Here is a 55,081-nt window from a genome sequence, read left to right on the forward strand (position 1 = left end):
TTCCGGCAGCGGCGGGGGCAGCGGGCGGGTGATCATGGGCCTGGGTTCGACCCGCACGAACGGCGGCGTGACCACCTCTTTCACCTCCACCGTCTTCTCGATGGGGCGGTTGTTGAGCAGGTGCCAGCCATAGTTGGCGCCGGCCCCCATCAGCAGGGCAAGCGGGGCCAGCAGCCACCAGATCCAGCGCCGGTTCTGCTCCTCTTCCTGGGTGACGGGCAGCCCCATCGCCGGAATATGCGGGGTGAACTGGGGCTGTTCGGCCCGGCGCAGCGCTTTGAGCAGGGTAGACATCAGGAAGCCTCCTCGGACAATGTGGCCATGGGCTCATCGTTCATGGTATCCGGCGTGGCCGGTGTGCTGGCGCGCTGGGACTCATCTTCCAGCTTCGGCATGGGTTCACCGGCCATCACGTTGAGGCGCAGCAGGGTATTGCTGCCGGCGATGCCGTCCGGGTTGAGCCCTTGCTCGCGCTGGAACTGCTGCAACTTGCTCTTCAGCTCGGCGTCGAAGCGACGCACCTTGCGATCCGGCTGTTGCAGGGCACGGCTGAGGGCGTTGTCCAGCCACTGCACCTGGGTCGCCCCGGCATTGTTGCCGATCAGGGCGACGCCGCCCTTGGGCATGCGCCACAGCAGGGTGTAGCTGCCGCCCCAGAAGTCGGACAGCCACTGCCTGTCCACTTGCCAGCTCTGGTTGCCGATGAGCAGGTTGGCCTTGTCCGGCCCCAGACTGACCAGGGTTGCGTAATAGATGCCGCCCGTCTCGTCGGTCAGGCTGATGAGGGCCGGGTGCTGCAGGGCCTGCAGCTCCGCCAGCGAGGCGTCGCCCTCCTGGCAGCGCAAGCCGGCGCGCGGTGCGTTGTCACAGGTCGCCTCCTCCAGCTCGGTCTGGTAGCCCCACACCTTGTAGAGATTCTGCATGGCGCTATCCGGCTCCAGCGCCTGATTGATGGCGCGGGTCAGCTGCTCCTGCTGCTCCGGGGTGTCGTCCACCTTGACCGGCACCTCTACCTTGATCACGGGTCGCTCGGGGAAGAAGCCGAAGAACTGCCAGCCCCACCAGCCGGTGGCGACCAGCAAGGCCCCTGCCAGGGCGACCATGAGGCCGGACTGCCAGGTGCCTTCGTCGCGAATGCCGCTCACCTCATATGCCGCCAGGCTGATGTCGCCGTGGACTATCTTGTGGCTGCCACGGGCGAAGGCGGCGATCAGGGCGCGATCGCAGATGAGGTTGATGAGGCGGGGAATGCCGCCGGAGAGGCGGTGCAGGGTCTGGAGCGCCTTGGGGGTAAAAATGGGCTGGACGCAGCCTGCGACCTGCAGCCGGAAGCGCACATAGGCATCCACGTCCTGATGCGAAAGCGGCAGCAGGTGATAACGGGCAGTGATGCGCTGGGCCAGCTGGCGCAGCAGGGGCTGGCGCAGCATCTGTTGCAGCTCGGGCTGACCGATGAGCACCACTTGCAGCAGTTTCTTCTCGTCGGTTTCCAGGTTGGTGAGCAGGCGCAGTTGTTCCAGCACACCGGGCAGCAGATGCTGGGCTTCATCCACCAGCACCACGCTGCGCTTGCCTGCCGCCAGGTTGGCCAGCAGGTGGTCGCGAATGAGATCGAACAGCAGCTTGAGACCGGCATCCTTGTCGTACGGCAGCTGGAACTCGTCGCAGATGGCCGCCAGCAGGTCACGCTCGGTCAGGGATGGATTGAGGATGTAGGCGATCTTGGTCTCGGCCGGCAACTGCTGCAACAGGCAGCGGGAGACGGTGGTTTTACCGGTTCCCACTTCCCCGGTCAGCAATACGAAGCCTCCCCCATCCTGCAACCCGTAGTTGAGGTGGGCGAGGGCCTCCCCGTGACGTTCACTCATATAGAGGTATTTGGGGTTGGGCGAGATGGAGAACGGGGGCTCCGACAGACCGAAGAACTGTGTGTACATAAGGATCCATTCCATTGTTATGGGCGGCAGGTTAAAGCCTCCCCACCGGGATGTCAAAGACCCGGATGCCATAAGGGGGGCTGGCGCGTCTGGCGGCCAAAACCGCTGTTTTTATCGAATGTGGCCTGGTTGTGGTGGGGATAAGTCAGAGTGGCTGTCGGGCCAAACCGGCCGGGTGATCACGGCGGCCTGATTGCGAGGGAGTGGCGGGCCATCGTGCCCGCCAGGCAAAACCGGTATAATCGAGGCAGGTTTATCAAGGGAGACGTAGATTGCAGACTTATCTGGTTGGGGGCGCGGTGCGGGATCGCCTGCTGGGATTGCCGCAAGGGGATCGGGATCACCTGGTGGTGGGGGCGACCGTGGAGCAGATGCTGGCGTTGGGGTTCAGCCAGGTGGGCCGCGACTTTCCCGTGTTTCTCCATCCCAAGACCCAGCAGGAGTACGCACTGGCCCGCACCGAACGCAAGCAGGGCCGTGGTTACACCGGGTTTGTCTGCCATGCATCCCCCGAGGTGACGCTGGAGCAGGATCTGCTGCGCCGGGATCTCACCGTCAATGCCATCGCCGAGGATGAAGAGGGTCGGCTGCACGATCCCTACGGCGGCATTCAGGATCTGGAACGACGGGTGCTGCGCCATGTCTCCCCGGCCTTTGCCGAGGATCCGCTGCGCATTCTGCGGGTTGCCCGCTTCGCCGCCCGTTTCCACGCCCAGGGCTTCGTGGTGGCCCCCGAGACGCTGGCGCTGATGCGCGAGATGACCGACGCCGGCGAGCTGGCCCACCTGACCCCGGAGCGGGTCTGGAAGGAGCTGGAGAAGGTGCTGTTGGGACAGACACCCCAGATCTTCTTCGAGGTGCTGCGTGAATGTGGCGCCCTCAAGGCGCTGTTCCCGGAGCTGGACGCCCTGTTCGGTGTGCCGGCGCCCGCCAAGTGGCACCCGGAGATCGACACCGGCATCCACACTCTCATGGTGCTGGGGCAGGCGTGTCGCCTTTCCCCCGAGCTGGCGGTGCGCTTCGCCGCCCTGTGCCACGACTTTGGCAAGGGGCTGACTCCGCCCGCCTTCTGGCCGAGCCACCACGGTCACGGCCAGAAGGGACTACCGCTGATCCGCGACTTCTGCGAGCGTTTTCGGGTGCCGAACGACTGCCGCGATCTGGCGCTGCTGGTGAGCGATCTGCACACTCATATCCACATCGCCTTCGAACTCAAGCCCGCGACCCTGCTCAAGGTGTTCGACAAGGCGGATGCCTGGCGCAGACCCGAGCGTTTCGCCCAGCTGCTGGACGCCTGCCGCGCCGACTTCCACGGCCGAACCGGTTTCGAGGAGCGGGTCTATGCCGAGCCCGATTATGTGGCCCAGGCGCTCGGCGCAGCCCAGGCTGTGCCCGTGAAGGATATAGTGGCAGCCGGTTTCAAGGGCGAGGCCATTCGCGAGCAGCTCGCCAAGCGCCGGCTCGATGCCATCAGCCGGGTGCGGGACGAGTGGACCTTCATCGAGGAGTAGGCACGGCTTCTGCCAGCTGTCCGCCATGAAAAAGCCCGGGTCACTGACCCGGGCTTTTTGCTGTGGTGTGTTCCAAGAGGCGCAGGCTGGGGCTGTCGGCCGAGGATGTCGCTGCCCGGGCAAGGTCCGCTCAGGGTTCGCCCGGGCCGAAACGGCCGTGGACGGGGTCGTAGAAATAGGCCTGGTAGTCGAAATCTATGTCCTTGATGAAGGGATTCTCCAGCCGGAACAGGCGGCGGGTGTTGAGGTGGGCAAAGGTGAGGGAGGGCTTGAAGGTCTTGAGCCAGTGCGCCTGCAGCGAGCCGTCTCGCCAGGCGGCCTTGAGCCCGGCCTGTACCCGCTGGATCGCCTGCCGGTTGGCATTGTGGGTGAAGAAGACGCGGGGCAGGGGGTAGTAGAGGGCTATGTTCTCATCCATGACCAGGCCCTTTACCTCCTTGTGGTTCAGCTTCTCCTGAGGCAACTCGTTGATCCCGCGGCAGAAGAGATCGAAACGACCACGCGCCACCATCTTGAACAACTGTTCGTAACCCTCTATCTCCTGCACCCTGAACCCGGCTTGCTGCAGGATCTTCACATCGAGCCAGCCCTTGCCCTGGCCCAGGTCGAACTTTTTCAGTTGCTCCAGGCTGGTGACCCTGGCGACGGCCTCCTTCTGCTGGGGGCTGACGAAGCAGATGCGGTAGCTGACGATGCCGAGATAGATGGGAAAGCGCACATAGTCGACCCCCGTCATGTCACGGCCCGAGTGGTAGCTGTCCATGGCAAACAGGTTGGGATAGTGATCGAAGCGCAGGCTGATCCACATCCTGGCCAATGTCATGGGCGGGGCGGCTTGCAGGCGATAGTCGCCATGGCTGGCGCGAGTTTTCTCCAGCGCCAGCCGCAGCAGCTCACGGTCATAGGTGACTCTGGGATCGTGTTCGCTCTCCGGGCTCATGTAGGTGAACACAGTCGGGGCAGCTGCCAGCACGGGCAGGGCGAGAAACAAGGCAAGCAGTGGGATCCAGCGCATCGTGACCTCCTGTCGGAGAAAGAGACTCCCATGAGTGTAGTGGCTGCGCCCTTGCTAGTGGGTCGGGATCCCCTCGTGCTGCTGTTCATGACTCACGGCTTCGCCGGGTCCGAAGCTGTGGCTGAGGGGGTCGTAGAGATAGGGGCGATAGTCAAAATCCATCTGCCGGAGCAGGGGGTTATCCAGCCTGAACAGCAGGCGCTGGTCCAGTCTGGCAAAGTCGAGTGCGGGCTTGAAGGTCTTGAGCCAGAGCGCCTGCAGCGATCCGTCCTGCCAGGCCAGTTGCAGGCCGGCGCGTATGCGGTGCAGGGCGTGCTGGTTGTCCTTGTGGCTGTAGAAGAGGTGGATGAAGGGGTAGTAGAGAGCCAGGTGCTGATCGACCGTGAGCCGGGCCAGATCCCGGTGGGTTTCCAGTTCGGTAAGCAGCTCGTTGGCTCCCCGGCAGAACAGGTCCAGCCGGCCCCTGGCCACCAGCTTGAACAGCCGTTCGTACCCTTCCACCTCCTGCACCTTGAAGCCGGCATGACGCAAGATGTCGACATCCTGCCAGCCACGGCCCTGACCATGGCTGAACTGCTGCAGATCGGCCAGGGTGCGCACCTGTGCCACCGCCTGCTGCCGCGCCGGGCTGACGAAGCAGATGCGATACCCCAGGATGCCGAGATCCACCGGGAAACGGACATAGTCCAGATCATGAGGGTTTCCGGGAGGCGGGAAGCTGTCGATGGCGAGCAGGTTGGGATAAAGATTGTATTGCAGCACCTGGCGCAGCCGTGTCCGGCTCATGGGCGGGGCCGGGCGCAGCTCGTAATCGCCGAAGCTGTCACGGGTCTTCTCCAGCGCCAGCTGCAGCAGTTGCTGGCCGTAGAGGGTGCGCAGATCCCGATCACTTTCCGGGCTGACGTGGGTCACTATGTCCACGGCCTGCAAGAAGGGGGAGAAGAGCAGACTGCATATCAGCAACCCGAGGGGGATCACGCTGTGGTTCATCATACCGCTCACTTGCATCACATTGAGTTCAGTGTAGCGGCTGGCGGGGGAGGTTTGCCGTCCCTGGCAGGGGAAATTGACCTCGCCTGGCGGCAGGCCGGATTACCAGAACATCTGGCCGAGCAGGGGGGCGAGCAGCACGGTTACCATGCCGGCAATCATCATCACCATGCTGGAGACGACGCCCTCCTCGTTACCCATCTGGTACGCCTTGGCGGTACCGGCGCCATGTGCCGAGGCGCCAAAACCGGCCCCCTTGCCGAGGCGGCTGCGGATGGCGAGCAGGGTGAGCACGCTCTCTCCCACCGCCATGCCGATCACCCCGGTCAGCACCACAAACAGGGCGGTGAGATCTGTCTGGCCGCCGATGGCGCGGGTCGCCTCCACCGCGAACGGTGTGGTGATGGATCGCATCGCCAGGCTGCGCTGCAACATGTCGGAGAGGTGCAGCCAGCGCGCCAGCAGCACAGTGCTGCCCACCGCCATGATGACGGAGGCGACGACCCCGACCGAGAGGGAGAGCCAATGACGGTGGATCAGCTGGCGGTTCTCATAGACGGGCACGGCGAAGGCGACGGTGGCCGGGCCCAGCAGCCAGAGCAGCCAGTGGGACTGGGCCATGTAGTCCTGATAGGGGATGTGAAACAGCAGCACCACTGCCACCAACAGGGTGGGTGCCAGCAGCAGCGGCATCAGCGGCAGTATGCGCTTCTTGCCATAGAGCCACTTGCTGGCGTAGTAGAACAGCAGGGTCAGGACGAAGCAGAGCAGGCCAAGCAGGGTATCAGACATGACGGCGACTCCGGCGGGCGAGCTTCAGTTCTAGTCGATAGACCCTGTCCACCACCAGCGCCGTGGTGCCCAGCACTAGGGTGGTGCTGATCAGCAAGACCAGCATGATGCGCCACCCCTCCTGCAACAGCAGATCCTGATAGTTGACCACGGCCACCACGGCCGGCACGAAGAACAGCAGCATCTCGGCCAGCAGCCAGCGGGCGCCGGCGCTGAACCACTGGGTCTTGACCACGCCGAGCAGGATCAGGACCAGCAGTGCCAGCATGCCGGTGAGGTTGGCGGGCAGCGGCAGATGGAAGGTGCGTACCGCTGCATCGGCCAGCAGCCAGATGGCGGCCAGCAGGGCGATTTGGAAGGGAGTCTGGAACCAGCGAATGCAGAGGGCTTTCATGATGGGTGTCTTTCTGTGAACTGGCTCACAGTATAGAGATAAGCAAAACCTGCAAAAAATGAATTTAAATTATCAAATTCATGCCAAAGAGGCATGATTAAGGCTCGCCGCCTGTGAGAGAGCACCATGGATATCCGAGCCCTGCGTTACTTTGTCGAACTGGTGCGGGAGCAGAGCTTCACCCGCGCCTCCGAGAAGCTGTTCGTCACCCAGCCCACCATCAGCAAGATGATCCGCAACATCGAAGAGGAGCTGGGTCAGCCGCTGCTTAACCGGGAGGGGCGCCGCTTCACCCTGACCGACAGCGGCCAGGTGCTGTTCAACCGGGCCCAGACCATATTGGCCGAGATGCAGCAGCTGGAGGCGGAACTCGCCGATCTGCAGAGCCTGCAATTTGGCCGGTTGGCCCTCGGCATCCCGCCCATGGTGGGCCACGTCTATGCGGATCTGATCCGCACCTATCGCAGCCGCTATCCCAAGGTGGAGCTCTCCATCGTCGAATATGGCGGTCGGCGCATCGAGCAGGCGGTGCTGGCGGGGGAGCTGGATCTCGCCATCACCATGTTGCCGACCAAAGAGGGGGGCGCCCTGAGCGCGCTGGAGCTGGATCAGTATCCTATCCAGGTGGTGTTGCCTGACTTGCCGCGCTGGCGCGCGTGCCGCGAGATCCGGCTGGAGGATTTGCGTGATGAGCCCTTCCTGCTCTACACCCAGGCCTTCACCCTGAGCGAGCGGCTGGAGCAGGCGTGCCAGCAGGCGGGTTTCGTGCCCCAGGTGGCGGCTCGCAGCAGCCAGTGGGACTTTCTCACCGCCATGGTGCGCAGCGGCATGGGGGTCGCCTTTTTGCCCGAACCCATCTGCCGTCGGTTGACACCGGACGGGCTGGTGCTGCGGCCGCTTTTACCTGAACTCAGCTGGCGGCTCGGGGTGATCTGGCCGAGCGAACGCTATCTTTCCCGCACCGCCGAGGCCTGGCTGGCGCTCTGCCGCGAGCAGGGCTGAGCCTCATCAGGGCTCGCCGAAGTGATCCGTCATGGGGTTGTAGAAGTAGGGGCGGTAGTCGAAGTTGATCCCCTCGAGGAAGGGGTTTTCCAGTCGCAGCATGCGCCGCTGCTTGAGCCCGGCAAAGGCGATGGCGGGGCCGAATCTGCGGCGCCACAAGGCCTGCAGCGAACCGTCCTGCCAGGCTTGACGCAGCCCTGTCTCCACCCGTTTCAGGGCCTCGCCGTTTGCCGCATTGGTATAGAAGACCCTGGGCAGCGGGTAGTAGAGCAGCAGGTAGGGATCCATCTTCAGACCCCCTATGTCCTTGTGAGTCAGCAGCTCGCTGCGCAGTTCGCTCGCCCCTCGGCACAAGAGATCGAACCGGCCGCGCGCCACCATCTTGAACAGCATCTCGTAGCCATCCACCTCCACCACCTTGAGACCTGCGTGGCGCAGTATCTCCACATCCAGCCAGCCCTTGCCCTGGCCAAAGGTGAAACGGCGCAATCCTGCCAGATCATGCACCTCTGCCAGGGCCGCCTGCCGTTGGGGGCTGACGAAGCAGATGCGATAGCTGACGATACCGAGATGAATGGGGAAACGGACATACGCCAACCCTTTGCCATCACGCGTGCTGCTGTAGCTGTCCATGGCAAACAGGTTGGTGAAACTGTTGAGTTGCAGGCTGAGCCGTACCCGGGCCTTGGTCATGGCCGGGGCGGGCACCAGCTCATAGTCGCCGAAGGTGTCACGGGTCTTGTCGAGGGCGAGACGCAGCAGCTCCCTGTCATAGGTCATGCGCGGATCCCGTTCGCTCTCCGGACTGATGTAGGTGAAGCGGGTGGCCGCCATCAGAATGGAAGGGAGGAAAAGGCAGAGGGTCAGAAACAGGAGTCTATACATCTCGGCTAGGCTATACGACTTTGGTCCGTCCATTATAGTCCGGCGCCCGGGGCTGCGCCCTGCCCCTGGGCCGGCTTGCCTCGCTACCAGAATGATCCCGTCAGGACGACGCCATCAGGCTGCCCAGCTGGCGACAGAGCCGGCGCAGGGTCTGGTTGTCGAGGGCGCCAAAGCCGAGCAGCCAGCCTTCCAGATCCCGCTCACCGAGATAGAACTGGCCGAGCGGGCGCAGGCCAATACCCATGTCATTGGCGCTCTTGGTCCAGCGGGCCTCGCCGCCGGCGGGCAACAGCACGGCGCACTGCAAACCGGCGCCGCTGTGGATGGGGGTGAGCTGCGGACAGTGGCTGGCCAGCTCGGTTAGCAGCAGGTCGCGCCGGCTCTGGTAGATGAGCCGGCTCTGGCGCAGGTGGGCCGCAAAATGACCGGCGCGGATGAAGTCCGCCGTGACCGCCTGCTGCAACTGGTTGCTGTGGCCATCAAAGGCCGCCCTGGCCTGGCAGAAGGCACTCATCAGCGGCCTTGGCAGCACCAGATAGGCGAGTCGAAGCGAGCCGAACAGCACCTTGCTGAAGGTACCCACATAGATGACTCTCCCCTGGCTATCCAGCCCCTGCAGGGCGGGGAGCGGCCGCTGATCGTACTGATATTCCCCATCGTAATCGTCTTCCAGGATCCAGGCGCCATGACGCTCGGCTTCCCTCAGCAACGCCATTCGGCGGGCGAGGCTCATGGGCACGCCCAGGGGGTACTGGTGGGCTGGCGTGGTATAGATGAGGCGCGGTGCCGGGTGTTGCCCCAGTGGATTGAGCCCCTCTCCATCCACAGGCACGGGGTGGACTCTGGCACCGGCGCTCTCCATGGCGGTATGGGCCCCGGGGTAGCCGGGATCCTCTACCCAGACGGTATCACCGGCATCGATGAGTAGCTGGGTCGCCAGCAGTATCCCCTGCTGGGAGCTGGTGAGGATCAGGATCTGATCCGGCTCGCACACCACGCCGCGGGACTGCACCAGATAGCTGCTGATGGCGCTGCGCAGCTCGGGCAAGCCTTGCGGGTCGCCATAGTTCATCCAGCGTTCGCCCTGCTGACGCCACTGCTGCTGCATCAGCCGACCCCAGAGTGCATGAGGGAAGAGGCGGGAGTCCGGCTGGCTGGAGGCAAAGGAGGCGCCGACGTCTGGTGTGTCATGACAGGCACCGCCTGCTGCCATCTCCTGACCACGGCGGGAGAGTCCGGCCGCCGACTGGGGCGGACGTGGCGCCGGGCACACCGCTGCCAGCGCCACGAAGCTGCCGGCCCCCACCTTGCGCACCAGATAGCCCTCCGCCTCCAGCCGGCCATAGGCCAGCTCCACCGTGCTGCGGGAGACCCCCAGATCCCCTGCCAGCATACGGCTGGCGGGCAGCCGGCTATGTTGGGGCAGGTGGCCGGCCAGGATGGCACCACGCAGGGTGCGCACCAGCTGCTCGTGCAGCGGCAGCTCGCTGGCTTGCTGAGTGGCAAACAGGGTTGGCAGGGCGGGCATGGCTATCTCCGGCGCTTGGCATAATTGGTCTGCCCATATTGGCAAAATTGGTCGGCGTGGCAAGGCCATTATGTCGCTACATTGAGGCTCAAGGTTCGGGATCAACAGATATTGGCAATGAAAGGAGTCTGCATGTCGGAATACAGCGCCACCATCAGCTGGCAGTGCGGGGCTGGCGAGCCCTTCGTCGATCAGCGCTACAGTCGAGCCCACTGGTGGGAGTTTGATGGCGGCGTCAGGGTGCCCGCCTCCTCCTCCCCGCACGTGGTGCCCTTGCCCTGGTCGGTGGCCGAGCACGTCGACTCCGAGGAGGCCTTCGTCGCGGCCCTCTCCAGCTGCCACATGCTCACCTTCCTCTGGCTGGTGGCCAGGGCGGGTTATCGGGTGGCGAGCTACCGGGACGAGGCGGTGGGCATCATGGAGGCAGACGACAGGGGTCGCCAGTCCATCACCAGGGTCACATTGCAGCCGCGGGTGCAGTTTGCCGGCGACCGGCAGCCCACCCTGGCCGAGCTGGAGCAACTGCACCATCAGGCCCACGAGGAGTGCTTCATCGCCAACTCGGTCAGGACCACAGTGATCACCAAAATCGAGCTGTGGTCACGGGAGGCTTCACTATGAGCCATCTATTGGGCACCGACCTCATCAGCCAGGTCAAAACCATCGCCACCACCCGGATCCGGGTTTAGCCACAAGGAGCTTCACCATGAGTCATGTATTGAGTACGGGTCTTGCCAGCCCGGTGGATGCCAGCGCCTTCTTCGAGGCCCAGCTGAGATTTCGCACCGACCCGGCGGATCTGGCCGCCGATCTGCTGGGAAAAGAAGATCGCATCGTCGTTATCGACACCCGCTCCGCCGAGCATTACCGGCTGGGGCATATTCCCGGAGCCGTCTCTTTCCCCCATGGCTCCATGAATCCGGCTACGACGGCGACCCTTGCGCGGGACAAGGTTTATGTCTGCTACTGCGACGGCATAGGCTGCAACGGCTCGACTCAAGGGGCCTACAAACTGGCGGCGCTGGGCTTTCAGGTCAAGGAGCTGATCGGCGGCCTGCACTGGTGGCACCAGGACGGCTTTGCCGTCGCCCTCGGTGAGGATGTGGGCGTTTTGCAGGAAGGAGGAATTACCTGTGGCTGCTGATCATCATCTGAACGAGTTCGGCCAAGTGGTTGGCGTCTGCTTGCCCGACTGGCGCGGGGTCGAGTTTCCTCCCCATCGGCCACTGTCAGGCTGGGGCTGCCGGCTGGATCCGCTGGATCCCGAGCGTCATGGCCCGGGCCTCTGGCAGGCGTTCTCCACCGACAGCGGGGCCATGTGGACCTACCTCACCAGCGGGCCTTTTGCCGATGAGGCGGCCATGGGCATCTGGTTGCGAGAGTGCGCCGCCAAGGCGGATCCCCAGTTCTACACCATCTTCGACGAGCATGGCGAACAGCCGCTGGGGCTGGCCAGCTACCTGCGCATCGATCCCCAGGCGGGCAGCATAGAGGTGGGCTGGTTGCACTTTTCCCCCGCTCTGCAGCGCTCGCGGCTGGCGACGGCGGCCATGGTGCTGATGATGGCCAACGCCTTTGCCCTCGGCTACCGGCGCTACGAGTGGAAGTGCAACGCGCTCAACCAGCCCTCCTGGCAGGCGGCGCTGCGCCTCGGTTTCAGTTACGAGGGGACCTTTCGCCAGAGCCGGGTGGACAAGGGGCGGGCACGGGACACCGCCTGGTTCTCGGTGATCGACGGCGAGTGGCCAGGGTTGAAGGAGTGTTACGAGCGCTGGCTGGCCGAGGAGAACTTCGATGAGGCCGGCAGACAGCGGTTGCGGCTATCCGAGCTGACAGCCGCCTGTCGTACCAATGACGACTTGCCGGCCCCCTGACCCGACAAAACAAACGAGGCCCCGTCAGCGGGCCTTGTCATTTCGGGCGTTACTCATGGTGCTCGCCTATGGGGGCTGCGATCCACTTCAGCAGGGTCAGCATGTCCTGTGGCGCCACCCCGACCGAGAGGCCGCGCTTGCCGCCGCTCACCAGTATCTCGTCAAACGCCATGGCGGAGTCGTCGAGCACTGTGGGCAGCAGCTTTTTCTGGGCCAGCGGGCTGATGCCGCCCACCTTGTAACCGGTCAGCTTCTCGGCCTCGGCCGGTTTCATCATCTCCACCTTCTTCAAACCTGTGGCCTTGGCCAGCTGCTTGAGGCTACACATGCCCGATGAGGGCACTATGGCGACCACAGCCTGTTTGTCGTGATGGGCGACTAGGGTCTTGAACACCTGGGCTTCCGGCAGGCCGAGCTGGGTCGCGGCATGCTTGCCGAAATCGTCGTGAGCTTCGCACTCATAGGGGTAGAGCTTATGAGGGATCTTGAGCTTTTTCAGGAGGTTGATGGCAGGGGTCATGATAAGTGCCTTGAGTCAAAACAAGGCCAAACAGTCTGCGCCTGCCGGGCAGGGGATGCAAGCCGGTCGCAGCGGCCGGAGGTGGCATGCCCGAAATTGTGAAGAGATACAGTGCCAAGCGCCGCCGACTCCTCACTTCCCATGCTCCGGATAAAGAGGGATATAAAAAAAGCCCGGGTCAGTGACCCGGGCTTTTTGCTGCTGCGCGTATCAGGAGAAACAGGCTTGCAGCACGTAGAAGATGGCGATGGCCAAGATGGCACCAGCGGGCAGGGTGATGATCCAGGAGACCACTATGTTGCGCAGTACGCCCAGGTTCAGGGCGGCGATGCCACGGGCCAGACCGACACCCATCACGGCACCCACCAGGGTCTGGGTGGTGGAGATGGGCAGACCCGTACCGGAGGCGATCACCACGGTCGCGGCTGTGGCCAGCTGGGCGGCGAAGCCACGGCTCGGGGTCAGGTGAGTGATGCCGGTACCGACGGTAGCCATCACTTTCTCTCCCATGGTCGCCAGACCTATCACTATGCCTATGCCGCCGAGCGGCAGGATCCACCAGGCGATGGTGGACTGACCGGCGATCTGACCGGCGCTGTCGACGATGGAGACCACGGCGGAGAGCGGACCTATGGCGTTGGCCACGTCGTTGGAGCCGTGGGCAAAGGCCATGGCACAGGCGGTGATCACCATCAGGATGCCGAATACCTTCTCCACGTTGGCGAAGTGCATCTTGCTGTCATCCTGCGGGTTGTATTGCTGGCCGCGAATGTAGAGCCAGCCGGCAAACGCCACCGCGATGGAGATGACGATGGAGAGCAGGATCCCTTCGCCGTCGCTCAGGTGCAGACCAACGTGGGTCAGCCCCTTCTTGATGGTCACCAGACAGATCACCAGAGCGGTCAGGAACATGTAGAACGGCACGTAGCGCTTGGCGTTGGCCAGGGGATCATCTGTGTTGAAAATGAGCTTCTGCACGCTGATGAACATGAAGTAGGCGATGATGCCGGAGATGGCCGGGGTGATGATCCAGGAGCCGACTATGCCGCCGAACTTGCTCCACTGTACCGCTTCCGGGCCTATGCTCACCACGGCGAAGCCGACGATGGCGCCTATGATGGAGTGGGTGGTGGAGACGGGCCAGCCGAAGTAGGAGGCCAGGATCAACCAGGCACCGGCCGCCAGCAGGGAGGCGATCATGCCGAGCACCAGCAGATCCGGTGTGTCGGCAAAGGCGTTGGTATCTATGATGCCATTGCGGATGGTGGCGGTCACTTCGCCGCCGGCCAGATAGGCACCGGCAAACTCGAAGATCATGGCGATGATGATTGCCTGACGGATAGTCAGGGATTTGGTGCCGACCGATGTGCCCATGGCGTTGGCCACGTCATTCGCGCCTATACCCCAGGCCATCAAAAAGCCGAACAAGGCCGCCACGAGCACCAGAGTAGTGCCGTAATTCGCGATAATGTCCATTAATAGTGTTTACCCAGTCAGTCGATTACGAACGAGCCAGCATCAGTTCCAGACGGGCGCCAACGCGCTCGGCCTGATCTGCCAGGTCACCTACCCATTCGAGGATCTTGTAGAGGAACATAACGTCGATCGGATTGTATTTCTGCTCAACGGCTTGCAGCTGTTGGCGCAGTCCGATCTGCATGGTGTCAGTATCGTCCTCGATAAGATCCAGCTGGTGGATCATCTCGGCAACCATTTCAACTTCACGTCCTTTGAAGCCGGTTTCGAGCAGCTCATCGAGTTCTCCGATGGCTTTTTCGGCTTGGGCGGTCGCATCGATACAACGTTTGAGATAGGCCATGAAATCGGCACGCATCTCGGCAGGGAATTCCATTCGACGACCAAGCATGCGGCCGGAGATATCCTTGGCACGGTTGGCAATCTTGTCTTGCTGGGTCAGCAGCTCCAGCAGGTCGGTACGGGCGACCGGCAGGAACAGGCCGCGAGGCAGTTTCAGACGAATTTCACGCTTGAGGATGTCAGCCTCTTTTTCCAGCTGGGCTATCTGCTGCCGGATCTTCTCGGCATCTTCCCAACGGTCTTCGGCAACGGCATCAAAGAAGGGAATGAGCTGCTCGCAGCACACGTGAACCTTGACGATATGCTTCTGCAGCGGCTTGATGGGGGACTTGGCAAAAAGCCCCAAAATAGTATTTACTGGCATGGCCAAACCTGTGTCGGTGAAAAAACACTCGATACGATTTTATGAGGGGCGCATGGTAACCGAACTGCGCCATCAATAAAACCGTGAATTAATCCTGATGTATCGCAGGCATTATATCCTCGCGTTTCACATCATGCCCCCCAAAGTTGCCTGCCAGCCCGGAATGACTATGCAAACTGAGATCGAGATAAAGTTTTTTGTCTCACAAGATATTCAACAGCCACTATTCAAGCTTCTGAATTCACTCGAAATTATATCAAGCTCCCAGGTCGAACTAGGCAATGTCTATTTTGATACGCCGACCCTGGATTTACGTCAGCTGGAAATGGGATTGCGTATTCGTCGCAGCGATGATTTTGCCGAGCAGACGATTAAATGTCGGGGTCAGGTGGTGGGGGGATTGCATGCCAGGCCCGAATATAATGCCCCCGTGCATGGCGATGTGCCCCTGCTTGCCGCTTTTCCAGTCGAGCTTTGGCCGAGTGTGGTGGTGCGCGACGAAATCCAGGGCAAGTTGGTTGCCCAATTCAGGACCGACTTTCTGCGCCGTCACTGGCTGGTAGCCTTCGAGGGGGCCGAGATCGAGCTGGCCTGGGATCAGGGCGAGATCGTCGGTTCGCTGGGCAAGACCTGCATCGATGAGCTGGAGCTGGAACTCAAGTCCGGCGATGCCCGCGCTCTGTTCGGGTTGGCAGAGCAGCTGGCCGGGCTCGGTGGGGTCAGGCTGGGGGCGCAATCCAAGGCGCAGCGCGGCTATCGGCTGGCGGGACTCGGCAAGCCGCTGGCGCTGCAATCCTTGCCTGTGGCCAATGGGGTCGATGCCGCTATGCGCATCACCGCGGGCCTGCAACATTGGCAACATCACGAGCAGTACTGGCTGGAACAGGCGGACTCTGAGCCGCGACGCCTGGCGCTGCAAGAGATCCGGCAAGGGGTTGCGTTCATCGTCGAGGCTGCCGCTCCGCGGGCGCCAGTGTGGCTGGCGACGCTGACCGATTTGTCGACTCATCTGGCCTTGTTGGCCCAGGCACCGGCCGACACTGAGCGGCAAGCGGCCCTGTCGATGCTGTTCCATCGCGCCGACTATGTGCGGTTGCAACTGGCCATCGCCGCCTGGCTGCACGCGGGGGCATGACATCCGTGCCTTGCAGGGCGCGGCGGTGACGGACAATGGTGACAACGAAAAAGGTGAGCCTGGGCTCACCTTTTTCATGTGGGATGTACTGCCAGACGAGGCTGTGCTCAGACCTGGGTGTAGACCTGCCCCGTGCTGCGGACCATGTCTTCACCCTGGCAGAGCTGCGCCAGCCCGCTGGTGTCACAGGGCTGGCCGTTATGTTCGATGCAGAATTCGAACCGGGTCCGGGACTTGACGGGGAGATGGCCCGAATTGGCGGTGGTTGCCTGCCATTGCCACTGCTGCAGCGTCTCTATTGCGGCCTCGCTGAATGCATCGTCACTGCGTGCCAGCACGCGGATCTGCTCGGCCCGGCCCGCTTCATTGATCACGTATTCGAGCGAGGTACACCCCATCTTTTCGGCCAGTATGGCCTCCTTGGGATAGCGGGATTCGTTCCTGCTGAGAGGGCTCCACTGGGCATTCACATCCGTGATATCGCTCAGGGGGAGAGAGGTGAGGTGCACGCTCTGGGTCTGGTGACTGCAACCTGCCAATACGCACAGGGCGCCCAGTAAAAGAGTGGCTTTCATGTTCGCTTCCCTTCGTTTGTTTTATTGTTCCTGGCGGAGCCTGGCCCGCCGCTCGGCACTGCCATTAATAAAATATTCAGCCACGAATGAAAACCCTTTCCGGGCTGCAGGTCAGAAAAAACCGCCTCGCGGCGGTTTTTTCATCCCTTTCTGACTCAGTAGTAGCCTGCGTCATCCGGATTGGGCCGGGTCTTGAAACGACGGTGCAGCCACATGTACTGCTCGGGGGCTTTGCGAACTGCAGCCTCTATCTCCTTGTTGGCGCGGGTGGCATCGGCCACGTCATCGCCACTGGGGTAGTCGGCGAGCGGCGCTCCTATATGCAAGACGTAGCCCTCTTTGGTACGGATGTTGTAGCAGGGCAGGGTGACGGTATTTTTCACCCGTGCCAGGGTGGCGGTGCCGGTGATGGTGGCGGCCTGTTCGACCGCGAAGTAGGGCACGAACACGCTGGCGTGAGCACCGTAGTCGTGATCCGGCGCATACCAGAGGGCGTCGCCGTTGCGCAGCGCCTTGATCATCCCCTTCACGTCCATGCGGTCCACCAGATACTTGTTGGAGGCGCAGCGACCGTGGTACTGGGCATATTCCAGCACCGGATTGGTGTTGGGGCGGTAGACGCCGACCCCGGGTCGCACCAGGCCGAAGCAGCGGGCGTTCAGCTCCAGCGTCAGGAAGTGGCAGGAGAGCAGCAACATGCCCTGGCCCTTCTCCATGGCGGCGATGACGTGCTCTTCCCCTTCCACCTTCATCAGGTTGCGCATCCGCCAATCCGGCCAGAACCAGGCCATGCCCACCTCGAAGATGGCGCAGCCGACGCTCTCGAAGTTGGCCTTGAGCAGCTTCTCCCGCTCATCCTTGGTCAGCTCGGGCAGCGCCAGTTCCAGATTGCGGCGGGCAATCTTGACGCGGGATTTCAGCAGCTTGCGGGCGAGACGACCCAATTGACGGCCCAGCCACATCTGGCTGCGCCAGGGCAGCAATACCAGCAGCCAGAGCAGGCTGAGGCCGAGCCAGCTGCCCCAGTAGCGGGGGTGGAACAGATGGGGGTCGAGGCGGGGTGCATTATCGTGGGCCATGAAAAGTCTCTTGTTCACAATCGCAATGGGCCGGGGAAATCCGGCCGAAAAGGGGAGGCGATAAAGGCACGTGGATATCCTGGTCGGACAGTTTTACTCGCAATCGGGGGATTCTAGCCGAAAAGCGGGGTCGGGGGCGAATGGCTATGCGCTGGTCAGAGGGGCTGCTTGCGTCTGAGCCGCGTGGTGCGAAATGTAACTATGGGTTTCCTCAAGTTTCCTTAAATGGAAACCACAGGTTTGCTTTTTCTACACCGTATAAAAGAGTGTGATAAAATCCGGGACTGAATTTTTCAGGTTTTGAGAGTCGATACAGATGAAGATCACCCTGCCCGAGTTTGAAAAAGCCCGCGTTCTGGTCGTTGGCGATGTCATGTTGGACCGCTATTGGCATGGCCCCACCGGCCGGATCTCGCCCGAGGCCCCGGTGCCCGTGGTCAAGGTTGAACACATCGAGGAGCGCCCGGGTGGCGCCGCCAACGTGGCACTCAACTCTGCCGCCCTGGGTGCTCACGCCGTGCTGCTGGGCCTGACCGGTCAGGATGAGGCCGCCGATGCTCTGGCTGGCCAGATGGCTGGCGTCAAGGTCGCCTGTGATTTCGTTCGTCTGGCCGACTATCCGACCATCACCAAGCTGCGGGTACTGTCCCGCAATCAGCAACTGCTGCGCCTCGACTTCGAGGAAGCTTTCCACGATGTCGATTCCACTCTGCTGATGAACAAGGTGGAGCAGGCGCTGCCTAACAGCGACGTGATGATCCTCTCCGACTATGGCAAGGGTGCCCTCAACGACGTTCCCGGCATGATCCAGCGTGCCCGCGCCGCCGGCATTCCCGTACTGGTCGACCCCAAGGGGACCGAGTTTGAGAAGTATCGCGGCGCCACCCTGCTGACCCCCAACATGTCCGAGTTCGAGGCCGTGGTGGGCAAGGTGAAGGGTGAAGAGGATCTGGTCGCCAAGGGGCTGGAGCTGGTCAAGCGTTTCGAGCTGGAGGCTCTGCTGGTTACCCGTTCCGAAAACGGCATGACCCTGATCCGCGAAGGTCAGCCAGAGCTGCACCTGCCGGCCCAGGCCCACGAGGTCTACGACGTGACGGGTGCCGGTGATACCGTCATCTCCACCTTGGCCACTTCTCTGGCCGCCGGCATGAGCCTGGACGAGGCGTGTGCCTTGGCCAACACCGCCGCCGGTATCGTGGTAGGCAAGCTGGGCACCTCCACCGTCAGCCCGGTCGAGCTGGCCAATGCTCTCTACACCGAGCAGGAGACCGGTTTTGGCGTCATGTCCGAGGCTCAGCTCAAGATTGCCGTGCAGGCTGCCCGCCTGCGTGGCGAGAAGGTGGTGATGACCAACGGCTGCTTCGACATACTGCACGCCGGTCACGTCTCCTACCTCGCCAATGCCGGCAAGCTGGGGGATCGCCTGATAGTGGCGGTCAATACCGATGACTCTGTCCGTCGCCTGAAAGGGCCGGGTCGCCCGGTCAATTCGACCGACCGTCGCATGGCCGTGCTGGCTGCGCTGGGCGCAGTGGACTGGGTGGTGCCCTTCGCCGAAGACACGCCCCAGCGGCTGATCGCTGAAGTGCTGCCCGACCTGCTGGTCAAGGGTGGTGACTACAAGCCGAAGGATATCGCCGGTTACGACGAGGTAACCGCCAACGGTGGCGAGGTGCGCGTGCTCAACTTCGAGGATGGCTGCTCCACCTCCGACATCATCAAGACCATCCGCGAACGCGGATGAGTCAAAACCCGGCCCAGGCCGGGTTTTTTATGTCTGGCGCGCGCCAGAGGGCGGCAGTGACACTGCTGCGGCACCAGCCAGCGGTAAAGCAACCGGCCGGTGTGGGCAACAGAAAGCGCAGATAACGAAAAGGCGACCCTGAGGTCGCCTTTTTCATGGCATGAGCTGCGGGGCTCAGGACTTCTTGGTGACCTGGGCTGCAGGCATCAGCCCCTGGTTCACCTCTTCCAGATCCTTTTGCTCAAGTGTGCCGGCGGCCTGCTTGAGGGAGAGGATGCTGAGGATGTAGTTGTAGCGGGCTTCGGAGAGCTTCTGCTTGGCCTGGTACAGCTTGCGGGTGGAGTCCAGCACGTCGACTATGGTGCGGGTACCGACCTCATAGCCGGCCTCGGTCGCCTTGAGGGCGCTGTCGGCGGAGATGACGGACTGGCTGTAGGCGCGCACCGAGCCGATGCTGGCGTTCACGTTGTTGTAGGAAGAGCGAACAGTGCTCTGCACCGAGCGGAAGCTGCGCTCCAGCTGCTCGCTGGCGGCCACGTAGTTGAACTGTGACTGCTTGACCTGGGAGGTGGTTGCACCACCCGTGTAGAGCGGCAGCTTGAAGTTCAGGCCAATGTTGCCCTGATTGCTGTTGCTCTCGGGGTTGCGGATCTCGTCCTTGTAGTCGTTGTAGCTGGTGGAGAGACCGGCGCCCAGATCCACGGTCGGCTCGTGACCCGTCTTGGCCAGATCAATCTGTTCCTTGGCGATGTCCTTGCCGATGCGGGCGCTGTGCAGTTGCAGGTTTTTGTCCAGCGCCAGCTCCAGCCACTTGTCGGAGTTGAACGGAGTCTTTTGCGGGGTGAAGCGCTCAGTGTTGAGCACGTCCAGCTGACGGTGGTCTATGCCGGTCAGTTCACGCAGACTCTCGTAGCTGTTGTCCAGGGTGTTTTCGGCATTGATCTCGTCCGCCAGGGCCTGGTCGCGCTCGGCCTCGGCCTCATGCACGTCCGTGATGGCGGTCAGGCCCACTTCGAAGCGCTGCTGGGTCTGTTCCAGCTGGCGTTCCACCGCAGCCTTGTTGGCGCGAACGAACTCCAGGGTGTCCATCGCCTTGAGCACGTCGAAATAGGCCTGGGAAGTACGCAGCATCAGGTTCTGGACTTCGAGGTTATAGGCCACATCGGACTGGGTAGCGCTCTTCTCTGTCAGATCCAGATTGACCCAGTTGCTGCGGCGGTAGATGGACTGATCCAGCGAGAGGGAGCCGGTGGCGTTGCTGTTGGTCTGGGTGTCACCCTTGTTCTGCAGGTAGTTCAGACCGGCACCCAGATTGATTTGGGGCAAGAGGGCTGCGCGGGATTCATTGATCTTCTCGAAAGCCTGGTCACGCTTGGCCTTGGATTCCAGCAACTGGGTGTCCTTGATCTGAGCCTGTTGGTAAATATCGAGCAGGTTTTCGGCATGAGCGCCGGCGCTGACGCCCAGCAACACCATGGCTGACAAGAGTGTTCTTTTCATAGATCGTTTTAACCTTATGTATTAACCCAAAGCTGTCGCTGGATGAAGGAGGGGTATTGTCACTGACCAAGCTTGATTTCAGCTTAATCACTCTACTATAAGCAAAATTTTATGCTAACTGTCTCTTTTCCAGCGACAGGAACGTCAAGCACGAGGGGGAGTTTTCTCCCCCTCGTGCCTAGCCAAATGCCCTGTGGCTGCTAAAATCCATCCCTCATCTCCGTCGGGAACGAGTGAATGAATGTTCATTCATGTTCTCGGATTTTATGGTCAAACCGAGCCAAGTCAAGCTGGCGGGAGTCTCGTATGTCGCAGCAAGCCTTGCCCCAAACCCGTCACTTTTCTGCCGATGATGTAAAAATTATCGAGAAATCATCGGGATATAACGGCTTCTTCAAAGTGAATGTCTATCGCCTGCAGCACAGGTTATTTGCGGGGGGCTGGAATGAACCCATAGTGCGCGAGCTGTTCGAGCGCGGCCATGCCGGCGCCCTGCTGCCCTATGACCCTGTGCGCGACCAGATCGTGCTGGTGGAGCAGTTCCGCATCGGCGCCATCGAGACCAGCCCCACACCCTGGCTGCTGGAGCTGGTGGCCGGCATCATAGATGAAGGGGAGACCGCCGAAGCCGTGGTGCGCCGGGAGGCGGTGGAAGAGGCGGGCATCGAGGTGGGTCGCTGCGAGCATGCCATCAGCTATCTGGTGAGTCCGGGTGGCAGCACGGAGCGGATCGAGGTCTATGTGGGCGAGGTGGATGCCAGCAAGGCCGAGGGGATCCACGGTCTGGCGGAGGAGGGCGAGGATATTCGGGTGCACGTGGTGAGCCGCGAGCAGGCCTATGCCTGGCTCAAAGAGGGGCGTATCGACAACGCGGCCTCCGTCATCGCGCTGCAGTGGCTGGCCCTCAATCACGGCGAGCTGCGGGCTCGCTGGCTGGCGGGGCGTTAAGGTGGGGCTCGTTCACACCCAGGCCAGGCGCTATGTGCCTGACTTGATGTCCTTGCAGCGGACCTGCGAGGTGAATTATATGGCCTTGATGAAGCTGCTGCCGCCGGGCGGCACAGTCGGGGCCGAACGCCGCTATCAGGTGGGCAACGGCCTGCAGTTCCAGCTTACTGTCAGCGAGGAGAGCCGCTTCACCAGCCAGGTGATCTTGGCCCAGCATAACCCGGAATTGCCGAGCTACTTGCAGGCTCGCATAGAGATTCGTTTGTATCATGACGTGCGGATGGCGGAAGTGTGTGCGGCGCAACAGATTTCGAGGTTGCAACCACGTTATGATTATCCCAATAAAAAAATGCACCAGCGAGATGAAAAGGAGCAGGTAAATCTGTTCCTGGCCGATTGGCTAAGATTTTGTCTCAGACATGGTACCAGCCTGATAAACATCCTCTAGTTGAACTTATAAAAAGAAGCGTGATTTTGGAAACAGAGCTACCCCAGGCGCAGGACGGCAGTGTGCGCCTGTTACAAATTACCGACACCCATCTCTTCGCGAGTGCCGAGGGGCGGCTATTGGCTGTACGCACCGCAGAGAGCCTGGCTGCCGTGCTGGAGCGGGTGCAGGCCAACGATCATCCATTTGATCTGATCCTGGCGACTGGCGATCTGTCGCAGGATCACAGTCCGGAGTCCTACCAGCGCTTTGCCAGCATGATGGCCCCGCTGGCACGTCCCATCTACTGGCTGCCCGGCAACCATGACGACGGCCCCCTGATGACCGAATACCTGCACGCGGCCGGCATCAGCGAGGCCAAGCAGCTGGTGGGCGAGCACTGGCAGGTGATACTGCTGGATACCCAGGTACGCGGCAAACCTCATGGCGTGCTCGGCGATCACCAACTGGCGGCGCTGGACAGTGCACTGCGCCAGCACCCAGAGCGCCATGCCCTCATCGCCCTGCACCATCAGGCCGTGCCTGTGGGTTGCGCCTGGCTGGATCAGCACAATCTCAAGAATGCCGATGACCTGTTCGCCGTGCTGGCCCGTCATCCCCAGCAGAAAACCATCTTGTTTGGCCATGTCCATCAGGAGTTTGACGAGATGCATCGCGGTGTGCGGCTGATTGCCAGTCCCTCTACCTGCATCCAGTTCAAGCCGCTCAGCGATGGTTTCGCGCTGGACGAGTCAGGCCCGGGCTGGCGCTATCTTACCCTGCATCCGGATGGCCGGGTTGCGAGCCAGGTGTGGCGTCTGCCGGTGGGGCAGTTTGTGCCCGACCCCGATGCTACCGGTTATTGAGGAGGCCGTATCCATGACCTCCGTTTTGCTTTATCTGCACGGTTTCAATTCATCACCCGGCTCTGCCAAGGCGCAGCAGATGGCTGCCTGGGTAGCGGCGCACAGGCCCGACATCGAGGTGATCATCCCGGCCCAGCCCAATACGCCGGCGGCGGCCTGGGCGGCCATAGCGCAGACCATTGAAGAGGTCATCGCCCGCCACGGTGACCGCCTCAAGCTTGGCGCCGTGGGCAGCTCCCTCGGCGGCTTTATGGTCACCCGGGTGAGCGAGTTGTATGGCTGCCGCGCGGCCCTGATCAATCCGGCGGTGCGCCCTCATGAGCTGCTCTGCGACTACCTGGGCCCCCAGACCAATCCCTATACCGATGAGCAGTACGAGCTGCTGCCGGCACACATGGACGAGCTGCGGGCGTTGGCGGTGCCGGTAACCGCCCCCGAACGGCTCTGGATCCTGCAACAGCAGGAGGATGAGGTGCTCGACTATCGCAAGGCGCTGACCGAATACCGCTTTGCCCGCCTCTCGCTGGAGTGCGGTGGCAATCACGCCTTCACCGGGTTCGAGCGCTACCCCGCCCAGATCATTCGCTTCCTCGGGCTCTAGCCATGCAACCGCCGCTGGCCGCCTTTCTGGAACAGGTGCTGGCCACGGCGCAGGCCGGCCTCGCCTATTCCAAGGATCCCTTCGATATAGGCCGTTTCGAGGCGCTCAGAGCGGCCACGGTCGCCCTGATTGCCAGTCAGAGCGAGCTGGATCCCGCCGCCATTTCAGCATGGATCGCCCTTGATAGCGGCTATCCCACCCCCAAGCTGGATGTGCGGGCCCTGATCCTGGATGAAGCGGGCCGCATCCTGCTGGTGCAGGAGCGTAGCGACGGCTGCTGGACCCTGCCGGGCGGCTGGTGCGACATAGGCGACTCGCCGGCCGGTGCCGTGGTGCGCGAGGTGGTCGAGGAGACGGGGCTCACCTGCCGGGCGGTGCAACTGCTGGCGTTGTTCGACAAGCTCAAGCACCCCCATCCACCCCAGCTTCCCCATGCCCACAAGGCCTTCTTCCTGTGCGAGGTGACGGGGGGCCAGCTGCTCACCGAGACCGACGAAACCCGGGGCGCGGCTTACTTCGCCCTCAATGCCCTGCCGCCGCTCTCCCTGCACAGGGTGTTGGCGTCCCAGCTGCATACCCTGCATGCCCATCTGCAGCAGGGGCGGCGCGAGACGTTGTTCGATTGAGACGACAGGGCCCAGCGCCCGGCGGCAAGGAGGCTGCATGATAAAACGCATTGGCAACACCCCCATTCAAGAGAGACACAAGGCCAGCTGTCATTGCGGGGCCGTGGTGCTGGAACTCACCTTGCCGGATGGGGTGGTGGAGCCACGCCGCTGCGACTGTTCCCTCTGCCGGCGGCGTGGCGCCATCGTCGCCTCGGTGCCGCTCTCGGGCATCCGTATCCTGCAGGGAGAGGCGGTGCTGCGCTGCTACCAGTTCAACACCCGCACCGCGAAACATTACTTCTGCAGCGTCTGCGGCATCTACACCCATCACCAGCGCCGCTCCAACCCGGCCGAGTATGGCTACAACCTCGCCTGTCTCGAGGGGGTCAATCCCTTTGAACTGGGGGAGGTGCCGACGCGAGACGGGGTGCATCACCCAGCGGATCGCCCAACTCGTTGAGAGCATGATGACAACCTCGTCTGTCTCGAGAGGCTCAACCCGCTCGAGTGGTCTGACAGCAGGGAGCCATCTGCTCCTGTAGTGGTTGAAATGGCTGTGTTAACCTTGGCGGGTCTGCTCTGGTGCAGACCCTGGCCGATTCCTCTGCCCTTCTCTGCCAACAGGGAGCACGCTTGTGACGACCCCTTCAGCGCTGCCGGATCTGATACTGGGCGCTTCGCTCTACTTTCCACCCCTGTTCAAGGCCGTGCTGTTCGGTCTGCTTGGCTGGTTGCCGGTGCATCATCTGCTGCGTGACTGGCTCTATGGCGGGGATGTCTGGCATCCCCTGCTGATGGATCTCTCCCTGTTTATCCTCGCCGTCAGTGGCGCTTTATGGATCCTGTTACATGGCTAAATCCCCCCTCGCGACCCTCAAATACTTCTCCACCCTGTTGGTCTGCGCCCTGGCGCTGGCGGCGGGCTGGTGGCTGTGGAACTACTACATGCAGGGCCCCTGGACCCGGGATGGCAAGGTGCGGGCCGAGCTGGTCAGCATCACCCCCGAGGTATCGGGCAAGATCATCAAGATAGCGGTGAAGGACAACCAGCTGGTGAAGACGGGAGAGCTGGTCTTCACCCTGGATCCCGCCCCCTACCGGATCGCCCTCGACAACGCCAGCGCGGCGCTCGCCAAGGCCAAATCGGATCTCGACAAGGCCGAGCACGAGGCGACGCGTCGCCGTGGCTTGTCGAATAACGTCATCTCGGCGGAGGCCGGGGACGAGGCACGGCTCAATGCCCAGGCGATGAAGGCGGCCTATCAGGTGGCCCAGGCCAATCTGGAGCAGGCGCAGTGGTCCCTCGCCAAGACCCAGGTGCATGCCGCGAGCGACGGTTACATCACCAACCTGCAGACCCGGGTCGGCAACTATGCCAGCGCCGGGGTGCCGCTGGTGGCACTGGTGGATATTCACTCCTTCTATGTGCAGGGTTATTTCGAAGAGACCAAGCTCAGGCGCATAGCGCCGGGCAAGCCGGCCGAAGTGGTGCTCTACAGCGGGGATCAGACCCTGCGCGGCGAGGTGGAAAGCATAGGGCGCGCCATTCACGATCAGAGCGTGGACGGTGGCAGCAGCCTGCTGCTCGACGTCAAACCGAACGTCCCCTGGGTGCGGCTGGCCCAGCGGGTGCCGGTGCGGATCCGCCTGCTGGATGTGCCGCCCGAGCTGGCCCTGATCGCGGGCACCACCTGCACCATCACCATAGGGGAATGAGGTGAGCGCAATCGGGTCGCTCTGGCGCCGGACCCCCTGGGGCAAGGCCAGCGGTGGTCAGTGGCGCTATGCCCTGCGCAACAGTCTGGCCATGTGCCTGTCGCTCTGGCTGGCATTTGTCTTGCAGCTGGATGCCCCATACTGGGCCATGACCTCGGCCGCCGTGGTGAGCTTTCCCACCGTGGGCGGGGTCATCAGCAAGAGTCTGGGGCGGGTGGTCGGCAGTCTGGTCGGTGCCATGGCGGCAGTGGTGATCACCGGTCTTGGCATCAGCGATCCCTGGCTGTTCAGCTTTCTGATCGCCCTCTGGCTGGGCTTGTGTACCTACATCTCCAACCACTATCAGAACAACGTCTCCTACGCCTTTGCCCTGGCGGGCTACACGGCCGCCATCATCGCCTTCTCCTGCGTCAACGTGGTCGATCCGCAACACATCTTCGACATTGCCCAGGCGCGGGTGAGCGAGGTGATCATCGGCATCCTCTGCGGCGGGTTGATGATGATGATCCTGCCCAGCACCTCCGACAGCGAAACCCTGCTGCAATCGCTGCGCAAGAGCCAGAGCCGCCTGCTGGAACACGCCCAGCTGCTCTGGCTGGGGGAGGCCAACCCGGATGTGCGCAGCGCCCACGAGGGGCTGATCGGCCAGATCCTCACCATGAACGTGCTGCGCATTCAGGCGGTGTGGAGCCACCACCGGCTGCGCCGTCACAACAAGCTGCTCAACTTCCTGCTGCACCGCCAGCTGCGGATCATCAGCCTCATCTCCAGCCAGCGCCGCATGCTGCATAACTGGCCGGAGCAACCGGCGGGCATCCAGGCGCTGCTGGCCAGCCTGCTGACCGAGCTGGGCAAGCCGGCGTGCGACAAGTATCGCATCGCCCGCCTGCTGGCTCCGTTCGCGCCGACTGCAGGGGGCGATTATCGTCAGCGCACCTTCTGGCTGCGATTGCGTCACTTCTGCTGGAGCTATCTGGAGTGTCAGCGCTGGCTGAGCCGGCTGGAGCAGTATGACGATCGGGAGTGGCCGGCCCCGCCGCGTCATACCTCCCTTACCAGCCACATCGACAGCTATGAGGCGGCCTACAACGGTGGCCGCACCTTCCTCTGCGTGCTGCTGGGTTGCGCCTTCTGGATCCACAGCCAGTGGGATCTGGGGGGGACGGCGCTGACCATGCTCTCTATCTGCTGCGTGCTCTACTCGGCGACGCCGGCGCCGGTCAAGGGAGTCAACACCATGCTGCAGGCTATTTTGCTGCTGAGCCTGGTCTGTTTCGCGGTCAAGTTCGGCCTGATGATCCGCATCGACGACTTCTGGCAGTTCTGCGCCCTGCTGTTTCCCGTGCTTGTCACCATGCAGATGTTCAAGCTGCAAAAGCCCAGGATGGCGGTGCTGTGGGGTCAGCTCATCGTGCTGCTCGGCTCCTTTCTCTCCATCACCAACCCGCCGAGCTACGACTACTCGTTGTTCATCAATACCAGCGTCAGTCAGGTGCTGGGGGTGATGGCGGCCGGGCTGGCGTTCCAGATCCTGCGGCCGAGCTCGGATCGGCGCAAGAGTCGCCGCATCATGCGTATCCTGCGCCACGACTTCATGGACCAGCTGGCGTCCAGGCCACAGCAGAGCGAGAGCCAGTTCGAATCGCGCATCTATCACGGCATCAGCCAGCTCAGCCAGAGCCAGGATCAGACCGCCCGGCTCTGGGTGTTGCGCTGGGGCGTGGTGCTGCTCAACTGCAGCCACATCGTCTGGCAGTTGCGCCAGTGGCGTGGCGACGATCAGCCGCTCTATCTGGTGCGAGATGCCTGCATTCGCTGCCTGCGAGGGATCCTTACCGAGCGGGGGGTGCAGCATGACTCCCTCGAACGGACGCTGGCCGAGCTGCAACGCATCAGCCAGGGGCTGGCTCGTCATCGGGATCCGGCGGCGCTGGATCTGGCTGGCATGGTGTGGCGGCTGCACAGCTCTCTCTCCCAGCTGCAGCAGGCGCTGCCGGTGGCGTCAGCCGCGACCTGAGTCCGGACTTGGGCCTGACCGGCCCCTGTCTGTATCACCCTTTCCCGCAGTCGGGTTTGTCCAAGGCCCTCCCAACGAGTAAGATTCTCCCCAAACGTCAATTCGCAAGGCCCTCCATGTCCACTCAATACAATGCGGATGCCATTGAGGTCCTCAATGGCCTCGAACCGGTGCGTCGTCGCCCCGGCATGTACACAGACACCACCCGGCCCAATCACCTCGGCCAGGAGGTCATCGACAACAGCGTCGATGAAGCGCTGGCGGGCCACGCCCGTACTCTGGAGGTGACCCTGTTTGAAGACCAGTCCCTCGAGGTGATCGATGACGGCCGCGGCATGCCGGTCGATATCCACCCGGAGGAAGGGGTATCCGGCGTGGAGCTGATCCTCTGCAAGCTGCACGCGGGGGGCAAGTTCTCCAACAAGAACTATCAATTCTCCGGCGGTCTGCACGGGGTGGGTATTTCGGTGGTGAACGCACTCTCCGATCGGGTCGAGGTGACGGTACGTCGCGACGGCCAGGTCTATGACATCGCCTTCGAGCGCGGCGACAAGGTGCAGGAGCTGACCATCACCGGCACCTGCGGGCGCCGCAACACGGGCACCCGGGTGCGATTCTGGCCGCAGGCGAGCTATTTCGACTCGCCTCGCTTCTCGGTCACCAAGCTGGAGCACCTGCTCAAAGCCAAGGCCGTGCTCTGCCCCGGCCTCACCATCAAGTTCCTCGACAAGAACACCGGCATCAAGCTGGAGTGGTGCTACGAGGATGGCCTCAAGGATTATCTGGTCGATGCGGTCAAGCAGTTCACCTGCCTGCCGGAGCAGCCCTTCGTCGGCGCCTTCAGCACAGAGCAGTCTGCGGTGGACTGGGCGCTCTGCTGGTTGCCGGAAGGGGGTGAGTGCCTCGCCGAATCCTATGTGAACCTGATCCCGACGCCTCAGGGCGGTACTCATGTCAACGGTCTGCGCCAGGGTCTACTCGACGCCATGCGCGAGTTCTGCGAGTTCCGCAACCTGCTGCCGCGCGGGGTCAAGCTGACTCCGGAAGACATCTGGGATCGCTGCGCCTACATCCTCTCCATCAAGATGCAGGATCCCCAGTTCGCCGGCCAGACCAAGGAGCGGCTGTCGTCACGCCAGAGCTCGGCCTTCGTGTCGGGGGTGGTGAAGGATGCCTTCAGTCTGTTCCTCAACAGCAATACCGAGCTGGCGGAGCAGATCGCCGAGATCTGCATCTCCAGCGCCCAGCGCCGGCTGCGGGCCGCCAAGACGGTAGTGCGCAAGAAAATCACCCAGGGCCCCGCATTGCCCGGCAAGCTGACCGACTGCAACTGCGCCGACCCCATGCAGGGCGAACTGTTCCTGGTGGAGGGTGACTCCGCGGGCGGCAGCGCCAAGCAGGCGCGGGATCGCGAATTTCAGGCCATCATGCCCCTGCGCGGCAAGATACTGAACACCTGGGAGGTGGAGGCCGGCCAGGTGCTCGCCTCGCAAGAAGTGCACGACATCTCGGTGGCAATCGGCCTGGATCCGGACTCGGAGGATCTCTCCGGCCTGCGCTACGGCAAGGTGTGCATCCTCGCGGATGCGGACTCGGACGGTCTGCACATCGCCACCCTGCTCTGCGCCCTGTTTGTGAGGCACTTCCGCACCCTGGTCAACAAGGGTCACGTCTATGTGGCCATGCCGCCGCTCTACCGGATCGACATCGGCAAGGAGGTCTACTACGCCCTCGACGAGGACGAGAAGAACGGCGTGCTGCAGCGGGTCGAGGCCGAGAAGAAGAAGGGCAAGGTGATGGTGACCCGATTCAAGGGTCTGGGCGAGATGAACCCGAAACAGCTGCGGGAAACCACCATGGATCCCAACACCCGCCGTCTGGTGCAGCTCACCATGGGCGAGATGGAGGAGGGGGACGAGACCCTGCAACTGATGGACATGCTGCTGGCCAAGAAGCGCGCCCCGGATCGTCGCGAGTGGCTGGAAGAGAAGGGCAATCTCGCCATCATCTAAGCCGTCGGCTGGCCCTGTAAGGGCCAGCAAGCATTTAGCCGGAGTCGCCCTGTGGCGGCTCCCGAACCGAAAGAGAACTATCACATGAGTGATGCTATCGAGCTCAGTCTGGACGGGGTAGAGCGCCAGCCAATGCGCACCTTTACCGAACAGGCTTACTTGAACTACTCCATGTACGTCATCATGGATCGGGCCCTGCCCCACATCGGCGATGGCCTCAAACCCGTGCAGCGGCGGATCATCTACGCCATGAGCGAGCTGGGTCTGTCGGCCCTCTCCAAGCACAAGAAATCCGCCCGTACCGTGGGTGACGTGCTGGGTAAATACCACCCTCACGGCGACAGCGCCTGTTATGAAGCCATGGTGCTGATGGCCCAGCCCTTCTCCTACCGCTACCCGCTGGTGGACGGTCAGGGCAACTGGGGTGCGCCGGACGATCCCAAATCCTTCGCCGCCATGCGTTATACCGAGGCGCGCTTGTCGCGCTTCTCCGAGCTGCTGCTCTCCGAGCTCGGCCAGGGCACTGTGGACTGGACGCCGAACTTCGACGGCACCATGAAAGAGCCGGTGGTGCTGCCCGCCCGCCTGCCTCACATACTGCTCAACGGCATCACAGGCATAGCCGTGGGTATGGCGACCGACATTCCGCCCCACAACGCGCGGGAAGTGGCCTACGCCTGTGCCGAGCTGCTCGACAACCCCAATGCCGGGCTGGATGCGCTGATGGCGCACATTCAGGGGCCGGACTACCCGACCAGCGCCGAGATCATCACGCCGCGCGATGACATCCGCAAAATCTACGAGACCGGCAAGGGCTCCATCAAGCAGCGTGCTGTGTGGAACGAGGAGGATGGCGACATCGTCATCACGGCGCTGCCCCATCAGGCCTCCGGCGCCAAGATCATGGAGCAGATCGCCGCCCAGATGGTGGCCAAGAAGCTGCCCATGGTCACCGACCTGCGCGACGAATCGGACCATGAGAATCCGACCCGTCTGGTGATCATTCCCCGCTCCAACCGGGTGGACATGGAGGCGCTGATGGCCCACCTGTTCGCCACCACGGATCTGGAGAAGAACTATCGCGTCAACCTCAACATACTGGGGCTGGACAACCGTCCCCAGGTGAAGACTCTCAAGATGATCCTCTCCGAGTGGATCATTTTCCGCCGCGAGACGGTGCGCCGTCGCCTGCAGTATCGCCTCGACAAGGTGCTGGCTCGCCTGCACATCCTCGAAGGCTTGCTGGTGGCCTATCTCAACATCGACGAGGTGATCGAGATCATCCGTACCGAGGATGAGCCGGGCAAGGTGATGGTGGAGCGCTTCAACATCAGCGAGACCCAGGCCGAGGCTATCCTCGAGCTGAAACTGCGTCACCTGGCCAAGCTGGAAGAGTTCAAGCTGCGTGCCGAGCAGGACGAGCTGGCCATAGAGCGCGACAAGCTCGAACTGCTGCTGGGCTCGGAGCGCCGCCTCAACACCCTGCTCAAGAAAGAGCTGCTGGCGGATGCCGAGAAGTACGGCGACGATCGCCGCACCCCGCTGGTGGAGCGCGCCAGCGCGGTAGCCCTGACCGAGAAAGAGCTGACTCCGAGCGAGCCGGTCACCGTCATCCTCTCGGGTGCTGGCTGGGTGCGGGCCGCCAAGGGCCACGACGTGGACGTGGCAGGCCTCTCCTACAAGGCGGGGGATGGCTATCTTGCCCACGCCTGTGGCCGCAGCAACCAGCAGGCGGTGTTCCTCTCGACCCTGGGGCGGACCTATGCACTGGAAGCCCACACGCTGCCATCTGCCCGCAGTCAGGGTGAGCCGCTCACCGGCCGCTTTGCGCTGGGCGCAGGGGAAGAGGTGCGCCATCTGGTGATGGGCAACGAGGGGGAACCCTATCTCATCTGCTCGGATGCCGGTTATGGCTTCGTCTGCACCTATGACGATCTCATCGGCAAGAACAAGAACGGCAAGGCGCTGCTGACAGTGCCGGAAGGGGGCCTGGTGATGGCTCCCCAGAAGATTGGCTCGCCGGAGACCGATCTCTGCATGGCCATCTCCAACGAGGGGCGCATGCTGTTGTTCCCGCTCAACACCCTGCCGGTGCTCGGCAAGGGCAAGGGTAACAAGCTGATCAGCATACCGTCGGCGCGAGTCAAGGCGCGGGAAGAGTTTATGGTGATGGCCGCCATTATCCCGCAGGGGCAATATGTCACCCTGTTCGCCGGCAAGCGCAAGCTGACCCTCAAACCTGCCGATCTCGACTACTACCGTGGCGAGCGCGGCCGCCGTGGCGCCAAGCTGCCCCGCGGTTTGCAGCGGGTGGACAGGATAGAGATTGAACCCGCCGCCGGTGCCGAGTCGGTAGCGGAGGAAAGTCAGGAAGGGTAATTATTAAGAAGGGCGCGAAAGCGCCCTTTTAAATACTCTAAATTAAAATGGTAGTCCACCATTTATTGGGACATTAGTCCATGCATTATAGCTGCCAGATGGAGCTAAATTTCTCAGGTCTGCTTGTGCAACGACTAAAGCCGGCTCAGTTTGACCATCAAGGGGAGTAGCAGTGACAATTCCAGCTCCCCACATATTAGTGCCAGTAGCGAGTTGACTTGGTGCTGTACACCATCCCGCACTTTGACGAGGGCCTAATATAGTCTTTGGATTTGTACCAGCACTATAGCCAGTTAATGGTGGGGTTACCATTTCACCACTGCTGCTATAGTAACTCACAGTGACTTCGATGGAACCTGAAGATATATTTACAATGCTAATGCAACTATACCAAGTGCCAATTGTTTGCCAATTTATTGGTTTGTACGCCTGCCACTCTGAAAACCATGCTGTATTAGCGGATACATTCATCGACGTAAGTATGAATAAAATTAACGAGGCTTTTTTTAACATTTCAATCAATCCATAAGCTGTGTCTGTGTTAATGTTGGTTTCTTTTTGAACATAATTATTCTATCTAGTCAGAAGGAATTATGTAGTACCTATATAGGGGGGTTATGAAGAGAAACTGGGACACTCACCATTTTTACAATGGCCTAAGACTGTACTTGGCTTGAGGTGTCACTGTTGAGGGCGGGGGGATGACCATTGCCCGTTCATGTCAGATTGCCGGATACGCCTTGCCATCACATGGTCAGTCACTGTGTGCGACGGACTTTTGTGTGGCGGGGATACTGAGTCTGGCTATGATCATAGGTTTGATTAGCGAAGCGTAATCAGACGTTCGCGAACGATAAAAGCTGGGTGGCTCATCTTTTTGATATCTTGAAAAGTCAGCCTGATCTGTTGAGGCTTTACCGGTTCTAGTTACTTATAATTCATGATTTTTTGCCGTACGAACTCAATAAATACGCGAGTTTTAGCAGGGAGATATTGACGGTTTGCATAAACAGCAAACAACTGCAATGGGGCGGCGGGTAACTCAAGTTCAATCTCAATCAACCTGCCATCATCAATAAACTCTTGGCAAGATACCTTGGCAAGAATGGCAAACCCTACACCGGCTATTGCTGCTTTTAACGCCAGTTCGCCACTATTGACCCGGTAGTGTTCATTCACCTGTATGGTGGAAAATTCACTGTTTGTGCGAGTAAATTGCCAAGGCATCCCTTTCAGAGCGCTCACCGTAGTGATGCAGGGGAGATCTTTTAGATGTGACGTGTGGTTGGGAAGTCCCCACTTCTGGATCAATGAGGGGGAGCCAACAACGGTACAGGGAATGGTTGTCAGATGGCTGGCGATATAATCGCTATCATCCATCTTTCCTCTGTGAATGATGATTGCCATGTCCAGATCCTCTTTTAATGATTCAAGTCCGGACAGATTGGTGATACAGCTGATCTTTATCTCGGGATGTTGACAGGCAAAGTCAGCAATGGCGGTACCGAGCAGTTTTGGACCGGCTTCATTGGGGATGCAGATGCGTAATGACCCTTTCAGCTGGATCTGTTGTGATGTCAATTCAGCCTCGGTTTGCTCCAGTGATTCCAGTAATGGCTTTACTCGGGTATAGAGCAGTTGCCCTGCCTGTGTGAGCTTCATATGGCGGGTTGTGCGTTCAATCAGTTGAAGGTTCAAGGCTTCTTCCAATTGAGAGATACTGCGGCTCACATTTGATGTGGGTATTTGAAGGGTTTTAGATGCCCCGACAAAACTGCTGTTTTCAACCACTGCAATGAAAACTCTCAGCGCATTCAATTCCATGCCTGTACGCATTGATTATCCCTAATATGATAACAATCTGTGCCATTTTAACGAATAAAATTAAATTGTGATAGTGGGTATACTGTTCATCTCTGAAGATTGAGAGTAAACACTATGATGCTAGATAAAAATAATGCGGATGAAAAAACGCAGGTTAATAGTTCGGTTGTGGATTTCAACGCAGTCAGGTTGGCCGCATTGATGCAATTGGTCAGTGCTCTTGATTTCATGATGATTATGCCTCTTGGGCCTGATTTATCTCGCGCGCTAAATATAAGTCCAACCTATATAGGATATTTAGGTGGTGGGTATGCATTGGCTGCCGCACTGTCATCGTTATTATGTGCCAGATATCTAGACCGATTTGATAGAAAGCATGTTGCACTGCTCTCATTGTTGGGGATCACGCTATCCACCTGGGCGTGCGCGTTAGCATGGGATATGGAAAGTTTGTTCTTTACCCGCTTGCTGGCCGGTGTTTTTGCCGGTCCGGCAACATCCATCGCTCTGGCGATCGTTGTGGATACCACGCCACTAAAGCAACGTGGTCGAGCGATGGCCATAGTGATGGGGGCTTTCTCGTTGTCAGCTATTGCAGGTGTACCGTTGGGATTGGAGCTGGCAATGTTAAAAGGATGGAGTGCACCTTTCTATGTCGTTGGTGGTTTGGGATTGTGTGTCTGCGTGGCAGCCTATATAAGGCTGCCCGGGATGACGGCCCACTTGGGACGGAGCCAGAAGGTTTTTTCATCGATTGAAATGTTGAAACGACCTGTGGTGTGGAATGCATTTATGGCAATTGGATTGGCAATTTTCAGTACCTTCCTTATTGTGCCAAACATTGCAGCTTATTTTCAATTCAACCTTGATGTACCTCGTGGCGATATGAGTGGCTACTATGTCATGGGAGGTATTTTTAGCTTGTTTGCGATGCAGTTTGGTGGATATTTTATTGACCGTTTTGGCGCAATGAGAGTGACGATTTTGATGGGGGTATTGACGATTGCCGTTGTTTGGGATGGCTTCATGCGTGAACCCTGGTTGCCGACCATAGTGATTTTCACGTTATTCATGGTGGTTACTTCGATACGGACGATCACCGTTGCTACTGTTAATAGTCAAGTAGCAGAACCTTGGGAAAGAGCGGGGTTCATGTCATTGCAAAATGTTTTTCAACATATATTCAGTGGCTCGGCTGCTGTAGTGTCTTCGATGATTTTAACTAATGTCGATGGCTACCTTGGTAACATGAGTATATTGGCTTGGTTGACCATAGCACTGACTGTTATTCAATCACTCTTTCTATATCAGTTGCTCAAACGGTTGTGTTTGGCCATCAAATAATCGAATGCTTGGTGATTCTTTATTTTACTCTTCTTTATCCCCAATTCTTTCCCCTGTTTATGGCAAAAAGTGGGAGAAGGGAGCCCAGATCGCAGCGATTTTGGAATGGCGTGACAGCTACGGCCAAAGGTTGGCATGTACTTGTCCCCTCTCCCTTTGGGAGAGGGTTAGGGTGAGGGGAGGTAACCGTCGGGTGCAATGAACAGGGTGAATTGCACCGCGATTGACCCGCGAGGTTGCTGGTGCAATGGGCTGCACGGATTGCCCCTACCCGGCTGCGTGACCACCCAGAAACGCCGCCATGATGGTAAACAGCAGCCAGTCATTGATAATGTGTGCGCCGGTTGATACCCAAATGTTTTTGGTAATGATGTAGCCACTTAGCAGCACAATTCGTGCCGTCCCGATGACCAGAAAACATTGCACAAAATTCCACTCATAAGTGGGCAGATGCAACGCACCGAAGATAAGCGCAGTACAGAGCCAGGCGGTGATGATTGCACGCTTGCGTGTCATGGCGAGTTTTTGGTGACAAAACCAGAGCACAGCCAGAAACGGCAATATGGAGACCACCTCCTCACCGAAGAGTTGCGGGGCCGTTTTTAAATAAAAGAGGATGAGTGCCGTATCGGATGCCCCTGCCAGTAGGGTATTGACCGGATTGGTATTCATCTTGAAAAGCAGCTGCAGCAAGATTGCAACGGTGAAGGAGACCAGAATATTGGCGCCAACAATGGCGACCATCAACAGAACATCCCGCCATGTCGGCGTGCGAAACAGTGCTCGCCACCCTTTACCTACCATCATGGCGAGCACGGCCAGCGGGATAAGCGGGAACAGGATGGCGGGAACAAAGCCGCCCATGGTGGTTTTAAAAAATGCGACAGGCACCGTCAGCATCGAGAAACCCAGGGCTACACCAAGCAGGATCAGTACCCAGCGACGGGCAGATAATGCATGGGGCCCCTCGCGATAAAAGGGAAAATCCCCGGCACTTTTGCGCTCGAAACCATAGCAATCCTTGTCATTCAATACCGGCATGGCGGCAGAGTGATCTTCACTCATGGTGTCTCTCGATATTTATTCGGTTGTGGTGCAGACAATCGTATACCAAGGTTGTGCCCCGCGAGGTTGCCGTTGCAATGGGCTGCGCAGCTTGTCCCACATACTGGATTGTTTCATTGGTACGACAGCCAAAAATTGATTGGCTGATTTGGTGCGAAAATCACCACAGCCGCCGTTCTGCCGAACTGAAAAGATCCATCAATTCAGCTAAAAAGAGAGGGCTCCGTCATCCATGATGGCGGGGCCCTTTGTGTTATCGCCAGCGTTGCTGATTACACCGTTTGGTCTGGCAGAGACTGGTTAAATCGCTGACCCGAATCCGATCAGACGGGAATGGCAGCGCCTGCCGGTGGCGGAGTGATCTTGGAGGCGATCAACTGACGCAGGCGGGGCACCAACAGCAGCAACACCACGCCTCCTGCCAGCGAGCCCCAGCCCAGAATATTGAATACCGAGCTGTAACCCGGGTTGGTGGCGACCGGGGTGCTGCCGATATTTTGCGGCATGGCGCCGGAGACATACCCCGCCAGTACCGAGGCGACGCCGGTCACCATCATCCAGCAGCCCATCATCAAGCCTTGCAGACTGGCGGGGGCCAGCTTGCCAATCATGGCGTAACCGATGGGGGAGATCAGCAGCTCGCCCAGACTCTGCAGCACATAGCTGATGGCGATCCACTTGAAGGCGACCAGCCCGTCGGCACCCGCTAGATGGATGCCGATCGGCAGCACCAGCATCCCCAGTCCCATGCAGAACAGGGAGGCGGCAAACTGGGAGGGGATGTCGATGTTCCAGCCCTGCTCGCGCAGCCGTTTGAACAGCAGCGCCATCAGCGGGCCGCCGATGACGATGACGCTGGTGTTGATGTTCTGGATCCACTGGGGGGCGACCCGCAGCCCGAACACGTTGAGGTTGATGTTGTGTTCGGAGAAGAGCATCAGCCCCATGGGTGCCAGCTGGTAGAGCGACCAGAAGATCAGCGAACCCAAAGCGAGGATCAGATAGGCCACCATGCGGCTGCGCTCGGCGGCATCCGGATGGCGGGCGGTCATCACGCAGAGCAGCACCAGCACCACTGCCCCCAGCATCAGCACGAAGCTGCCGCTAAAGTTGGCGTGGGTCAGCAGCAGGCGCAGGGCGGGCACCAGCAGCGCCAGAATGGCGAGGCCACCGAGCATCCGCAGGTAGAAGCCGCGCCCCTTGATATGGCGCAGCGGGGTGTTGATATCCGCCAGAATGGGCCAGAAGAACAGGGTGGCGATGATGGCCAGCACGTTGCCGAGGGTGGCGAACAGGAACAGGGTGCGGTAATCCTCGGTGAGCTGGAAGTAGCCCGCCACCGAGAAGCCCATAAAGAAGCCCAGATTCATCCCGGCGTAGTTCCACAGGAAGGCGCTCTCGCGGCGGTGGTCATCAGGGGCAAAGCGCTGGGTCAGCATCATGTTGAGGCAGGTGACGTTGAGGCCGCTGCCGGTGAGGAACATGGCGAGCCCCCAGTAGAGGCCGGTGATGCCCATCTCGGCGATGAGGTAGCAGCCGATCACCTGCAAGAGCATCCCCATCACGAACAGGTTGCGGTTGCTCAGGTAACGCCCGCCGAGATAACCGCCAAACAGGTGCAGGCCGTAATTGAAGGCACCGAAGATCCCCATCATGGCGTTGGCCTGGGATTCGCTAAAGCCGAGCCGCTTGGTGGCGTAGAGCACCAGGGTGGAGTAGAGCACGGCAAAACCCAGGGTGGCGAATGTCTGGATACAGGGCGCCTGAGCCGGGTGGGACGGCGGCGTGATGAGGGTGTGGTGTCGAAGCGCTCACGGTTTGTCTCCTGTGAGAAGAGAAAATCACAACTCATCCTGAGAGCGTACCGGTCTGCTGCCGGCTAGCCTTTGGCGCTTCCATGCTGGTTTCAAGGCTGGTCTGACATTTAGCGATCAGCCCGATCAAATTGCCAGATCTTAAATTTAATCCGGCGCGATTAATTGCTTTTTATTGATCCATTCCGCCTTTTTATGCGCACGTTGCCGTGGTTTCAGCCCGGTTTGCAACATGGTTGCGGTACGTCTGATGTGATCCTGTCGGCCATTTTGTGCCTATTTTGGCTCTGTAGTGGGATGCACATCCCATTTTTCACCCCGTCACTCCACTACAACCCGGCGGTTGCGACGCGGGTTGTTTATTCGGTGGTGAGCATTAAGTGAATAAATATGGCGGGAGAGGGGATGTGCTGATCGCCGGATATAACAACGCCCGGCGGGCCGGGCGTTGTGGTGCGACTCTGTGGGCGGCGAAAATGCCCCTTAGAAGTCGTGGTAGAGCGGCCAGCCGAGCAGCGGGTGCTTGAGACCGGCGCGCATCTCGAAATTGTCGAGCTTCTCCGGCTCGGCGTTCTCTTGTTGCAGCAACTGGTACTGGCGCACAAAGCCCAGGGTGTGCAGCAGGTTGGCGACGAATCCCTTGCTGAGATCCTGACGCAGGCCGGTGATCAGCTCGCCCGGCAGCTCCGCCAGCAGCAGCTCCAGCTGGGCGGCCAGATAGTCGGTGTCGTACCAGACTTCTTGCAGCACGATTTCTCGCGCCAGACGACGCTTGAGATCCTGCTTCACCTTCAAGGGCGCGGCGCCGCTGCCATTGCCGCAGAGGATGCGGTAGAGCAGGGCCTCGGCCAGCTTGTCCTCCATGGTAGGGTGGTCGTTCTCGCAGGCGAAGAAGTGCTGATCGATCAGGCTCATCAGGCGGGCCTTGTTGTGCTCCACCAGCGCCTTCTCGTACTCCTGCCACCCTTGCCACTCCTCCACATCCGGCGGGCTGGAGATCTTGTCCAGCAGGCGGGCATCCACATCGCCATAGAGGCTGTTGCCACCGGGCTGCTTGGCGCTGACCGAGATCAGCATGGACCAGCCCTTCTGGAACGGCTTGATGGGCCCTTCCGGCGTCTGCAGCAGGGCCAGTGCCTTGGCCGTATCCCGTTGCGACAGCTCCAGCAGGCCCAGGCTGACCACGCCGATGACGTCGTGGGCGGCCTGTTCCAGCAGATGCATCTTGTACTTGTTGTAGTACTTGTCGGCGAACTTCAGGCTCATCAGCACCGCCTTGCCCTTGATCTGGCCCAGCTGCTGATCGCTCAAGTGTTCGCTCTCGCGGCCAAAGCGCAGCACCTGAGTGAGAAAGGGGCCCTGATTGACATCGCGTATGGCTAGTTGCATGACGGGGTTCCTCAATCCAGGAAGCTGAACATGTCGTCGACTTCGGCGTACTCGTCGGAGGCATCGTTCTTATCTTTGGCCTGCATCACCAGCTCGCTGGCGAACTTGCTGATGATCCCTTCCCAGGATGAGTGCTCATTGCGCAGCAGTGCCTTGATGGCTTTTTCCACGTCCGGGGTCAGCTCGCGGATCAGCATCAAGAGGCTGCGCGGGTCATCCAGCGGGTAGTCGTGGGCATTTTCGCTCTGCTGGCGGTCGCTGTAGGAGAGTGCCTCTTCCAAGTCTTCCTCTTCGGCGTGCAGCGTGTCGTGGAAGCCCTCTTCATCCTCGAAGCGCTCACCGCGATAGAACTCGATGAAGGGGATGGCGAGGTAGAAGAGACCGGCCGGATCCTCGGCGATGCACTCCAGGATCTCCGCCTGCTTGGCGTCGCTGTCCTGAGTGCGGATCAGGTAGTTGAGGAAGTCGAAGGTGTGCTGCTGCAGTTCTTCGGCGTTGTTCTTGATCGCCTCTTCCCAGTAGAGGGGCTGCTGGCAGACGATGTCGCGGATCCGCTCCGGGGTCATCAGCTCGGAGATGATGGACGGGAACGACATGTCGTGCTGGCTGTTGATCTGGGTCAGGGTGACGATATCAATCTGTTCAATGACTTCGGCCAACTGATCGTCAGACATTGTCTTGGCGATCAGTTCGAACTTCTCGCTGGCCTGTTTCGGCTCGATCACGGCCAGCTCTTTGATCTCGATGGCGGTAATTTCTATCAGACTGTGCATGCTTTGCCCCAAGTTAGAAACGTACTTCGTCGTACATGTCTTGATCGCCGTCGTCGTCACCATCACCGTTGTAGTCGGCGTCAGCGTTCTCCCCGTCGTCATCATCGTCGTCGCGAAGCTCGTAGTCGTCATCGGCACGGCGGCCGCCACGCGGCAGCGGGTTGTCCAGCTGGAACAGCACGGCGCAGGCTTCGATCAGCTGATCTTCGCTCTGGGCCCGCACCGCTTTCACCAGTGGCAGGTCGGCATTGTTGAACGCTACCGACACCTTGAATTCGTCCCATGAGGGTTGTACGCCGCTGCCGAGCCACTTGTTCCACTCAGGCTTGGCCTTGGCCGGAAACTGCACCCGGCCATAGAGGGCCAGCGGCAGGTATTCGGGCATGAATTCCAGCATGCTCATGTCAGCCAGCAGCAGTGTCTTCATCTTGCCGGTGAATTGCTCCAGCGCCTTGGGGTCGTCCTGATCCCGGTAGGATTCGATGTTCTCACTGGCATCACTCATCAGCGCTTTGATCCGCGCCTGGTCCCATTTTTTCTGCATAGCGCCTCAGGGGTAAAATTGGTCCCACATCTCCTGCATGGCAGAAGCGGGATCGGTCACGATGACGTTGTTGAAATCCTTGATGAAAGCGGCCCGTTGTTTCGGGTCTGACAGCACTTCATAGGCCTGCTTTACCTGGTGCAGCTTGATGGCTGCCAGCTCTCGCTCTTCTTCGCTCGCCCCCAACAGCTTGTCTGGGTGGTACTGGTTCGACAGCCGTCGATAGGCTTTTTTGATGTCGTTTTCGCTGGCATTGGACTTGACGCCCAGTACCCGAAAGTAGTTGTTCATGGCAGATCCTGCATCACTGGCATCTTGGAATTCACAATGCGGGCGCCTGATGGTGGAGCTTGAGAAACCAGGCACGGCAAAAACCCGTCATTTTAACGGAAACAGGTCAGCTCCGCCATGAATAGGAGGCGATATGGCAAGCAAGTTGCTAATGCGAGAAAAGCTCCGATCGCTGCCATTTTGGCAAGAAGAGGGTAGGACATGTGTGATGGCGGTTGAAAAAACGCCCGGCAGGCCGGGCGTTGAGTCATCTGAGCGAAGTGGTGCAGTAAACAAACAACTGCGGCTTGCCAAGGGGAGTTCAGCGCCCCGCCTCTGGCAGCAGGCGAACAAGATGGCGATCGAGCCCCCAGGGGCCACAACCCTGTACCACCAGCAAGATGCATAGCAGGATATAGACAGACTCGGGCAGATAGAGCAGCCAGCTATACCATTCGAGCCCGGTCACGTCGGCGGGTATCTGATGAAGACCTATGGTCACCAGGGCAACAATGTTGATCACCAGCAACACCAGCGAGGACAACCTGGTCAGCAGACCAAAAACCAGCAGCAAGCCAAACAGGGTTTCATTGCCTGCAACAAAGGTTGCCATGAAGGCAGGATACGGGAGCCCTGCCTCTATCATGGTGTGCAGCATGGCCTGCTGGTTATCTGGCTGAATCAATTTATTCAAACCAGACGCAAAGAAGAAAAGACCGAACGCTATCCGGATCAGTGTCAGCGGCAAGAAATAGCGTCCACTCCGGGTCGACAGAAAACGCGCGATGATGGAAGTCATATCCACTCCTGTATTTGCATGAGGATGTGAAGTTGATTGTCGATAGAGGCCTGATGCGGGCGGTCAACAGGGGTTGTCCCGCCCGCTTGGGCAAAAGCTACCTCTATCTCGATTATATTTGGGCCGAGTGGTGCTCTTCTTCATCAGGGACAAGAGCACCAATGTCGTAACCCGTGAGGCCGGTTTAGCCGAGGCTGGCCCAGGCCAGGCGCAATTTCAGGCCCAGACCCGAACTCCAGCCTGTGGTGGTACTCACCACCTTGCCGTCCTTGACGATGAGGAAGCTGGGGGTGACGCTCACCTGCCAACGGGCGGCGAGATCCCCTCGCTCATCGTTATGGGTCGGGAAGGTCAGCCCCTTCTTGCCCATCCCCTTGCTCAACTGCTGCGTGTTGCCGGAGCGCAGTGCCACCGTCAGCACGTTTTCACCGTCCTGCCAGAGCTGCTCCACGGTCGGTGTGGTGAAGCGGCAGACGGCGCACCAGCTGGCCCAGTAGTAGACCAGCAGCGGCCTTTCCCGGCTCATGGCCTGCAGGTCGGCGGTGGTGCCATCTTGCAGGGTGAGGGTGGGCAGAGGGTTGCCTTCTGGCAGCGCCGGGCTGCGCCAGAAGTCCAGCGCCGTCGAAATGACCACGCCAAACAACAGCAGCCAGAGCGCCTCTTTGCCCCAGCGTCGCAGGCGATGGGGAAGGGATGGTTTGGCTTCCATGATCACCCCTTCCTGGCCAGTTCGGCTTTCACGATTTGCTCAAGCTCTTCATAGGGGATGGCGCCCGACACCAGCTGGTTGCCGACAAGGGTCGCCGGTGTGCCCTGCACGCCGAGCAAGGTGCCGATGCGAAGGCTGTTGCGCAGCTCCTCGGTGGCCCTGGCTTCGGGTTTGAGCGCAGTGTTGCCGGTGGCCGCCAGCGCCTTGTTGATATCAGCCTCGGTCAGCATGCCCTGCTTGCTCATCAGCTTGTCGTGCAGGGCGAGGAAGCGGGCGGGATCCTGCTGCCACAGGGTCAGGCTGTACTGGGCCGCCTTGGCGGAGGTCTGCCCCTTGAACGGCAGCAGCTTGATCACCAGCCCGACATCATTTGGGTAGGCCTTCAGCAGCCTGGCCAGATGGGGATCGAACTGTTTGCAGTAGGGGCAGTTGTAGTCGGTGAACGACACCAGGGTCAGCTTGGGGTTTTTGGCGCCCAGGCGCGGGCTGGTAGCGCTGTTGAACAGCACCTCCTGGTTGCCCTTGATGAAGTTGCCAAGCTGGCTGGCCTGATCCGCCGCGTTCTGCTTCTCCCAGGATTCGGCTGCCTCGTCGAGGATCTTGGGGTTGGCCACCAGGGTTTCACGAATGAGCTCCTTGATGCGGGCCTCCTGCTCCGGGGTGAAGGGGGCGGCGTGCAGGGCCGGGGCCAGCAAAGCGGCCAGCAGGGTCAGGGTGCGCAGGGTCGGTTTCATTTAGTGTCTCCTTGAGAAGTGGCAATGCCTGCTTGCGCCAGGGTGGCAAGCAGGGTCGGGCGGTCCAGCAGGGGCGAAAGGATCTCGCCACCCTGCAGGCCGGGCCCGTAGATCTGGTTGAAGGGAATGGCCACGCTGCCGCGTTGGCGCAAGAAGTCGGCGATGTTGGCAGAGGGACGGCTCCAGTCCCCTCGCAGGGCCACCACATCGGGGGCGCTCAGCGCTTTTTGCACGTCATCTCGCAGTAGCACATTGAATTTGTTGGCTTTACAGGTTATGCACCAGTCGGCGGTGACATCGACAAAGACCCGCTTGTTCTGCGTCAGCGCGTCCTGGATGGCTTGCTCCGAGAGTGGCTGCCAGTTGACGGTATCTCGCTGGGGTTTTCCTTCCATCGTAAAGGCGCCGCCCAGCAGCAGGGCGCCACCCAGTAGACAGGTGAGGGCCAGTCCCAGGGTCACACCCCGAATACCGTGACGCCACACCACGGCTAGCAGCAGGGCAGCCAGCATCAGCGCCATCAGGATCAGCATCCAGAATTGACCGATATGGTTGCCGAGCAGGCTGAGCAGCCAGAGGCTGGAGCCCAGCATCATCAGACCGAGCAGAATGCGCAGGCGCCCCATCCAGCGGCCCGGCTTCGGCAGCCAGAGCGCAAGGCGGGGGAAGGCGGCGATCAGCAGCCAGGGCAGGCTCATGCCAAGGCCAAGTGCGGTGAAGATGAGCCAGAGTTGACCCAGCGGTGCTCCGAGCGCAAAGGCGACTGCGGTGCCGAGGAAGGGGGCCGAGCAGGGGGTCGCCAGCAGGGTAGCGAAGCACCCCTGCAGAAAGTGACCGCCCAGGCTGTTGCCACCCGTGGTGGCGAGACGGGTATTGAGGTTGCTTGGCAGCCTTAACTCGAACAGCCCCAGCAGGTTGGCACAAAACAGCAGGGTGACCACCACCATGAAGCCGATAAACCAGACGCTCTGGAACTGGATACCCCAGCCGACCGCTCCCTGGGTGGCGCGCAGCAGTGTGCTCATCAGTGCCAGCGCCCAGAAGGAGACCAGGATGCCGGCACTGGCCGCCAGGAATTGCAAACGAACCGGACGGCGCTCGCGGGTTTCCAGCTGCAACACCGACCCCAGCTTGAGTGCCAGCACCGGCAGCACGCAGGGCATCAGATTGAGGATAAGGCCACCCAGCAGGGCGGCGCCCAGTAACCAGACAAGGGAGTGAGCGCTCTGGGGCAGGGTAAGCGGGTCACCTATGCTGGCGTCACTCTGCCAGGCCTGTTCACCGTTGGCCAGTACAAACCCGAGTTGCTGGCTACGGATGTCGGGCGCATCGCCCTGCCAGCCATCGCTGACCGGAATGCGGGCGATCAGGGTGTTGCCTTGCACCTCCAGCTCGGGTTTGCCAAATTCGGCGCCCTCCAGCTTATGGAGGAAAATCTGCGGATCCTGCCAGCCTTGCGGGTTGTCGGCGGTCAGCTGCAGCTGGTTTTGCTGATAACCCGCTTTGAGGATGACGGTATCTGGCAGGGCTTGTGGCAGCTTGCTCATCGCCTGGGCGTAGGCAAAGTCGAACCCTTCCGGCGTAGAGCCATCGAGCGCAAGGGTAAAAGGGTAGTCGGTCAGAATGCAGACATTGCTGCAAGTCGAAAGGCGCAGGGTGCCAGTCAGCGCATCGCTGCTGCTGTGAGCAAGCGTGATGGGGAGGCTGACGGTCTTCTGATAGCCCTGGGTCGAGATACCACTGACGTCAAATCGCTCCGGCACGGGCCAGTGCCACTGCTGGGTGGCTTGAGGGGCATCCCAGAAGATTTCAGGGGCAATGCCACCTTCTCCCGGGTTCTGCCAATAGGTCTTCCAGCCGGACTCGAGCTCCAGGCTGAGCAGCACGCGAGTTTGGGCGGGATCTCGGGTATCCGCTTGCAGCCGCACTTTGGCGTGATCGTTCTGGGGGCTGGCAAGCCAGCCGGTATCGCTGGCCAATCCCATGGATTGCCACAGCAGGCCGCCCATCAACAGGGCGGTCTTGATGATGTTTGACATTTTTTTGTCTCTTGAAAATGAAAGTTAGGGTGGTGTAAACCGCGGCTAACTCATTCTCGCCAGACACAGAGAGTAAGATGAAGTCGCCGTTCAGGCGGAGATATGTTTCTGGGTGGGGGCAAGGCGGGGGAGCGGCGCGACAGCGGCGCCAGCAGGGCAATCACGAAGGCGATGGCAAAGAAGATCTGTTCAACGCAGAGCAGGGTGGCGGCACTGAGCCACTTGCCGTTGAGCTGGCAACTGCTCGGCTGGGATGTCGCGGTTGGGGCATCGTCGGCTTCGGCGCCGGAAGATGGGACAGGCAGCAGCTGGCAACTCAGGGCCTGATCGAGCTGAGCCAGCCGGGCCAGCGGCTGGGCCGCACAGTTGAGCACCAGAATGCAGACCAGCAGCAGGAGTCTTGTCGCCACGCGTTGTCGCAAAATCATGCTCGCCCTACCCTGTTGAATGGTGCATATCCTATCGATCAATAATGTCAGGGGCAAGTCAGCAGGATTCGATACGACCATATGTGCGATGCGGGGTGGTCAGTTCTGTTTGGCGAACGCTTGTTCGCTAAAAGGGGGATCAGTATACTGCGCCGAGTTAAAATCCGAGGTGTTCGATGCTCAAACTTGCCCGTGTGCTGCTGCTAACCCTGCTGCTCGTCTTCTGGTTCGTGTTCGGTCTGTTGCTCTGTCTGGTGCGTCCGCGTCATCCCAACAACGTCTTTGTCTTCGCCCGCATGTACCATGCGGTTTGCCCGCTGCTCGGGCTTAAGGTCAAGGTAACCATACCGGACGAGATCAAGTCGCTCGGCCCGGCGGTGTACGTCTGCAACCACCAGAGCAATTTCGACATCTTCACCGTGACCGGTGCCGTCATGCCCGGCGTGGTGGCGGTGGGCAAGAAGAGCCTGCTGTGGCTGCCTTTCTTCGGCCTCCTCTTCTGGCTCTCAGGCAACGTGCTCATCGACCGCTCCAATCGCTCTCGTGCCATCGGCACCATAGGCCAGGTGGTGGATCGCATCAAGCATCACGGTACCTCCATCTGGATGTTCCCTGAAGGCACTCGTTCCAAGGGCCGTGGCCTGCTGCCGTTCAAGGCCGGCGCCTTCCATACCGCCGTGCAGGCCGAGGTGCCCGTGGTGCCTATCGTCTGCTCCAGCTACTTCGGCCAGATCGATCTGAACCGCTGGGACAATGGTGAAGTGTTGCTGGAAGTCATGGCGCCGGTCTGCAGCAAGGAGCACGGCGCCGCCGGCATTCGCGAGTTGTCTGACAACTGTCGTGCCCGGATGGAAGCCAAGCTGGTCGAACTGGACAGCAAGCTGGGTCGTCATCAGGCTGTCTGAATCTGAACGGAAGACGACATAGAGGGAGCCGCTGGCTCCCTTTTTTGTTGGTTAAAAGCACCACTTTGTTGGCGATTTTAACCAATTACCTCGCCTTGAGTATCAGCATAAAATCTATATCTATATGTAAAACAACAATAAATAATCTTGGCATGGCTCTTGTAATGCTATGGGAAGAGATAGCCATCCCCATGAACAAGGAACCAGACCATGAGCGTATTTAGCCGCCTGACCGATGTGATCAATGCCAACCTGCACAGCCTGCTCGACAAGAGCGAAGAGCCGGAGAAGATGTTGCGACTGATGATCGAGGAGATGGAGCAGGTCCAGGTCGAGATGAGAACCCAGGCCGCCCGCGTCATCGCCGAGCAGAAGCAGCTGGAACGCCACCAGCAGGCGCTGCAACACCAGATCCTGGAGTGGTCGGCCAAGGCCGAGCTCGCCATCCAGAAGGGGCGTGAGGATCTGGCCCGTGCCGCCCTCACCGAGAAGCTGGCCGAGGCCAAGAAATGTGACCAGCTGGAGCAGGACAAGGCCCGTGTGGCCGAGGTGCTGGCCCAGCTCACCGCCGATAGCGAGCGACTGGCGGCCAAGCTGAGCGAGGCCCGCGAGAAGCAAAAGATGCTGACCCTGCGCGAGCAGACAGCCCACAGCCGCATCCGTGCCCGCGCTCAGGTCGACAATCAGCGTATGCATGAGCTGATGGCCCGTTTCGACGGTTTTCAGGGGCGGGTCGATCAGCTGGAAGCCCAGCTGGAGGCGGCGACCCTGGGGCAGAATCCCTCGCTGGAGGCTCAGTTCCGCGAGCTGGAACTCAATGACGAGATTGAACGCGAGCTGGCCCGTCTGAAGGGTCAGAAGGTGGAGGCATAATCATGACGCCCTGGCCGAAAGACCTTGCCCATCGCAAGTTGACCGGGGTCTGCGCCGGCATTGCCAGCCGGCTGGGGCTCTCCAGGGTGACGGTCCGGATAGTGGCGCTGATCGCCCTGATCTTGATGCCGCCGCTGACCCTGGCCGCCTATCTGCTTGCGGTGCTGATCATGCCGCCCCGTCGTGAATTGAAGCGTTGGCTGGACTGACCCCAGGGTCATTCAGTCGGCAAGAGAAGCCTGTGAGGAGCAGAACATGCTGGAATTTATCGTCTTGATGCTGGTGTTGGTCGCCATGGCACTGACGGGGTTCACCGTGCTGGCCATGTTGGTGGTGAGCGGTGTCTTCGTGCTGTTCGGTGCCCTGGCCGGCATGTTTGCTCTCATCATCAAGCTGGCGCCCTGGTTGCTGGTGCTGCTGGTGGTGTGCTGGTTCATCAGCAACCGGCGCAAGCAATCCAATACCTACCGTTAAGCCTCCCTGCTATCGGATCCTTCCTTGGCCACTGCTCGCAGTGGCCTTTTTTGTGGCCTCTTCATGGCTTGGTCAACAGCCGCCAGCCAGGGCTGACTCCAGTCGGTCCAGCTATCCGGCTCTTGCACCAGGCGCTCCTTGAAGGCTTTGTTCTGCTGCTTGAGGCGATATTCGAGCCGCAGTGCAGCCCCCTTGTCACCGACTGTCTGCTGCCACACCAGCACCAATGGTCCCTTGCCGCGCAGGGCGCGTGAGCCTTTGCCGCTCTGGTGCTGGCGAAGTCGCCTGATCGGATCCGTGCTGATCCCCGTATAGAGCAGACCGGCCGCAGTGCGAACCAGATAGAGGGACCACTGGCCGGTTGGGGGTGAGCTGGTCGGTTCGGCTTCCATGGTGGATTTTCTCATTCGATCTGCCTGTGCCAAACTCAAGAGCAGCCCAAGGAGGTGCGATGCGAGTCTGGTTCTGGTTGTGGTGTCTGTTGTCGGTCCCGGCGTTGGGTGAGACGGTCCGTCTCTATGATTATCATCAACATCCCCCTTTCATGACCGGGGAGAAGACAGGGTTGAGCCGGGATCTGGTCAAGTATCTCAATGAAAGGCTCGGTGGAGAACCCAGGCTTGAGCTCTGGCTGGTGAATCGGGCCAGATTGGCGCTGGAGATGTCGGATCCTGACTTCGACGGCCTGGTGGCCTGGGTCAATCCTGCCTGGGTGGGGGATCCCCATCGAGAACGTTATCTCTGGACCTTTCCCATCATGCGTGACACCAACGAGCTCATCTCCAGCGCGGCCAGACCCGTCACCTATCGCGGCCCGGATTCACTCAAGGGGCTGATCTTCGGTGGCATAGAGGGCTATCGCTATCAGGGGATCGATGATGCTGTGGCCCGGGGCGAGCTGGTGCGCCACGATGCCAAGAAGGTCAAAACCAATTTCAGCCTGTTGATGCGGGGCCGCATCGATGTGACGCTGGTGCCGGGCTCGGCACTCTCCTTCTTCATTCATGATGCCTATGAGGGCAAGTTGTTCATCTCGCCTTTCCCCCAGTCCAGCTATACCCGCCACCTGTTGCTGCCGAGATCCCGCCGCGAGCTGCATGCCCGGCTGAACGACATCGCCGAGCAGATGGACCAGGATCCCGCGTGGCACGCCATCCTGGAATCCTATCGTGGCAGACCCTGAGCAGGGTTGCCGGCTCCGCGTCTGAGTTTGTGCAGCGGCAGCAGGCTCACCAGCAGACCCGCCCAGACGAAGGCAAAGCCCACCGACTTCACCGGATCCGCCGTCTCGCCAAACCAGAAGAGGGCGAGCAGAAAGGCGAGACTGGGTTCTATATATTGCAGCAGTCCCACTGTGCTCATGCGGGTGCGCGCAACGGCGTAGCAGAACAGGCCCACCGGCAGCAGGGTGGCGGGGGCGCTGCCCATCAGCAGCAGCCGATCGGCCCAGTGACCGGCCATGAACTGGCTCATGCCGCTCAGGGTCAGAGCGCCGATGATCAGCAAAGCGACCGGCAGCTGGACCAGGGCCTCGAGATAGAGGCTGACGCCGGCGTCGTAGTGCACCTTCTTCTTGAGCAGGCCGTAGAAGGCGAAGTTGGCTCCCATGATGAGGGAAAACCAGGGCAGCTGGCCGTAGGAGAACAGCATGTAGGCCAGCCCCGCCAGCGCCAGGGCGACCGCCAAATGCTTTTGCGGGGTGAGCCGCTCCTTGAGGAAGAGCACGGCGAACACGATATTGAACAGTGGTGTCATGAAGAAGGCGAGGCTGGTGGCCAGCACCTGACCCGTGGTCAGGCACCAGGTGAACATGCACCAGCTGATGGACATGACGGGGCCCGCCAGCAGTATGAGGCAAAGCTGACGGGGTTCATTGCGCAGGCGCGCCCAGGGCACCCGGTAGCCGAGCAGGGCGAAGAGGGTTCCCAGCAGTACCGCCGACCAGAGGACGCGATGGGAGAGCAGCTCCCACATGTTGACCTCCGGCATGAACTGGTAATAGAGGGGCAGCATGCCCCACAGCACGAATGAGAGGGCCGCGCTGCCGGTGCTCATCCAGTTCTTCATCTCTCTCCGTTTATTAAACTAAACATTTGTGTCGCATGATAAGTATCCGCCGGCGCTTTCACAAGCAGGATGGAGGGGGAAATTCTGTTACTATCGGGCTCATGAACCGACTCGATACGCTGTTTGGACAGATCCGGGCCTGCCGGTTATGCGAGGCTCATTTGCCACTGGGGCCACGCCCGGTGATCCGTGGTGCCGAAAGCGCCCGCTTGCTGATCATCGGCCAGGCGCCCGGTACCCGCGTTCATGCCAGCGGCATCCCCTGGGATGACCCCTCCGGCGATCGGCTGCGTCACTGGCTTGGCGTGGATAAAACGACCTTCTACGACGAGTCCCGCATCGCCATCATGCCGATGGGGCTCTGCTACCCCGGCAAGGGCAAGTCGGGGGATCTGCCACCCAGACCCGAGTGTGCGCCCACCTGGCACGACAAGGTGTTGATGCTGCTGCCCAATATCGAGCTGACCCTGCTCATCGGCCAGTATGCGCAAGCCTACTACCTGCGTGACGCAGGCAAGGCGTCGCTCACCGAGACGGTGCGCAGCTGGGCTGACTATGGTCCCGCCTGGCTGCCGTTGCCGCACCCGTCCCCGCGCAACACCTTCTGGCTCAAGAAGAATCCCTGGTTCGAGCAGGATGTGCTCCCCCATCTGCAGCAAAGGGTCGCCCCTTTGCTGGTGCGACCCTAGTACTTGCCTCTGCGTCAGACCGCAGGTTCCGTCAGCGGTTTGGGTTTGCTGCGGGCCATGGCAAGCAGCGGGATTATGATGCACAAGCACCCCAGCAGCAGCGGCAGACCCGGCTGCTCGTCAAACAGCCAGACCCCGATGGCGACTGCCATCAAGAGACCGGTATATTCTGCCGAGGCGATCTTGCTCGCCTCCGCCTTGCGATAGGCCACCACGCACAAGCCCGCATAGACCATGATCAGCGCCGATGAACCGAAGGCGGGCCACCACATCTGCCACTGCCAATCGCCCCCTTCCCATAGTGCCAGCGCAAGTATGAAAGGCATGCTCAGCACGTTGGTGAAGAACAGGGTCTGGGCTATGGGTTGCTGGAGCGGGATCCGCTTGATCAGCAAGTTGTTGAGCGCCATGGAGAGCGCCACCCCGAGTGCCGCCAGCGCGGCCCAGTTCACCTCGGTCGGCCGCAGCACGATCAGCACTCCGATAAAACCGATGAGCGCAGTCAGCACCTTCTGGCGCGAGATGGCTTCCCCCGCCATCCACACCGCCAGCGGCACCATCATCAGCGGGGCCGCATAGAAGAGGGCGTTGGCGGTGGCGAGCGGCAAGCGGGTGAGGGCAATGACCATCAGACAGACGCCAACCGCCCAGATGTGGGCCCGCAGCAGATGCCACTTGATGGCGACCGGCGGATTGCGACGCCATGACCAGAGCAGCCAGGGCGTCAGCAAGAGGGCGGCGGAGAGCTGGCGAAAGAAGACAAACTGGAACACGGGCTGGCTCGGCTCCAGCACCTTGACCAGCGCATCGGAAAAGACCGCCACCATGTTGCCCAGCACCAGATAGAGGATACCGATCCCGACTGCATTCATACCACCTCCCACATCAGATGAGGGCAGGGTAGCGCGGGGTCAGTTATCCAGTAAAATGATAAAAAGTCACCATCTATGAGAATTTTGGATAATGAAGCTGCCTCCCCTGCGCGCCGTTCAATATTTCGAAGCGGTTGCCCGCCTGCTCAGTTTTTCCCGTGCGGCCCTCGAACTCAACGTCAGCCAGAGTGCGGTCAGCCACCAGATCCGCCTGCTGGAGGATTTTCTGGGTGAGCGCTTGCTGCTGCGCCAGGGGCGGCTGCTGTCACTGACCGCCCAAGGGGAGGTCTACTTCGAAGGCATAGCGGCCGGGCTCGGCCAGATCGCCCAGAGCAGCGAACAGCTGCGCGGCGGTGGCGAGATGCGGCTGCGGCTCGCTGTCTACAGCTCGTTCGCGGTGAAGTGGCTGATCCCGCGTCTGGCGGGGCTACGTCAGCTCTATCCCGAGCTGGATTTGAGTCTGGAGATGGTGGCAGAAGATCCCGAGCTCTCCGATCGGGTGGCGGACTGTTTCATCACAGTCTCGCCGCACGGCCGTGGTTATTGCCACGATCTCATCTATCAGGAGCGGTTGTTCCCGGTCTGCAGTCGCCGCCTGTTGCAACAGCTGGAGGGGGAGTGGCCCGAGGCCATCTGGCAGTTGCCGCTGCTGTCGGTGCAATCCATCTACAAGGCGCGGGGGGAGGATTGGCAGCGCTGGGCCAAGGCAGGCTGCCTGGTCATCCCGGACGAGGCGCGGATGCACCACTTCAGCCATGTGCTGCTGGCGATGGAGGCGGCGGCCTGGGATCAGGGGGTGGCGTTTGTGAACGACTACATGCTGCGGCCCGATGATCCCCAGCTGGTGGCCTTGCCGGTACACCAGCTGGAGACGGGGGATGCCTTCTACTTTACCTGCAAGCGATCCCGGGCCCATGAGCCCGCCATCAGCCGGCTGCGCCAATGGCTGATGATGGAGACGCGCCAGAGCATGGCGCTATAACTGCTTGAGCTATCAGGCTTTCTTGAACTGGCTCAGGATAAACAGGCTGGTGGCACAGACCACGACCGATGGGCCAGCCGGCGTGTCTTGATACCATGAGAGTGTCAGCCCGCCGAGTACGGCGAGACAGCCGATCAGCGCAGCAAAACCGGCCATCTGCTCCGGCGTCTGGCTGAAGCGGCGGGCAGTGGCGGCGGGGATGATCAGCAGTGAGGTGATGATCAGCGCCCCGACAAACTTCATCGCCACGGCGATCACCAGCCCGATCAGCAGCATCAGCACGCAGCGCAGCACATCAACCCGGATCCCTTCCACCCGCGCCAGCTCTTCCGAGATGGTCATGGAGAGCAGGGGATCCCACAGCCGCCACAGGGTGAGCAGCACCAGAGCGCCGCCGCCGTAGATCCAGAGCAGATCCACCGGCTGTACCGAGAGCAAGTCACCGAACAGGTAGGCCATCAGATCCACCCGCACATTATCCATAAAACTCAAGGTGACCAGGCCGAGCGACAGGGCGCTGTGGGCCAGGATGCCGAGGAGGGTATCGGTCGCCACCTGCTGGTTGCGGCTCATGATCACCAGCAGCATGGCCATGGCGAGGCAGCAGACCACCACGGCCAGGGTGAGATCCACCTGCAGCAGTATGCCGAGCGCTATGCCGAACAGGCAGGCATGGGAGAGGGTATCGCCAAAATAGGCCATCTTGCGCCATACCACGAAGCTGCCGAGGGGCCCGGCCAGCAGGGCGATGCCGAGGCCGGCCGCGAGGGCATATAACAGAAAGCTGTCCACTTGAATGTCCTTAGCTGCGCTTATTGATTGCGAGACGGCAGGCGGATGACGGGGGCCTGCTCATCGTGATGATGGTGTTCGCCATCGCAGTGATGATGGTGGGTGTAGACCGCCAGCACCTCCTGTTCAGGGCGCCCGAACAGGCGGGCAAATTCGGGATGGCGTGCCACGCTTTCCGGCTCGCCGTGACAGCAGACGTGACGATTGAGGCAGATCACCTCGTGGGTGCTGGCCATTACCAGGTGCAGATCGTGGGAGACCATCAGCACGGCGCAGTTGAACTCGGCCGCCAGCTTGCTGATGAGGGCATAGAGCTCGATCTGGCCGTTGATGTCCACCCCCTGCACCGGCTCGTCCAGCACCAGCAGCTCGGGCTTGACCAGCAGGGCGCGGGCCAGCAGCACTCGCTGCATCTCGCCGCCGGAGAGCTTCTGCATCCGGTTGTCCAGCAGCCCCTGGGCGCCGACCCGGTTGAGCGCCTCCTCGATGGAGAGACGGCCATTCTTGCCGAGCTGCAGGAAACGGCGCACCGTCAGTGGCAGGGTGGGATCCAGATAGAGGCGTTGCGGCACATAGCCGACCCGCAGATCGCGACGGCGCAGGATCTCGCCGGTATCCGGGGTGAGCAGGCCCAGCACCAGCTTGCTCAGGGTGCTCTTGCCCGCCCCGTTGGGGCCGACCAGAGTAGTGATTTTGCCTTTATTCAGGGTAAAGGAGACCTTGTCGAGCACGAGTCGTCCGTCGAACGAAAGACAGACCTCTTTCAGCTCCACCAGTTGGGTCATGACAGCTCCGGGGTTTACAGCCTGTGAGAGTTATAATATAACAACAGCGTTGGTTTGTTATATTATCACACACTCACTTCCTGACGAGATCTCTATGCGAATTCTTACACTGATCACTGCCTTGCTGGCAGTGAGCCTGCCTGTCCGTGCCCTCGAGGTGCTGACTACCATCAAGCCCCTCGGCTTTATCGCAGCCGCGATCACCGATGGCGTGAGTGAACCCAAGGTGTTGCTGCCGACCGGCGCCTCTCCCCACGACTTCTCCCTGCGCCCCTCCGATATTCGCAGTATCCAGGATGCCGACCTGGTGGTATGGGTCGGTCCCGAGCTGGAAGGCTTCATGGCCAAGCCGCTGGCCAAGCATCCCCATGTGCTGACGCTTACCCGGGTTGAGGGGATGCCACTGTTCGACTATTCCAAGCAGGAAGGGCACGAAGAGCATGCCGATGAGGGTCATGATCACGATGGACACGATGGACACGATGGACACGAGGGGCATCATCACGAAGGGGTGGATCCGCACATCTGGCTGGGGCCGACCCAGGCACTGGTCATCGCCAATGCGCTGAGCGAGACGCTGAGTGCCCAGGATCCCGCCAATGCCGAACGTTATCGCGCCAACCTGTTGACCTTCAAGGTCAAGGTGGATACCAAGGACAAGCTCATCGCCGAA

Annotated in this window: 58 protein-coding genes and 1 pseudogene (1 of these 59 only partly in view); 27 read left to right on the forward strand and 32 right to left on the reverse strand. The window is 60.6% G+C overall.

From position 1 onward, the window contains the following. Positions 1-294 (reverse strand): annotated as a pseudogene (gene exeB, locus BN1128_RS09890) (GspB family T2SS assembly factor variant ExeB); the annotation flags it as partial. Then, a complete protein-coding gene (locus tag BN1128_RS09895) occupies positions 294-1,937 on the reverse strand; it encodes an ExeA family protein (RefSeq protein ID WP_042868162.1) in 1,644 nt (547 codons plus the stop codon). The gene BN1128_RS09895 and the pseudogene exeB, both read right to left, overlap by 1 nt. Before the next feature lie 272 nt (positions 1,938-2,209). Between BN1128_RS09895 and BN1128_RS09900 the strand changes: the two genes are divergently transcribed. Further along, complete coding sequence (locus BN1128_RS09900) at positions 2,210-3,448, forward strand: multifunctional CCA addition/repair protein (RefSeq protein WP_042868164.1); 1,239 nt, start codon at positions 2,210-2,212, stop codon at positions 3,446-3,448. A gap of 130 nt (positions 3,449-3,578) precedes the next feature. On the opposite strand, the gene BN1128_RS09905 is transcribed toward BN1128_RS09900, so the two are convergent. From BN1128_RS09905 to BN1128_RS09920, 4 genes are all read right to left on the reverse strand, one after another. Then, positions 3,579-4,463 carry a hypothetical protein gene (locus tag BN1128_RS09905; protein WP_042868166.1) on the reverse strand — a complete coding sequence of 295 codons (885 nt, stop codon included), beginning with the start codon at positions 4,461-4,463 and terminating at the stop codon, positions 3,579-3,581. Between the two features lie 54 nt (positions 4,464-4,517). Further along, positions 4,518-5,456 (reverse strand): hypothetical protein, encoded by a 939-nt coding sequence (locus tag BN1128_RS09910; RefSeq protein ID WP_042868168.1) that lies wholly within the window; start codon positions 5,454-5,456, stop codon positions 4,518-4,520. 99 nt (positions 5,457-5,555) lie between these two features. Then, positions 5,556-6,245, reverse strand: coding sequence for an LrgB family protein (locus BN1128_RS09915; RefSeq protein WP_042868170.1), 690 nt, complete (start codon positions 6,243-6,245; stop codon positions 5,556-5,558). After that, positions 6,238-6,639: a CidA/LrgA family protein gene (locus BN1128_RS09920; protein WP_017412989.1), complete on the reverse strand. Its 402-nt coding sequence runs from the start codon at positions 6,637-6,639 to the stop codon at positions 6,238-6,240. The genes BN1128_RS09915 and BN1128_RS09920 overlap by 8 nt, the downstream gene beginning before the upstream one ends. Positions 6,640-6,765: 126 nt before the next feature. On the opposite strand from BN1128_RS09920, the gene BN1128_RS09925 reads away from it, so the two are divergent. Then, positions 6,766-7,641: a LysR family transcriptional regulator gene (locus BN1128_RS09925; RefSeq protein ID WP_042868173.1), complete on the forward strand. Its 876-nt coding sequence runs from the start codon at positions 6,766-6,768 to the stop codon at positions 7,639-7,641. A 6-nt stretch (positions 7,642-7,647) separates the two neighbouring features. Here BN1128_RS09925 and BN1128_RS09930 read toward each other — a convergent pair whose 3' ends face one another. Together BN1128_RS09930 and pdxR are read right to left on the reverse strand one after the other, a co-directional pair. Beyond that, positions 7,648-8,526: a hypothetical protein gene (locus BN1128_RS09930; RefSeq protein WP_042868175.1), complete on the reverse strand. Its 879-nt coding sequence runs from the start codon at positions 8,524-8,526 to the stop codon at positions 7,648-7,650. Between the two features lie 100 nt (positions 8,527-8,626). Continuing rightward, entirely contained in the window at positions 8,627-10,054 is a 1,428-nt protein-coding gene (gene pdxR, locus BN1128_RS09935) for a MocR-like pyridoxine biosynthesis transcription factor PdxR (RefSeq protein ID WP_042868177.1), read from the reverse strand. A 132-nt stretch (positions 10,055-10,186) separates the two neighbouring features. Between pdxR and BN1128_RS09940 the strand changes: the two genes are divergently transcribed. The 3 genes from BN1128_RS09940 (at position 10,187) to BN1128_RS09950 (ending at position 11,928) form a co-directional block, all read left to right on the forward strand. Then, positions 10,187-10,675 carry an OsmC family protein gene (locus BN1128_RS09940; RefSeq protein WP_042868179.1) on the forward strand — a complete coding sequence of 163 codons (489 nt, stop codon included), beginning with the start codon at positions 10,187-10,189 and terminating at the stop codon, positions 10,673-10,675. An 85-nt stretch (positions 10,676-10,760) separates the two neighbouring features. Continuing rightward, positions 10,761-11,198, forward strand: coding sequence for a rhodanese-like domain-containing protein (locus BN1128_RS09945; RefSeq protein WP_042868181.1), 438 nt, complete (start codon positions 10,761-10,763; stop codon positions 11,196-11,198). After that, positions 11,188-11,928 (forward strand): GNAT family N-acetyltransferase, encoded by a 741-nt coding sequence (locus BN1128_RS09950; RefSeq protein ID WP_042868182.1) that lies wholly within the window; start codon positions 11,188-11,190, stop codon positions 11,926-11,928. Before BN1128_RS09945 ends, BN1128_RS09950 begins: the two co-directional genes overlap by 11 nt. Before the next feature lie 49 nt (positions 11,929-11,977). Here the strand turns inward: BN1128_RS09950 and ybaK are convergent, their stop codons facing one another. The 3 genes from ybaK to BN1128_RS09965 all read right to left on the reverse strand — a co-directional run bounded on the left by ybaK (position 11,978) and on the right by BN1128_RS09965 (position 14,630). Then, positions 11,978-12,448 (reverse strand): Cys-tRNA(Pro) deacylase, encoded by a 471-nt coding sequence (gene ybaK, locus BN1128_RS09955; protein WP_042868183.1) that lies wholly within the window; start codon positions 12,446-12,448, stop codon positions 11,978-11,980. 210 nt (positions 12,449-12,658) lie between these two features. Continuing rightward, positions 12,659-13,924 (reverse strand): inorganic phosphate transporter, encoded by a 1,266-nt coding sequence (locus tag BN1128_RS09960; protein WP_042868184.1) that lies wholly within the window; start codon positions 13,922-13,924, stop codon positions 12,659-12,661. Positions 13,925-13,949: 25 nt separating this feature from the next. Then, a complete protein-coding gene (locus BN1128_RS09965; RefSeq protein ID WP_042653142.1) occupies positions 13,950-14,630 on the reverse strand; it encodes a TIGR00153 family protein in 681 nt (226 codons plus the stop codon). 169 nt (positions 14,631-14,799) lie between these two features. On the opposite strand from BN1128_RS09965, the gene BN1128_RS09970 reads away from it, so the two are divergent. Continuing rightward, a complete protein-coding gene (locus tag BN1128_RS09970) occupies positions 14,800-15,765 on the forward strand; it encodes a CYTH domain-containing protein (protein WP_042868190.1) in 966 nt (321 codons plus the stop codon). A 107-nt stretch (positions 15,766-15,872) separates the two neighbouring features. On the opposite strand, the gene BN1128_RS09975 is transcribed toward BN1128_RS09970, so the two are convergent. After that, positions 15,873-16,340: an energy transducer TonB gene (locus BN1128_RS09975; protein ID WP_042868192.1), complete on the reverse strand. Its 468-nt coding sequence runs from the start codon at positions 16,338-16,340 to the stop codon at positions 15,873-15,875. Positions 16,341-16,495: 155 nt separating this feature from the next. Continuing rightward, on the reverse strand, positions 16,496-17,419 hold the full coding sequence (gene lpxL / locus BN1128_RS09980; protein ID WP_042868194.1) for an LpxL/LpxP family Kdo(2)-lipid IV(A) lauroyl/palmitoleoyl acyltransferase: 924 nt from the start codon (positions 17,417-17,419) through the stop codon (positions 16,496-16,498). Between the two features lie 316 nt (positions 17,420-17,735). Between lpxL and hldE the strand changes: the two genes are divergently transcribed. Then, complete coding sequence (gene hldE, locus BN1128_RS09985; protein WP_042868196.1) at positions 17,736-19,163, forward strand: bifunctional D-glycero-beta-D-manno-heptose-7-phosphate kinase/D-glycero-beta-D-manno-heptose 1-phosphate adenylyltransferase HldE; 1,428 nt, start codon at positions 17,736-17,738, stop codon at positions 19,161-19,163. Between the two features lie 174 nt (positions 19,164-19,337). On the opposite strand, the gene tolC is transcribed toward hldE, so the two are convergent. After that, entirely contained in the window at positions 19,338-20,663 is a 1,326-nt protein-coding gene (gene tolC, locus BN1128_RS09990; protein WP_042868198.1) for an outer membrane channel protein TolC, read from the reverse strand. Positions 20,664-20,969: 306 nt separating this feature from the next. Here tolC and nudF point away from each other — a divergent pair, with 306 nt between their 5' ends. The 11 genes from nudF to parC all read left to right on the forward strand — a co-directional run bounded on the left by nudF (position 20,970) and on the right by parC (position 32,237). Continuing rightward, entirely contained in the window at positions 20,970-21,611 is a 642-nt protein-coding gene (gene nudF, locus BN1128_RS09995) for an ADP-ribose diphosphatase (RefSeq protein WP_042868200.1), read from the forward strand. Positions 21,612-21,657: 46 nt separating this feature from the next. Next, positions 21,658-22,059 (forward strand): DUF1249 domain-containing protein, encoded by a 402-nt coding sequence (locus BN1128_RS10000; RefSeq protein WP_276556205.1) that lies wholly within the window; start codon positions 21,658-21,660, stop codon positions 22,057-22,059. 26 nt (positions 22,060-22,085) lie between these two features. Beyond that, entirely contained in the window at positions 22,086-22,904 is an 819-nt protein-coding gene (gene cpdA / locus BN1128_RS10005) for a 3',5'-cyclic-AMP phosphodiesterase (RefSeq protein WP_042868205.1), read from the forward strand. A gap of 13 nt (positions 22,905-22,917) precedes the next feature. Beyond that, a complete protein-coding gene (locus BN1128_RS10010; protein ID WP_042868207.1) occupies positions 22,918-23,505 on the forward strand; it encodes a YqiA/YcfP family alpha/beta fold hydrolase in 588 nt (195 codons plus the stop codon). A gap of 2 nt (positions 23,506-23,507) precedes the next feature. Further along, positions 23,508-24,131 carry an NUDIX hydrolase gene (locus tag BN1128_RS10015; protein ID WP_042868210.1) on the forward strand — a complete coding sequence of 208 codons (624 nt, stop codon included), beginning with the start codon at positions 23,508-23,510 and terminating at the stop codon, positions 24,129-24,131. A gap of 37 nt (positions 24,132-24,168) precedes the next feature. Beyond that, entirely contained in the window at positions 24,169-24,573 is a 405-nt protein-coding gene (locus BN1128_RS10020; RefSeq protein WP_042868212.1) for a GFA family protein, read from the forward strand. A gap of 154 nt (positions 24,574-24,727) precedes the next feature. Continuing rightward, complete coding sequence (locus tag BN1128_RS10025; protein WP_042868215.1) at positions 24,728-24,970, forward strand: DUF1656 domain-containing protein; 243 nt, start codon at positions 24,728-24,730, stop codon at positions 24,968-24,970. Further along, positions 24,963-25,829, forward strand: coding sequence for an efflux RND transporter periplasmic adaptor subunit (locus BN1128_RS10030; protein ID WP_042868217.1), 867 nt, complete (start codon positions 24,963-24,965; stop codon positions 25,827-25,829). The genes BN1128_RS10025 and BN1128_RS10030 overlap by 8 nt, the downstream gene beginning before the upstream one ends. A gap of 1 nt (position 25,830) precedes the next feature. Continuing rightward, positions 25,831-27,846 carry an FUSC family protein gene (locus tag BN1128_RS10035; protein ID WP_244464576.1) on the forward strand — a complete coding sequence of 672 codons (2,016 nt, stop codon included), beginning with the start codon at positions 25,831-25,833 and terminating at the stop codon, positions 27,844-27,846. Between the two features lie 116 nt (positions 27,847-27,962). Continuing rightward, positions 27,963-29,858, forward strand: coding sequence for a DNA topoisomerase IV subunit B (gene parE, locus BN1128_RS10040; RefSeq protein WP_042868220.1), 1,896 nt, complete (start codon positions 27,963-27,965; stop codon positions 29,856-29,858). 84 nt (positions 29,859-29,942) lie between these two features. Then, a complete protein-coding gene (parC, locus tag BN1128_RS10045; protein WP_042868223.1) occupies positions 29,943-32,237 on the forward strand; it encodes a DNA topoisomerase IV subunit A in 2,295 nt (764 codons plus the stop codon). Between the two features lie 42 nt (positions 32,238-32,279). Here parC and BN1128_RS25315 read toward each other — a convergent pair whose 3' ends face one another. Beyond that, positions 32,280-32,750 (reverse strand): hypothetical protein, encoded by a 471-nt coding sequence (locus BN1128_RS25315; protein ID WP_156140175.1) that lies wholly within the window; start codon positions 32,748-32,750, stop codon positions 32,280-32,282. Positions 32,751-33,164: 414 nt separating this feature from the next. Next, complete coding sequence (locus BN1128_RS10050) at positions 33,165-34,073, reverse strand: LysR family transcriptional regulator (protein ID WP_042868226.1); 909 nt, start codon at positions 34,071-34,073, stop codon at positions 33,165-33,167. A 102-nt stretch (positions 34,074-34,175) separates the two neighbouring features. On the opposite strand from BN1128_RS10050, the gene BN1128_RS10055 reads away from it, so the two are divergent. Beyond that, the gene (locus tag BN1128_RS10055; RefSeq protein WP_420864930.1) at positions 34,176-35,405 is read left to right on the forward strand and encodes an MFS transporter; all 1,230 of its coding nucleotides are present in this window, start codon (positions 34,176-34,178) and stop codon (positions 35,403-35,405) included. Positions 35,406-35,672: 267 nt separating this feature from the next. Here the strand turns inward: BN1128_RS10055 and BN1128_RS10060 are convergent, their stop codons facing one another. The 11 genes from BN1128_RS10060 to BN1128_RS10110 form a co-directional block, all read right to left on the reverse strand. Continuing rightward, on the reverse strand, positions 35,673-36,470 hold the full coding sequence (locus BN1128_RS10060) for a CPBP family intramembrane glutamic endopeptidase (protein ID WP_052445506.1): 798 nt from the start codon (positions 36,468-36,470) through the stop codon (positions 35,673-35,675). 323 nt (positions 36,471-36,793) lie between these two features. Continuing rightward, positions 36,794-38,194, reverse strand: a complete 1,401-nt coding sequence (locus tag BN1128_RS10065) for a peptide MFS transporter (RefSeq protein ID WP_244464577.1) — start codon at positions 38,192-38,194, stop codon at positions 36,794-36,796. Positions 38,195-38,767: 573 nt separating this feature from the next. Then, positions 38,768-39,673: a cold adaptation protein AtcC gene (gene atcC, locus BN1128_RS10070; protein WP_042868230.1), complete on the reverse strand. Its 906-nt coding sequence runs from the start codon at positions 39,671-39,673 to the stop codon at positions 38,768-38,770. Positions 39,674-39,684: 11 nt separating this feature from the next. Continuing rightward, the gene (gene atcB, locus BN1128_RS10075; protein WP_042868232.1) at positions 39,685-40,446 is read right to left on the reverse strand and encodes a cold adaptation protein AtcB; all 762 of its coding nucleotides are present in this window, start codon (positions 40,444-40,446) and stop codon (positions 39,685-39,687) included. 13 nt (positions 40,447-40,459) lie between these two features. Further along, on the reverse strand, positions 40,460-40,990 hold the full coding sequence (atcA, locus tag BN1128_RS10080) for a cold adaptation protein AtcA (protein ID WP_021139714.1): 531 nt from the start codon (positions 40,988-40,990) through the stop codon (positions 40,460-40,462). Positions 40,991-40,996: 6 nt separating this feature from the next. Then, complete coding sequence (gene atcJ, locus BN1128_RS10085) at positions 40,997-41,281, reverse strand: cold adaptation protein ActJcold adaptation protein ActJ (RefSeq protein ID WP_005313867.1); 285 nt, start codon at positions 41,279-41,281, stop codon at positions 40,997-40,999. Between the two features lie 301 nt (positions 41,282-41,582). Continuing rightward, on the reverse strand, positions 41,583-42,059 hold the full coding sequence (locus BN1128_RS10090) for a DoxX family protein (RefSeq protein ID WP_042868234.1): 477 nt from the start codon (positions 42,057-42,059) through the stop codon (positions 41,583-41,585). Between the two features lie 184 nt (positions 42,060-42,243). Then, a complete protein-coding gene (locus BN1128_RS10095) occupies positions 42,244-42,768 on the reverse strand; it encodes a protein disulfide oxidoreductase (RefSeq protein WP_042868237.1) in 525 nt (174 codons plus the stop codon). 2 nt (positions 42,769-42,770) lie between these two features. Further along, positions 42,771-43,502 carry a DsbA family protein gene (locus BN1128_RS10100; RefSeq protein WP_042868239.1) on the reverse strand — a complete coding sequence of 244 codons (732 nt, stop codon included), beginning with the start codon at positions 43,500-43,502 and terminating at the stop codon, positions 42,771-42,773. Beyond that, the gene (locus tag BN1128_RS10105; RefSeq protein WP_042868241.1) at positions 43,499-45,541 is read right to left on the reverse strand and encodes a protein-disulfide reductase DsbD family protein; all 2,043 of its coding nucleotides are present in this window, start codon (positions 45,539-45,541) and stop codon (positions 43,499-43,501) included. The genes BN1128_RS10100 and BN1128_RS10105 overlap by 4 nt, the downstream gene beginning before the upstream one ends. Positions 45,542-45,591: 50 nt before the next feature. Continuing rightward, the gene (locus BN1128_RS10110) at positions 45,592-45,969 is read right to left on the reverse strand and encodes a hypothetical protein (protein WP_042868243.1); all 378 of its coding nucleotides are present in this window, start codon (positions 45,967-45,969) and stop codon (positions 45,592-45,594) included. Positions 45,970-46,145: 176 nt separating this feature from the next. Between BN1128_RS10110 and BN1128_RS10115 the strand changes: the two genes are divergently transcribed. The 4 genes from BN1128_RS10115 to pspG all read left to right on the forward strand — a co-directional run bounded on the left by BN1128_RS10115 (position 46,146) and on the right by pspG (position 48,221). Continuing rightward, a complete protein-coding gene (locus BN1128_RS10115; RefSeq protein WP_042868245.1) occupies positions 46,146-46,874 on the forward strand; it encodes a 1-acylglycerol-3-phosphate O-acyltransferase in 729 nt (242 codons plus the stop codon). A 210-nt stretch (positions 46,875-47,084) separates the two neighbouring features. Next, positions 47,085-47,747, forward strand: coding sequence for a phage shock protein PspA (pspA, locus tag BN1128_RS10120; RefSeq protein ID WP_042868247.1), 663 nt, complete (start codon positions 47,085-47,087; stop codon positions 47,745-47,747). Positions 47,748-47,749: 2 nt separating this feature from the next. After that, complete coding sequence (locus BN1128_RS10125; protein WP_021139706.1) at positions 47,750-47,956, forward strand: PspC domain-containing protein; 207 nt, start codon at positions 47,750-47,752, stop codon at positions 47,954-47,956. A 46-nt stretch (positions 47,957-48,002) separates the two neighbouring features. Continuing rightward, entirely contained in the window at positions 48,003-48,221 is a 219-nt protein-coding gene (pspG, locus tag BN1128_RS10130; protein ID WP_005313840.1) for an envelope stress response protein PspG, read from the forward strand. Here the strand turns inward: pspG and BN1128_RS10135 are convergent. Beyond that, positions 48,218-48,628, reverse strand: a complete 411-nt coding sequence (locus tag BN1128_RS10135) for a GIY-YIG nuclease family protein (RefSeq protein WP_042868250.1) — start codon at positions 48,626-48,628, stop codon at positions 48,218-48,220. The two genes, pspG and BN1128_RS10135, sit on opposite strands and share 4 nt — an antisense overlap. A gap of 44 nt (positions 48,629-48,672) precedes the next feature. On the opposite strand from BN1128_RS10135, the gene BN1128_RS10140 reads away from it, so the two are divergent. Next, a complete protein-coding gene (locus tag BN1128_RS10140) occupies positions 48,673-49,404 on the forward strand; it encodes a substrate-binding periplasmic protein (protein ID WP_042868251.1) in 732 nt (243 codons plus the stop codon). Here BN1128_RS10140 and rarD read toward each other — a convergent pair. Beyond that, positions 49,386-50,288, reverse strand: coding sequence for an EamA family transporter RarD (gene rarD / locus BN1128_RS10145; RefSeq protein ID WP_042868253.1), 903 nt, complete (start codon positions 50,286-50,288; stop codon positions 49,386-49,388). The genes BN1128_RS10140 and rarD overlap by 19 nt on opposite strands. Positions 50,289-50,389: 101 nt before the next feature. Here rarD and BN1128_RS10150 point away from each other — a divergent pair, with 101 nt between their 5' ends. Beyond that, entirely contained in the window at positions 50,390-50,977 is a 588-nt protein-coding gene (locus tag BN1128_RS10150; RefSeq protein ID WP_042868255.1) for a uracil-DNA glycosylase family protein, read from the forward strand. Between the two features lie 14 nt (positions 50,978-50,991). Here BN1128_RS10150 and BN1128_RS10155 read toward each other — a convergent pair whose 3' ends face one another. Further along, on the reverse strand, positions 50,992-51,849 hold the full coding sequence (locus BN1128_RS10155; protein WP_042868257.1) for a DMT family transporter: 858 nt from the start codon (positions 51,847-51,849) through the stop codon (positions 50,992-50,994). Positions 51,850-51,940: 91 nt separating this feature from the next. On the opposite strand from BN1128_RS10155, the gene BN1128_RS10160 reads away from it, so the two are divergent. Next, a complete protein-coding gene (locus BN1128_RS10160) occupies positions 51,941-52,831 on the forward strand; it encodes a LysR substrate-binding domain-containing protein (protein ID WP_042868259.1) in 891 nt (296 codons plus the stop codon). 12 nt (positions 52,832-52,843) lie between these two features. Here the strand turns inward: BN1128_RS10160 and znuB are convergent, their stop codons facing one another. Beyond that, the gene (gene znuB, locus BN1128_RS10165) at positions 52,844-53,623 is read right to left on the reverse strand and encodes a zinc ABC transporter permease subunit ZnuB (RefSeq protein ID WP_042868261.1); all 780 of its coding nucleotides are present in this window, start codon (positions 53,621-53,623) and stop codon (positions 52,844-52,846) included. A gap of 20 nt (positions 53,624-53,643) precedes the next feature. Continuing rightward, the gene (gene znuC / locus BN1128_RS10170) at positions 53,644-54,408 is read right to left on the reverse strand and encodes a zinc ABC transporter ATP-binding protein ZnuC (RefSeq protein WP_042868263.1); all 765 of its coding nucleotides are present in this window, start codon (positions 54,406-54,408) and stop codon (positions 53,644-53,646) included. Positions 54,409-54,502: 94 nt separating this feature from the next. On the opposite strand from znuC, the gene znuA reads away from it, so the two are divergent. After that, a protein-coding gene (gene znuA / locus BN1128_RS10175; RefSeq protein ID WP_042868264.1) for a zinc ABC transporter substrate-binding protein ZnuA crosses the window boundary here: on the forward strand, positions 54,503-55,081 show its 5' portion. It continues 345 nt past the right edge of the window; only the first 579 of its 924 coding nucleotides appear in the window; it begins with the start codon at positions 54,503-54,505; its stop codon lies beyond the right edge, outside the window.

Origin of the sequence: Aeromonas piscicola (genome assembly GCF_000820005.1) — a bacterium.
GTDB classification, from domain to species: Bacteria; Pseudomonadota; Gammaproteobacteria; order Enterobacterales; family Aeromonadaceae; genus Aeromonas; species Aeromonas piscicola.

What these genes read in the sequence shown, in the direction of transcription:
- BN1128_RS09895 (WP_042868162.1), bottom strand. Translation starts at nt 1,937, where the DNA reads ATGTACACACAGTTCTTCGGTCTGTCGGAGCCCCCGTTCTCCATCTCG.
- BN1128_RS09905 (WP_042868166.1), bottom strand. Translation starts at nt 4,463, where the DNA reads ATGCGCTGGATCCCACTGCTTGCCTTGTTTCTCGCCCTGCCCGTGCTG.
- BN1128_RS09910 (WP_042868168.1), bottom strand. Translation starts at nt 5,456, where the DNA reads ATGATGAACCACAGCGTGATCCCCCTCGGGTTGCTGATATGCAGTCTG.
- BN1128_RS09915 (WP_042868170.1), bottom strand. Translation starts at nt 6,245, where the DNA reads ATGTCTGATACCCTGCTTGGCCTGCTCTGCTTCGTCCTGACCCTGCTG.
- BN1128_RS09920 (WP_017412989.1), bottom strand. Translation starts at nt 6,639, where the DNA reads ATGAAAGCCCTCTGCATTCGCTGGTTCCAGACTCCCTTCCAAATCGCC.
- BN1128_RS09925 (WP_042868173.1), top strand. Translation starts at nt 6,766, where the DNA reads ATGGATATCCGAGCCCTGCGTTACTTTGTCGAACTGGTGCGGGAGCAG.
- BN1128_RS09930 (WP_042868175.1), bottom strand. Translation starts at nt 8,526, where the DNA reads ATGTATAGACTCCTGTTTCTGACCCTCTGCCTTTTCCTCCCTTCCATT.
- pdxR (WP_042868177.1), bottom strand. Translation starts at nt 10,054, where the DNA reads ATGCCCGCCCTGCCAACCCTGTTTGCCACTCAGCAAGCCAGCGAGCTG.
- BN1128_RS09940 (WP_042868179.1), top strand. Translation starts at nt 10,187, where the DNA reads ATGTCGGAATACAGCGCCACCATCAGCTGGCAGTGCGGGGCTGGCGAG.
- BN1128_RS09945 (WP_042868181.1), top strand. Translation starts at nt 10,761, where the DNA reads ATGAGTCATGTATTGAGTACGGGTCTTGCCAGCCCGGTGGATGCCAGC.
- ybaK (WP_042868183.1), bottom strand. Translation starts at nt 12,448, where the DNA reads ATGACCCCTGCCATCAACCTCCTGAAAAAGCTCAAGATCCCTCATAAG.
- BN1128_RS09960 (WP_042868184.1), bottom strand. Translation starts at nt 13,924, where the DNA reads ATGGACATTATCGCGAATTACGGCACTACTCTGGTGCTCGTGGCGGCC.
- BN1128_RS09965 (WP_042653142.1), bottom strand. Translation starts at nt 14,630, where the DNA reads ATGCCAGTAAATACTATTTTGGGGCTTTTTGCCAAGTCCCCCATCAAG.
- BN1128_RS09970 (WP_042868190.1), top strand. Translation starts at nt 14,800, where the DNA reads ATGCAAACTGAGATCGAGATAAAGTTTTTTGTCTCACAAGATATTCAA.
- BN1128_RS09975 (WP_042868192.1), bottom strand. Translation starts at nt 16,340, where the DNA reads ATGAAAGCCACTCTTTTACTGGGCGCCCTGTGCGTATTGGCAGGTTGC.
- lpxL (WP_042868194.1), bottom strand. Translation starts at nt 17,419, where the DNA reads ATGGCCCACGATAATGCACCCCGCCTCGACCCCCATCTGTTCCACCCC.
- hldE (WP_042868196.1), top strand. Translation starts at nt 17,736, where the DNA reads ATGAAGATCACCCTGCCCGAGTTTGAAAAAGCCCGCGTTCTGGTCGTT.
- tolC (WP_042868198.1), bottom strand. Translation starts at nt 20,663, where the DNA reads ATGAAAAGAACACTCTTGTCAGCCATGGTGTTGCTGGGCGTCAGCGCC.
- nudF (WP_042868200.1), top strand. Translation starts at nt 20,970, where the DNA reads ATGTCGCAGCAAGCCTTGCCCCAAACCCGTCACTTTTCTGCCGATGAT.
- BN1128_RS10000 (WP_276556205.1), top strand. Translation starts at nt 21,658, where the DNA reads ATGTCCTTGCAGCGGACCTGCGAGGTGAATTATATGGCCTTGATGAAG.
- BN1128_RS10010 (WP_042868207.1), top strand. Translation starts at nt 22,918, where the DNA reads ATGACCTCCGTTTTGCTTTATCTGCACGGTTTCAATTCATCACCCGGC.
- BN1128_RS10015 (WP_042868210.1), top strand. Translation starts at nt 23,508, where the DNA reads ATGCAACCGCCGCTGGCCGCCTTTCTGGAACAGGTGCTGGCCACGGCG.
- BN1128_RS10020 (WP_042868212.1), top strand. Translation starts at nt 24,169, where the DNA reads ATGATAAAACGCATTGGCAACACCCCCATTCAAGAGAGACACAAGGCC.
- BN1128_RS10030 (WP_042868217.1), top strand. Translation starts at nt 24,963, where the DNA reads ATGGCTAAATCCCCCCTCGCGACCCTCAAATACTTCTCCACCCTGTTG.
- parE (WP_042868220.1), top strand. Translation starts at nt 27,963, where the DNA reads ATGTCCACTCAATACAATGCGGATGCCATTGAGGTCCTCAATGGCCTC.
- parC (WP_042868223.1), top strand. Translation starts at nt 29,943, where the DNA reads ATGAGTGATGCTATCGAGCTCAGTCTGGACGGGGTAGAGCGCCAGCCA.
- BN1128_RS25315 (WP_156140175.1), bottom strand. Translation starts at nt 32,750, where the DNA reads ATGTTAAAAAAAGCCTCGTTAATTTTATTCATACTTACGTCGATGAAT.
- BN1128_RS10050 (WP_042868226.1), bottom strand. Translation starts at nt 34,073, where the DNA reads ATGCGTACAGGCATGGAATTGAATGCGCTGAGAGTTTTCATTGCAGTG.
- BN1128_RS10055 (WP_420864930.1), top strand. Translation starts at nt 34,176, where the DNA reads ATGATGCTAGATAAAAATAATGCGGATGAAAAAACGCAGGTTAATAGT.
- BN1128_RS10060 (WP_052445506.1), bottom strand. Translation starts at nt 36,470, where the DNA reads ATGAGTGAAGATCACTCTGCCGCCATGCCGGTATTGAATGACAAGGAT.
- atcC (WP_042868230.1), bottom strand. Translation starts at nt 39,673, where the DNA reads ATGCAACTAGCCATACGCGATGTCAATCAGGGCCCCTTTCTCACTCAG.
- atcB (WP_042868232.1), bottom strand. Translation starts at nt 40,446, where the DNA reads ATGCACAGTCTGATAGAAATTACCGCCATCGAGATCAAAGAGCTGGCC.
- atcA (WP_021139714.1), bottom strand. Translation starts at nt 40,990, where the DNA reads ATGCAGAAAAAATGGGACCAGGCGCGGATCAAAGCGCTGATGAGTGAT.
- atcJ (WP_005313867.1), bottom strand. Translation starts at nt 41,281, where the DNA reads ATGAACAACTACTTTCGGGTACTGGGCGTCAAGTCCAATGCCAGCGAA.
- BN1128_RS10090 (WP_042868234.1), bottom strand. Translation starts at nt 42,059, where the DNA reads ATGACTTCCATCATCGCGCGTTTTCTGTCGACCCGGAGTGGACGCTAT.
- BN1128_RS10095 (WP_042868237.1), bottom strand. Translation starts at nt 42,768, where the DNA reads ATGGAAGCCAAACCATCCCTTCCCCATCGCCTGCGACGCTGGGGCAAA.
- BN1128_RS10100 (WP_042868239.1), bottom strand. Translation starts at nt 43,502, where the DNA reads ATGAAACCGACCCTGCGCACCCTGACCCTGCTGGCCGCTTTGCTGGCC.
- BN1128_RS10105 (WP_042868241.1), bottom strand. Translation starts at nt 45,541, where the DNA reads ATGTCAAACATCATCAAGACCGCCCTGTTGATGGGCGGCCTGCTGTGG.
- BN1128_RS10110 (WP_042868243.1), bottom strand. Translation starts at nt 45,969, where the DNA reads ATGATTTTGCGACAACGCGTGGCGACAAGACTCCTGCTGCTGGTCTGC.
- BN1128_RS10115 (WP_042868245.1), top strand. Translation starts at nt 46,146, where the DNA reads ATGCTCAAACTTGCCCGTGTGCTGCTGCTAACCCTGCTGCTCGTCTTC.
- pspA (WP_042868247.1), top strand. Translation starts at nt 47,085, where the DNA reads ATGAGCGTATTTAGCCGCCTGACCGATGTGATCAATGCCAACCTGCAC.
- BN1128_RS10125 (WP_021139706.1), top strand. Translation starts at nt 47,750, where the DNA reads ATGACGCCCTGGCCGAAAGACCTTGCCCATCGCAAGTTGACCGGGGTC.
- pspG (WP_005313840.1), top strand. Translation starts at nt 48,003, where the DNA reads ATGCTGGAATTTATCGTCTTGATGCTGGTGTTGGTCGCCATGGCACTG.
- BN1128_RS10135 (WP_042868250.1), bottom strand. Translation starts at nt 48,628, where the DNA reads ATGAGAAAATCCACCATGGAAGCCGAACCGACCAGCTCACCCCCAACC.
- BN1128_RS10140 (WP_042868251.1), top strand. Translation starts at nt 48,673, where the DNA reads ATGCGAGTCTGGTTCTGGTTGTGGTGTCTGTTGTCGGTCCCGGCGTTG.
- rarD (WP_042868253.1), bottom strand. Translation starts at nt 50,288, where the DNA reads ATGAAGAACTGGATGAGCACCGGCAGCGCGGCCCTCTCATTCGTGCTG.
- BN1128_RS10150 (WP_042868255.1), top strand. Translation starts at nt 50,390, where the DNA reads ATGAACCGACTCGATACGCTGTTTGGACAGATCCGGGCCTGCCGGTTA.
- BN1128_RS10155 (WP_042868257.1), bottom strand. Translation starts at nt 51,849, where the DNA reads ATGAATGCAGTCGGGATCGGTATCCTCTATCTGGTGCTGGGCAACATG.
- BN1128_RS10160 (WP_042868259.1), top strand. Translation starts at nt 51,941, where the DNA reads ATGAAGCTGCCTCCCCTGCGCGCCGTTCAATATTTCGAAGCGGTTGCC.
- znuC (WP_042868263.1), bottom strand. Translation starts at nt 54,408, where the DNA reads ATGACCCAACTGGTGGAGCTGAAAGAGGTCTGTCTTTCGTTCGACGGA.